This window comes from Pseudomonas sp. ACN8 (assembly GCF_002303925.1).
Lineage (GTDB): Bacteria > Pseudomonadota > Gammaproteobacteria > Pseudomonadales > Pseudomonadaceae > Aquipseudomonas.
Genome location: NZ_MRCS01000019.1, coordinates 1 through 57,159, shown reverse-complemented (window position 1 = coordinate 57,159; position 57,159 = coordinate 1). Strand labels below are relative to the sequence as shown.

Here is a 57,159-nt window from a genome sequence, read left to right as displayed (position 1 = left end):
GCGATCCGGATCGTTCTGGATGTCTTGCAGGGCTACGGCCTTGGGGCAGATGTGCCCACGGCTGAACGTGTCCTGGGAGTCGCCCTTGATCGAAGTGATCTGGACGTTACCGCCTTCGACCTCGGTGGTTTCGATGGTCAGGCCACAGATGGCTTCGCACAAATGGCACGCACGGTGATGGAGAGTCTTGGTCATGGCCAGTCTCTGTCTTGTTTTGGGCGGGCGACGTCGGCCGCGGAAACAAAACTATGGCGCCAGAGCCGCCGCCACGCCAGCGACGTTCGTCTTGTGAATCGAGGGTTATCAGGCCAGCCGATGGCCACCCGAGTTCAGTTCGACCGTCGAGCCCGGCACTGATGAATGACAGGTCGCAAACCGACTGTCAGCGCACCATTGCCGCCCTGCCTGATTGCCAAGCCCCGAGGGGCCGGTGTACAAATGAACCGCTGCTATCAGGAAACAGGCTTCAAAAGCGCTACCTCGGTGAACCCGTAGCACCTCTGAAACTCCCTAAAAACTGTAGCCCTATTGGTAAGACGCGACATTTAATTATAAGATCGCGCCTTCCCCTATTTCGTCGCCCCGTGCGGCTTACGCCGCAGGTCTCGCCCGTTGTTCCGTTAAACAAGGCTTTGAGCATCTGCGGTTTGTAGCAAAAGGTAGTCAATGATGAGCGCAAGGCACTTTCTCTCCCTGATGGATTGCACGCCCGAAGAGCTGGTCAGCGTGATCCGTCGAGGCGTTGAGCTCAAGGACCTGCGTAACCGCGGCGTACTGTTCGAGCCGCTGAAAAACCGCGTCCTGGGGATGATTTTCGAGAAATCCTCGACCCGTACCCGGATCTCCTTCGAGGCCGGCATGATCCAGCTCGGTGGCCAGGCGATCTTCCTGTCGCCCCGTGACACCCAACTGGGCCGTGGCGAGCCGATCGGCGACGCCGCGATTGTCATGTCGAGCATGCTCGATGCGGTAATGATCCGTACGTTTTCCCACAGCACTCTGACCGAGTTCGCCGCCAATTCGCGCGTTCCTCTGATCAATGGCCTGTCCGATGACCTGCACCCGTGCCAGCTGCTGGCCGACATGCAGACCTTCCTCGAACACCGCGGCTCCATCCAGGGCAAGACCGTGGCCTGGATCGGCGACGGCAACAACATGTGCAACAGCTATATAGAAGCGGCGATCCAGTTCGACTTCCAGTTGCGCGTTGCCTGCCCGCAAGGCTACGAGCCCAACCCGGTGTTCCTGGCCAAGGCTGGCGACCGGGTCACCATCGTTCGCGATCCGAAGGAAGCCGTGCGGGGTGCACACCTGGTGAGCACCGACGTCTGGACCTCCATGGGCCAGGAAGAGGAAACCGCCAAGCGTCTGCAATTGTTCGCACCGTACCAGGTCAACCGCGCCCTGCTCGACCTGGCCGCTGACGACGTGCTGTTCATGCACTGCCTGCCGGCGCACCGTGGCGAGGAGATCAGCGTCGACCTGCTCGATGACAAACGCTCGGTGGCCTGGGATCAAGCCGAAAACCGTCTGCACGCGCAAAAAGCCCTGCTCGAGTTCCTCGTCCCACCTTCGTATCACCACGCATGAGCCAGCCATTACTGCTTAACCTGCGCAACCTCGCCTGCGGCTATCAAGACCAGCGCGTGGTGCAGAACCTCAACCTGCACCTGAACGCAGGCGACATTGGTTGCCTGCTGGGCTCGTCGGGCTGCGGCAAGACCACCACCCTGCGGGCGATTGCCGGTTTCGAACCGGTTCACGAAGGTGAAATCCAGCTGGCTGGCGAGATCATCTCCAGCGCCGGCTTCACCCTTGCGCCGGAGAAACGTCGCATCGGCATGGTGTTCCAGGACTACGCGCTGTTTCCGCATTTGAGCGTGGCCGACAACATCGCCTTCGGCATACGCAAGCATCCACAAAAGGATCGCGTGACCGAAGAGCTGCTGGAACTGGTCAACCTGAAGAACCTCGGCAAGCGCTTCCCCCACGAGCTTTCCGGTGGTCAGCAGCAACGTGTCGCCCTGGCCCGCGCCCTGGCGCCGGAACCGCAACTGCTGCTGCTCGACGAACCGTTCTCCAACCTTGATGGCGAATTGCGCCGCAAGCTCAGCCATGAAGTACGCGACATCCTCAAGGCCCGAGGCACCAGTGCAATTCTGGTGACTCACGACCAGGAAGAAGCCTTCGCGGTCAGCGACCACGTTGGCGTGTTCAAGGAAGGTCGCCTGGAACAGTGGGATACGCCCTACAACCTGTACCACGAACCGCTGACACCCTTTGTCGCGAGCTTCATCGGCCAGGGCTATTTCATTCGCGGTCAGTTGAGCAGCCCGGAATCAGTGCAAACCGAGTTGGGTGAATTGCGCGGCAATCGGGCCTACACCTGGCCGGTAGGCGGCGCAGTGGACGTACTGCTGCGCCCGGACGATATCGTCTATGCGCCGGACAGCGCACTGAAGGCGCGAATCGCCGGCAAGACGTTCCTGGGTGCATCGACCCTGTATCGCTTGCAACTGCCGACAGGCGCACAGCTGGAATCGATCTTCCCGAGCCATGTCGACCGTCAGGTTGGAGCGGATGTGGGGATTCGTGTCGCGGCTGAACACCTGGTGTTGTTTCAGGCGTCAGGCAGCACGGCGGCGCAGATTCCGGTGGCTGAATCCGGTGTCCGCCGCTACAGCACGGCCAACTGATACACAAAAAACCCTGTAGGAGCGAGCTTGCTCGCGAAAAAAGTCTGGATAACGCGTTCATTCCGGTTGCACGCGTTATCGTTGACGTCCATCGCGAGCAAGCTCACTCCTACAGTGGGTTTGCGTTAGCCCAGCATCAGCGTTCCGCTTGCCACGAGCGTCGCATTGCCGCCGATTTTCACCCGCTCCCCTTCCAGCCGACAGAACAATTCCCCACCCCGCGTCGAACGCTGGAAAGCCGTCAGGCTCGACTTGCCCAATTGCTTTGACCAGTACGGAATCAGAAGGCAATGGGTCGATCCGGTGACCGGATCTTCGTTGATGCCGATTGCCGGGGCGAAGTAGCGGGAAACGAAATCGTGTTGTTCGCCCCGCGCCGTCACGATCACGCCCAGCCATGGCAGTTTCGCCAGGGCCACCATGTCCGGTTGGCAGTCGAGCACGGCTTGCTCCGACTCCAGCACCACGAACAGCTCATTTGAACCCAGTACCTCGACAACCTTCACACCCAGTGCACGCTCGATGTCCGGGATCAGGTTCACTGGCGACGCATTGATCGACGGGAAATCCAGCCACAGGCGGCCACCTTCACGGGTTACGCTCAACGGGCCGGACTTGCAGGTGAAGTCCAGTCGTTCGACAGGCTCCTTATAGATCTCAAACAGTACATAGGCGCTGGCCAGCGTCGCGTGACCGCACAATGGCACCTCGGTGGTCGGCGTAAACCAGCGGATGTGCCAGCCCTGCCCTTCACGCACGACAAACGCCGTTTCGGCGAGGTTGTGCTCGGCGGCAATCTTTTGCATCAACTCATCGGCGAGCCATGTATCGAGCCGATAGACCATCGCCGGATTGCCGCTGAATGGCTGATTGCTGAACGCGTCGACCTGATGAAACTCAAGCTGCATAACCTTCTCCCTTTGTCAGACCACCGAGCATGCCGCGCTGGCTCAGCCGGCACCAGTGACAGAGCCGACTGATTTTCACCATACAGCGCTGCACCTGCTTCGAAGCTCACGCACGGCCGATATCGGCAAACTTCGCCTGGGTGTGTTCGGCCAGCACCGCCGGTGCCAGTTCGACTTCCAGCCCACGTCGGCCCGCACTGACAAAAATGCTGGCGAAGGGCTGAGCCGAATTATCAATGAAGGTACGCAAACGCTTTTTCTGCCCCAGCGGACTGATCCCACCCAACAGATAGCCAGTAGAGCGCTGCGCTGCAGCCGGGTCGGCCATTTCGACCTTTTTCACGCCCGCGGCGTGGGCCAGCCCTTTCAAGTCCAGGCTGCCGACAACCGGCACCACGGCCACCAGCAACTCGCCCTTCTCGCTGGCCGCCAGCAAGGTCTTGAACACCTGCGCCGGATCGAGCCCGAGTTTTTCCGCCGCTTCCAACCCATAGGAAGCGGCCTTGGGGTCATGTTCGTAACTGTGTACGCGATGTTCGGCCCGAACCTTTTTCAACAAATCCAATGCGGGGGTCATGACAGCTCCAGACTGGGCGGCAGAAGAAAAATACTGCGCCCGATTCTAGGACATTGACCGTTAAAAGGCTCTACGGCGGCGCATCCATAACGCCAATGCCTGACCATCCAATTGCGCAGCAACTAATTCATTCATGCAACGAATAGTTTTTTTGTGACCGACGGTTCACTTTCGACCTTTGACAGCAGCGTTTCTTGTCTATATTTTTTCGTTTCTGAAACTGCACGAAACGTCCTACCGCTGCACCCAGCAGTAAACCGCGATCAGGATGGGGATCCTGCCTCGGCGAAAAACGCGCTCCGACCATGATGGAAAAAAGCGCCAGACAACAAAAAAAATGAGGTTTCAATGACAACTGCTTTACAACAACCGTCGCTCTCGAGCCAATGCATGGCCGAGTTTCTGGGTACGGCGCTGCTGATCTTTTTCGGTACAGGTTGCGTTGCCGCGCTCAAGGTCGCGGGTGCCAGTTTTGGCTTGTGGGAAATCAGCATTATCTGGGGCGTCGGCGTCAGCATGGCGATCTACCTTACCGCCGGGGTTTCCGGGGCTCATCTGAACCCTGCCGTCAGCATTGCCCTGAGCATTTTCGCGGACTTCGAAAAACGTAAATTGCCTTTCTACGTACTCGCCCAAGTGGCGGGTGCCTTCTGTGGAGCGCTGTTGGTTTACACGCTCTACAGCAATCTATTCTTCGAATTCGAACAAACGCACCACATGGTTCGCGGCACTCAAGCCAGCCTTGAGTTGGCCTCCGTGTTCTCCACCTTCCCGAATCCTGTGCTGACCACCGCCCAGGCATTTCTGGTCGAGGTGATCATCACGGCCATCCTGATGGGCGTGATCATGTCCCTGACCGATGACAACAATGGTCTGCCAAAAGGCCCGCTGGCACCGCTGCTGATCGGCCTGCTGATTGCGGTGATCGGCAGTTCGATGGGACCACTGACCGGTTTTGCCATGAACCCTGCGCGAGACTTCGGCCCTAAACTGATGACTTTCTTCGCTGGCTGGGGTGAAATTTCCTTCACCGGCGGACGCGATATTCCGTATTTCCTGATTCCTGTTTTTGCACCGATTGTCGGTGCCTGCCTCGGTGCTGCAGCCTATCGCGGGTTGATTGCCCGCCATCTGCCCAGCGCCGTACCTGCTACAAAGGATGCAACAGCTGCCATTGACGGCAAACCCAGAACTTCTTGATACCGTTGGCGCGTGCCCCTGCCCTTTGATCGCGCGCCAGACCTCACTCCCTTATTTCGTCCAAGGCAATCGACATGACCGACACACAGAATAAGAACTACATCATTGCCCTCGATCAGGGTACGACCAGCTCCCGCGCGATCATTTTCGACCGCGACGCGAACGTGGTCTGCACCGCCCAACGGGAGTTCGCGCAGCATTACCCGCAAGCCGGCTGGGTCGAACACGACCCGATGGAAATCTTCGCTACCCAAAGCGCCGTGATGGTCGAGGCCCTGGCACAAGCCGGCCTGCACCACGACCAGGTGGCGGCCATCGGCATCACCAACCAGCGCGAAACCACCGTGGTCTGGGACAAGAACACCGGCCGCCCGATCTACAACGCCATCGTCTGGCAGTGCCGACGCAGCACCGAGATCTGCCAGCAGCTCAAGCGCGATGGCCACGAGCAATACATCAGCGACACCACCGGCCTGGTCACCGACCCGTATTTCTCCGGCACCAAGCTCAAGTGGATCCTCGACAACGTCGAAGGCAGCCGCGAGCGCGCGCGCAACGGTGAACTGTTGTTCGGCACCGTCGACAGCTGGCTGATCTGGAAATTTACCGGCGGCAAGGTGCATGTCACCGACTACACCAACGCTTCGCGCACCATGCTCTTCAACATCCACACCCTGGAGTGGGACGCGAAGATGCTGGAGGTGCTGGATATTCCGCGCGAAATGCTGCCGGAAGTTAAATCGTCCTCGGAAATTTATGGCCGTACCAAAAGCGGCATCGCCATCGGCGGCATCGCTGGCGACCAGCAAGCCGCCCTGTTCGGCCAGATGTGCGTCGAACCAGGCCAGGCGAAAAACACTTACGGCACTGGCTGCTTCCTGTTGATGAACACCGGCGACAAAGCCGTGAAATCCCAACACGGCATGCTCACCACCATCGCTTGCGGCCCACGTGGCGAAGTGGCCTACGCACTGGAAGGCGCTGTGTTCAACGGCGGTTCTACCGTGCAGTGGCTGCGTGACGAGCTGAAAATCATCAACGACGCCCACGACACCGAATACTTCGCCAACAAGGTCAAGGACAGCAACGGTGTGTACCTGGTGCCGGCCTTTACCGGTCTTGGCGCTCCCTACTGGGACCCGTACGCCCGTGGCGCACTGTTTGGCCTGACCCGCGGCGTACGCGTGGATCACATCATTCGTGCCGCGCTGGAGTCGATTGCCTACCAGACCCGCGACGTACTCGACGCCATGCAGCAGGACTCCGGCGAACGCCTCAAGGCCCTGCGCGTGGATGGCGGCGCGGTGGCCAACAACTTCCTCATGCAGTTCCAGGCCGACATCCTCGGCACACAGGTCGAGCGTCCGCAAATGCGCGAAACCACGGCACTGGGCGCAGCTTACCTGGCAGGCCTGGCCTGTGGCTTCTGGGGCAGCCTGGAAGAGTTGCGCGGCAAGGCCGTGATCGAGCGCCAGTTCGAACCGACGCTCGATGAAACGGCGAAGGAAAAACTCTACGCAGGGTGGAAAAAAGCGGTCAGTCGTACCCGCGATTGGGCGGCTGAAGACGAGGCTGAATAAGCCCGGACGCAAGCTCGTATCTGTATGTAACTGGTCGGGAGCGGATTCCTGCGGCATCATGGGCAAATTTTGCACGGCAGCCCAAAGGACGCCCCATGAATCTGCCTCCCCGTCAGCAGCAAATCCTCGAACTGGTCCGCGAGCGCGGCTATGTCAGCATCGAGGAAATGGCCACTCTGTTCGTAGTAACCCCGCAGACCATTCGCCGCGACATCAATCAGCTCGCGGAAGCCAATTTGTTGCGTCGCTACCATGGCGGCGCGGCTTACGACTCCAGCGTTGAAAACACCGCCTACGCCATGCGCGCCGATCAGATGCGCGATGAGAAACAGCGTATCGGCGAAGCCATTGCCGCGCAGATTCCCGACCATGCCTCGTTGTTCATCAACATCGGCACGACCACCGAATCCATTGCCCGGGCACTGCTCAACCACAGTCACCTGAAAATCATCACCAACAACCTGCACGTCGCCTCCATGCTCAGCGCCAAGGACGATTTCGATGTCCTGCTGACCGGCGGCAACGTGCGGCGCGATGGTGGCGTGGTGGGTCAGGCCAGTGTCGATTTCATCAATCAGTTCAAGGTCGACTTCGCCCTGGTCGGCATCAGCGGCATCGATGAGGACGGCAGCCTGCTGGACTTCGATTATCAGGAAGTGCGGGTATCCCAGGCGATCATCGCCAATGCCCGGCAAGTGATCCTCGCGGCCGACTCCAGCAAGTTCGGGCGCAACGCCATGATTCGCCTGGGGCCGATCAGCCTGGTCGATTGCCTGGTCACCGATCAGCAGCCTTCCCCGGCGCTGGCTCAGTTGTTGAACCAGCACAAGGTTCGGCTGGAAGTCGTTTAAGCCCCCCACTTCTTCGGCGTCTGTATTGGCGCCATCGCGAGCAAGCTCGCTCCCACAGTGATTGATGGCGTGCACAAGATTTGTGACCGACTCCACCCCTTGTGGGAGCGAGCTTGCTTGCGATGGCGGTCATCAATGCACAACAAAATGTTCGTAAATTTTCCTTTAACGGCCCTTCGATGAGTATTTTCAATCGAAGCTGACTGGCTGTGCGTGTCTTTATGGGCTAGTATTTTCGTAAATGAACATTAATGTTCGAATTCAAATACAGAACATCAAAAAATTCCGAGGCCGTGCCGATGCCCACTTCCACCTTGCCTACGCCCCCTCTCGCCGAGGTCTACGATATCGCCGTCATCGGTGGCGGGATCAATGGCGTGGGGATCGCAGCGGATGCCGCCGGCCGTGGCCTGTCGGTGTTCCTTTGCGAAAAGGACGACCTGGCCAGCCATACCTCATCGGCCAGTAGCAAGCTGATCCACGGCGGCCTGCGCTACCTCGAACATTACGAATTCCGCCTGGTGCGTGAAGCCCTGGCCGAACGTGAAGTGCTGTTGGCCAAGGCTCCGCACATCGTCAAGCAAATGCGTTTCGTGTTGCCGCACCGCCCGCACCTGCGCCCGGCATGGATGATCCGCGCCGGTCTGTTCCTCTATGACAACCTGGGCAAGCGCGAGCAACTGCAAGGCTCGAAAAGCCTGAAGTTCGGCCCCGACAGCGCGCTCAAAAGCGAGATCACCAAGGGTTTCGAATACTCCGATTGCTGGGTCGACGACGCACGCCTGGTGGTATTGAACGCCATGACCGCCCGGGAAAAAGGCGCCCACGTTCACACCCAGACCCGCTGCGTCAGCGCGCGCCGCGCCAAGGGTTTGTGGCACCTGCACCTGGAACGCGCCGATGGCAGCCTGTTTTCGATCCGCGCCAAGGCATTGGTCAATGCGGCCGGGCCATGGGTCGCCAGGTTCATTCGCGATGACTTGAAGATGGAATCGCCATACGGCATCCGCCTGATCCAGGGCAGCCACCTGATCGTGCCAAAACTGTACGAAGGCGAACACGCGCACATCCTGCAAAACGAAGATCAGCGCATCGTGTTCACCATTCCGTATCTGAATCACTTCACCCTGATCGGCACCACCGACCGCGAGTACACCGGCGATCCGGCGAAAGTGGCAATTACCGATGGCGAAACCGATTACCTGTTGAACGTGGTCAACGCCCATTTCAAAAAGCAAATCGGCCGCGACGACATCCTGCACAGCTATTCCGGTGTGCGCCCGCTGTGCAACGACGAATCCGACAACCCGTCGGCCGTGACCCGCGACTACACCCTGGCGCTGTCCGGCACCGGCGAAGAAGCTCCGTTGCTGTCGGTATTCGGCGGCAAGCTCACCACCTATCGCAAACTGGCCGAGTCGGCGCTGGCGCAACTGGCACCCTACTTCAAGCACATCCAGCCAAGCTGGACCGCCAGCGCCACGCTACCGGGCGGTGAAGACATGACCACCCCGCAAGCCTTGAGCTCGCGTATCCGCGACAAATTCGACTGGGTGCCGAGCGAGATCGCGCGCCGCTGGGCCACCACCTACGGTAGCCGTACCTGGCGCATGCTCGAAGGCGTACAGAACCTCAGCGATATGGGCGAGCACATCGGCGGCGGTCTCTACACCCGAGAAGTCGATTATCTGTGCAGCGAAGAATGGGCCACCAGCGCCCACGACATCCTCTGGCGTCGCAGCAAGCTCGGTTTGTTCACGACGGTGGCGGAACAGGAAAAGCTCAAGGATTACCTGAACAAGGTCGAACAGAACCGCAGCAAGATCGAAGCCGCCTGATCGATCACCGGCATATACAAAAGCCCCTGAATCTCACGATTCAGGGGCTTTTTCGTATCGAAGGATTTCAGTCGCGCAAATCCGATTCATGAATGGGCTGCTCACGGTGAGTCGCCCGCTGATACTGCGCCGGCCACACGGCCTTGTGCCCGCCCAAGTCGTCATCCGCGTGCAGCGCCCAATACGGGTCGCGCAACAATTCACGAGCGAGGAAAATGATGTCCGCCTGACAGGTGCGCAGGATGTGCTCGGCCTGGGCCGGCTCGGTGATCATGCCGACCGTGCCGGTGGCCATGCCCGACTCCTTGCGCACACGCTCGGCGAAGCGGGTCTGGTAACCCGGCCCTGTGGGAATCTCGGCATTCACCGCCGTCCCGCCCGACGAGACGTCGATCAGGTCGACCCCCAGGGCTTTGAGACGGCGTGCCAGTTCCACTGTTTCATCGGGGTTCCAGCCGTCCTCCACCCAGTCGGTGGCTGAGACCCGGACAAACACCGGCAACTCTTCAGGCCACACCGCACGCACCGCTTCGGTGACCTGCAGCACCAGCCGAATGCGATTTTCAAACGAACCGCCATATTGATCGCGACGCTGATTGCTCAACGGCGACAGAAACTGATGCAGCAGGTAACCATGGGCCGCGTGCACTTCGACCACTTTGAAACCGGCCGTCAGTGAGCGCTTTGCCGCATCGACAAAGGCCTGGATGACCTTGGCGATCTCGCCATCATCGAGTTGCCTGGGCTGGGTGTGCTGTGGATCGAATGCAATCGGTGAAGGGCCGACCGGCACCCAGCCGCCCTCCTCGGGCTTGACGCTGCCATGTTTTCCGAGCCACGGCCGGTAGGTGCTCGCCTTGCGCCCGGCATGGGCCAGCTGGATGCCGGCAACGGCGCCCTGAGCGGTGATGAAGCGGGTGATGCGTTGCAGGGGTTCGATCTGTTCGTCATTCCACAGACCGAGGTCCTCGGCCGTGATACGCCCGTCGGCGGTGACCGCCGTGGCTTCGGTAAACACCAGCCCGGCCCCGCCGACAGCGCGGCTGCCGAGGTGGACCAGATGCCAGTCATTGGCCAGGCCATCGGCGCTGGAGTATTGGCACATCGGCGATACCGCGATGCGGTTGGGCAGGGTCAATTGGCGAAGGGTAAAGGGTTCAAGCAGCAGACTCATGGGGCACCTCTCGAATCAGTGGGCAGGCTCCAGGTTCTGTTTGAATAGTCGACGAGTGACAGGAAAAAGGTACAACACCCGCCCCCGCGGGCAAAAAATTCGACAAAACGTCACAAGGCCAAAATCAAGCAGTGTTTAGAGCCTAGTCGACATCGGGGGATGTCGCCCTCTTGTAGGAGCGAGCTCGCTCGCGATGGACGACAGGACACCGCGGGGTGTCAGGTCCCCAGCGCCATCGTTCACGACCATCGCGAGCGAGCTCGCTCCTACAGGGGGTCAACGCGGTTCGATGTGGGCAATCATCAGCTGGACCGTCTCGTTGCCGCGAAACTCGTTGAGGTCGAGCTTGTAGGCCAGTTCCACCCACTTGATGGTCGGATTCGGCCAGATGTCCCGGTCGATCCCGAAGGCAATGCCGTCGAGCTTTACCGAGCCACATTCACTTTTGAGCACGACTTTAAGGTGTCGCTCGCCAACGACACGCTGCTCGACCAACTGGAATACCCCATGAAACAAGGGTTCCGGGAAGTGTTGCCCCCAAGGGCCGGCATGCCGCAGGGCACGGGCCAGCTCCAGGTGGAACTCCTCCACCGCCAGGGTGCCGTCCGACAACAGCCGGCCAGTCAGGTCTTCTTCGCGCATCTGCCGGCGCACTTCAGCGTCAAAGGCTTCGGCGAACAAGGGGAAATTCGCTTCCGGCAGCGTCAGGCCGGCCGCCATCGCGTGGCCACCGTATTTGGTGATCAGATTCGGGTGCTGCGCCGCCACCACACTCAAGGCATCGCGAATGTGAAAGCCCTGGACCGAACGCCCCGAGCCCTTGAGCAGGCCATCCCCGGCATCGGCAAAGGCGATGGTCGGGCGGAAGTAGCGCTCTTTCATCCGTGACGCGAGGATACCGATGACGCCCTGATGCCACTCGGGATCGAACAGGCACAAGCCGAACGGCATCGACTCCACCGGCAAATCCTTGAGCTGCGCCAGCGCTTCGCGCTGCATGCCTTGCTCGATGGATTTGCGATCCTGGTTCATGCCGTCCAGTTGCGCCGCCATCTCACGGGCCAGACCTGCGTCTTCGGTCAGCAGGCATTCGATGCCCAGGCTCATGTCATCCAGACGCCCCGCCGCGTTCAGGCGCGGGCCGACAATGAAACCCAGATCGGTGGAGGTGATGCGCGCATGGTCACGCTTGGCCACTTCGAGAATCGCCTTGATCCCCGGCCGGGCACGTCCGGCACGAATCCGTTCCAGGCCCTGATGCACCAGAATCCGGTTGTTGGCATCCAGCGGTACCACGTCGGCCACACTGCCCAGAGCCACCAGATCGAGCAGTTCGCCGATATTCGGCTGCGGCTTGCTTGTGTACCAACCCAGCTCGCGCAACCGCGCACGCAGGGCCATCAGCACATAGAAAATTACCCCGACACCGGCCAGTGCCTTGCTCGGAAATTCGCAACCGGGCTGGTTCGGATTGACGATGGCATCGGCCAGCGGCAGCTCGTCGCCGGGCAAGTGGTGGTCGGTGACGAGCACCTTGAGTCCGGCCTTTTTCGCCGCTGCCACGCCTTCGACGCTGGAGATGCCGTTGTCGACGGTGATCAGCAAATGCGGCTGACGCTCAAGCGCCACTGCGACGATTTCCGGTGTCAGGCCATAGCCGTAGTCGAATCGGTTGGGCACCAGGTAATCGACATGTGCCGCACCCAGCAAACGCAGACCCAGCGTGCCCACGGTACTGGCCGTCGCGCCGTCGGCATCGAAGTCGCCGACGATCAGAATGCGCTGGCGCTGTTCGAGCGCAGTCACCAGCAGATCCACGGCGGCATCGATGCCCTTGAGTTGCTGGAACGGAATCAACCGCGCCAGGCTCTTGTCCAGTTCTGCCTCAGACTGCACGCCCCGAGCTGCGTACAGGCGGGTCAACAGCGGTGGAATATCACCGAGGAATGGCAGGGTGTCGGGCAGCTGGCGAGGTTCGATGCGCATGGGGTGAAAGATGCTTCTCTTCAATACGTAGGATAAAACCGGGTGACGCGGGGCAGCGGCGAAAAATCAGCCGCGTTCACCGCTCAGCCATTGCAACTGGACTTCGTGCTGACCACGGTCGTCGGTGACGAAAATCGTGCCTTCGCTGATCATCACGTCCCACTTGATAACGCGGGGCATGTCCTTGGCCAGGGTTTCCAGCACTTCTTGGGGCACGGCGGCGATGTGAACGTTTTTCAGGTTCTTGATCGCCGGAATCACTTTGGTTTCCCAGACTCGCAGGCTGCCGTAAGCCAGCAGGCTGGTGCGCTCGGTGCGGCGCGAGCACCAGGTCAGGCGCTCGGCATCCGGCTGGCCGACTTCGATCCAGTGCAGCACGCGGTCATCCAGGCTTTTTTCCCACAAGGCCGGCTCATCCACTTCCGACAGACCACGGCCAAAAGACAACTGCTCGTTGTACCAGAGGGCATAGGCCAGCAGGCGCACGGTCATGCGCTCTTCGGTTTCCGAAGGGTGACGGGCGATGGTCTGCTTCACGCTCTCATAGACGCTGCGGTCAAGGTCGGTGAGGTTCAGTTCAAACTTGTAGGTCGTGGACGGCTGGGCCATGAACGGGCTTCTTGATACGAGGAAAGGCGGCAAGTCTAACCGATGCGACGGGCAATCCACGAATTGAACACAATCAAGCGGGAGCGTCTGACAGTCGGCTATGTTAAAACGCTCTATCCGCTCAACCCTTGCCCCACAGGATCCAGCATGCCGCTCACCGCCAAACCGCTTTCCGGTCTGAAAGTCATCGAATTGGGCACCTTGATTGCCGGCCCGTTTGCCTCGCGCATTTGCGCGGAATTCGGTGCCGATGTGATCAAGATCGAATCCCCGGACGGCGGTGATCCGTTGCGAAAATGGCGCAAGCTGTATGAAGGCACTTCATTGTGGTGGTTCGTCCAGGCCCGCAATAAAAAGTCCCTGACCCTCAACCTCAAGCATCCCGACGGCCAGGCGATCCTGAAACAGCTGCTGGCTGAAGCCGACATTCTGATCGAGAACTTTCGTCCCGGCGTCCTGGAAAAACTCGGCCTGGGCTGGGACGTCCTGCACGCCCTGAACCCGAAACTGGTCATGGTGCGGCTTTCGGGATTCGGCCAGACCGGCCCGATGAAAGATCAGCCCGGCTTTGGCGCGGTCGGTGAGTCCATGGGGGGCCTGCGCTACATCACCGGTTTCGAAGACCGGCCTCCGGTGCGCACCGGCATTTCCATCGGCGACTCGATTGCCGCGCTCTGGGGCGTGATTGGCGCGTTGATGGCCCTGCGTCATCGCGAAGTCAACGGCGGCCAGGGGCAAGTGGTGGACGTAGCGCTGTACGAAGCCATCTTCGCGATGATGGAAAGCATGGTCCCGGAGTTCGACGTGTTCGGCTTCATCCGCGAACGCACGGGCAATATCATGCCCGGCATCACCCCGTCCTCGATCCACACCAGCGCCGATGGCAAGCACGTGCAGATCGGCGCCAATGGCGACGCGATCTTCAAACGCTTCATGCTGATCATTGGCCGGGAAGACCTGGCCAACGACCTCCAGCTTGCCAGCAACGATGGCCGCGATGCCCGACGCGACGAGATTTATGGCGTCATCGATCGCTGGGTCAATTCGTTGCCGCTGGACAGGGTGCTGGCGCAGCTCAATCAGGCCGAAGTGCCGGCCAGCCGGATCTTCAGCGCCGAAGACATGTTCAATGACCCTCAGTACCTGGCACGGGAAATGTTCCTTCAAGCCAAGCTGCCGGACGGCAAAGACTTCAAGATGCCGGGCATTGTGCCGAAACTCTCAGAGACACCCGGGGAATGTGAATGGGTCGGGCCACAACTGGGTGAGCACAACACACAGGTACTCCAGGAACTTGGCTATGACGCGACGCAGATCGCACAGTTGCGCAAAGACGGAGCCATCTGAACTGAGGCGCCTGCCTGCATGGGCCGTTGGGCACTGCCCGTCACGGGGCGGGTGGTGGCTGTGTGTACTGGCGATTTCGCTCCTGCTCCTTGAACCGGCCCCCTCAGCTCTGGCGCAAACCAGGGAAACCCTGATCTGGCTCAAGCGCGACCTGCCGCCGCTGACAATCTTCGACGGGCCGAAAAAGGGCCAGGGCGTTATCGATCAACTGCTTCCACTGTTGATTGCCGGCATGCCGCAATACCAACACAACGTGATGAGGGTCAATCGCGCACGTGGACTGCAAATGCTCCACGAGCCGTCCCTCGTCTGCGACGCGGCACTGAACTGGAGCAAGGAACGGGAACAGTGGATCGCCTTTTCCATCCCGGTCTTCCGCGCCATGAGCAATGGCCTGGCCGTGCGGCGCGTCGACCAGAAAGTACTGGCGCCCTTTATCAAGGACGGCGAAGTGGACCTCGCAGCGCTGCTCGCCAGCGGCAATGAAAAACTGGGGGTCATTGCCGAGCGCAATTATGGCGAATACCTCGACGCACTGCTCAAGCAAGCGCCAGCCGACGCGCTGACCGCGCATTACGGTAATGATGCCTTGGGCAGCCTGCTGCAGATGCAGCGCCTGGGTCGCTTGCGCCTGCTGTTGGGCTATCGCCCGGAAATTCGCTACCAGGCCTCGCTGCAAGGCATTGCCGAGGATGAATTGCAGTTCTATCCGATCCGTGGCACAGGCAAATACCTGTCCGGTTACATCGGTTGCACCGACACACCAAAGGGCCGGCAGGCCATTGTCGAGATCAACCAGGTGCTGCGCACCCTTCCCCGTGAACGTCTTGACGAGGCCTACGCCGCCTGGCTGGATCCGGAGAGTCGCAGCGATTACCTGAAAGACACCAAGGCGTTTTTCGACAACCTGGCGCAACCCTGACAAATGCCGGGCAAAAGAAACCCCGAGAAGTGGGGAGACGACTCGGGGTTAAACGTGGTCTGTTTGCAGACCAGTAGCAGCAAGCTACAAGCACCGGAGCACAATGCTTGATCCTGCTGTTACAAAGTCTGACTGACCTGGGCGCGGGAAGGTTCCCACAAAAATCCGTTCAATTGCGGCTGGCCAACAGCTTGTCCTGCGCCGCATTACGCAATGCCGCGATGACACAAGGCTCAAGGCGTCCTTCAGCGATCAGCACGTCGCGATGCAAACCGTCGACCACATCCGTCAGCAGGCGTTTGTCGTTCAACTGGGTCTGATTGAACTCGCGCTCGACCACGGTCGCGCCGATAGCATTCTTCAGGGTCACCCGGCATTCGCCACGAATGCCCGACGGGGTCAACGTAACCTGATACGGGCTCAGCGCCTCACCGAGCAACAGACTGATACTTTCCATCCCGATCACCACTCAATAGTCCAAAAACAACGTGCCTGGGGCAGGCCTGCAACAAATGACCGCTGGCCCGAGAAGAAAGTTCTGGATACTGACCGCAGGCGAACCTGCAACCCAGTCAAGTGAGCATGCACGGCGAACATGACAGAGAAAAAACGCCACCATCACGTCTGTCGGGTGCGCCGGGCGATATCGGCCCAGCCTCCCAACAATCCTCGTAGCTGGCCATCGGCCGTATAAAACGGCACTGTCCACTGGTAGATATCCCTGACACCGTCCTTGAACATCAATTGACGCTCGAAAAAGCGCGTCCTGCGTGTACTCAATTGCGCCATGTACTCGGCATGCAGCAGTTCCGCGGTTTGTCTGGGCATGGCGTCGACCTCGATCAACTGCCGCCCCTGCATCTGGTCAAAGCGCATCGACAAGGCGTCCTCATAACTTTTGTTGCACATGATCAAGCGCCCTTGCAGATCACGGACAAACATCGGGTCAGGCATGGCATCCATCAGGGCGTGCTGGAAGGCGAGCTGATCGCGCAGGCTGCTTTGGGCCTCGCCCCGTTGCCTGACCACCACCGCCAACCGCCGATTCCAGAGCAGGGACAACAGCCCGAACAGGCTGACCACCAACACGCCCCAGCAAACCCACTGGTCGATCCGCTGCCAGAGGCCCGGCGCCCGTGGCACGGCAGCGCCGCCGAACCACTTCCGGCGAAGGTCGCGCAACTCCTGTTCAGGAAACGCCTCAAGCGCTTTGTTGAGGATACTCAGCAGCTGCGGCTGGCCTTTGCGCACCGCCAGATAATCCGCATCCCATTTGCCCGGCACCACGGCGCCGATCTGTAGCCGACCCGACGGAATAAGCTGGGCGCCGATTTCGCTTTCGAGGGTGGCGTAGGCTTCGCCGCTTTCCACCCAGGCACGGGCTTCGGCGTAGGTTTTAACCGAACGCAACTCGATGGACGGGTAATTGCGACGCACCATCGCTTCCAGTGCATGCCGGGTCGGCAGCACCAGCACCCGCTTCGCCATATCCTCCAGCGACTGCACCGGCGGTGCCCCGGCCTGCCCGACAAAGACCCATCCTGCACCACCGAACGCATGGCTGAAATCGAGAAACGCCTTTCGCTCGTCATTCATCGCCAGGGTCGTACTCAAATCCGCGGTGCCGCTTTCCAGATGGGCCAGCATCTGATCGGTGGAAAAAGACTCCTGGTAAACGAACCGCAACCCCGTCATGTCACTGATGCGCTTGAGCAGGTCACTGTTCAAGCCCGTCCATTGGCCATGTTCATCCTTGAACAGGTACAACGGGTATTCCAGTGCCGTGACCACGACCCGTGGATGGCTGGCCATCCATTGCAACTCCTGGTCATTCAGCACGACCTTTGTGCGGGGGGTAGACATCCCGCGTTCCGGAATAGATGCAGGGTTCGCCCCTCCCCATTCGGCGATTCCCAGCATGCCGAATAAAAACAGCCAGCGCACAACTGGCTTGAACACACTTGTAAACAGCATTCCCACGTCCTTGGTGATCCACTCGCCAGTCCCTTCGCGGCGATAACACGACAAGTGTGCATGCAGAAATGAAAAAGCCCGTCAGGAGACGGGCTTCAAAATGTTACAGCGCTGAAGGTTACAGCGGCTTGCCGCGGTTGCCATGCTTGCTGACAAAGGCCTGCACGGCCTTCAGGTCATTTGGCAATACGGTGCAACGTTCGTCTCGCTCAAACAAATCAGAAAGATGTACCGGCAGCTCGAGAGCTTTTCCTACACCGGCTTTTTCCACGGCGTCCGGGAATTTGACCGGGTGGGCGGTGCCCAGGATCACCATTGGAATGTCCAGGCTGCGACGGCATTCCCGCGCAGCTTTCACGCCGATGGCCGTGTGCGGATCCAGCACTTCGCCAGTCTGCTCGTAGACTTCGGCGATGGTTTCGCAGGTTTGCGCGTCATCCACGGCCAGCGAGTCGAACAACTTGCGGGCTTCGGTCCAGCGCTCTTGCTCGACGCTGAAGCCGCCGCCCTGCTTGAACGAGTCCATCAGCCCGGCGATTGCCGCGCCGTTGCGACCGTGCAGGTCGAACAGCAGGCGTTCGAAGTTCGACGACACCATGATGTCCATGGACGGCGACAGCGTGGCGTGCAGGGTTTCCTTGACGTACTGGTTGCCGCTCATGAAGCGGTGCAGGATGTCGTTGCGATTGGTGGCGACGATCAACTGGTTGATCGGCAGGCCCATGTTGCGCGCCAGGTAACCGGCGAAGATGTCGCCGAAGTTGCCGGTCGGCACCGAGAACGACACCGAACGCGCCGGGCCGCCCAGTTGCAGGGCCGCGTGGAAGTAGTAAACGATCTGGGCCATGATCCGCGCCCAGTTGATCGAGTTCACGGCGACCAGGCGAGTGCCCTTGAGGAAGCCCTGGTCAGCGAAGCTCGCCTTGACCATTTCCTGGCAGTCATCGAAGTTGCCTTCGATGGCGATGTTGTGGATGTTCTCACCGAAGATGGTGGTCATCTGCCGACGCTGCACTTCGGACACTCGGTTGTGCGGATGCAGGATGAAGATGTCGACGTTTTCGCAGTGCTTGCAGCCTTCGATGGCGGCCGAACCGGTATCACCGGAGGTGGCACCCACGATAACCACGCGCTCGCCGCGCTTTTCCAGCACGTAGTCGAGCAAACGACCGAGCAGTTGCAGGGCGAAGTCCTTGAACGCCAGGGTCGGGCCGTGGAACAGCTCCAGCACCCATTCGTTGCCGTTCAGCTGACGCAGCGGCGCAACGGCGCTGTGGGCGAATACGCCGTAGGTTTCTTCGAGAATCTTCTTGAAATCGGCATCCGGAATGCTGCCGGTGACGAACGGGCGCATGACGCGGAAGGCCAGCTCGTGATACGGCAGGCCGGCCCAGGAAGCGATTTCTTCCTGGGTAAAACGTGGCAGGCTTTCCGGGACGTACAGACCGCCGTCGGTGGCAAGGCCTGCCAGCAGGACGTCTTCGAAATTCAGGGCCGGTGCCTGGCCGCGGGTACTGATGTAACGCATGACTGACTCCAATGGACAGTGTTCGTAGTGCCGGGCCCGCTAGCGAGCCCGGTCAACGATATCGGCTTAGTTCAGGTGCTCGACACGGATCCGTACGACCGGACCGACCACACCCGCCAGGGCTTCCAACGCAGCGATGGCATCGTTGATGTGCTGTTCCAGCACGCGGTGGGTCAGCAGGATCATCGGCACCAGGCCGTCGTGCTCCTCGGCTTCCTTCTGCATGATCGACTCGATGTTGATGCCGCGCTCCGAGAGGATGCTCGCGACCTGAGCCAATACGCCCGGATGGTCCTTGGCCTGGATGCGCAGGTAGTAGGCGCTTTCGCAGGCTTCGATCGGCAGGATCGGGTGAGCCGACAGCGAATCCGGCTGGAACGCCAGGTGTGGCACGCGGTTTTCCGGGTCGGAAGTCATGGCGCGAACCACGTCCACCAAATCGGCGATCACCGACGAAGCGGTCGGCTCCATGCCGGCGCCGGCGCCGTAGAACAGGGTCGAACCGGCAGCATCGCCGTTGACCATCACCGCGTTCATCACGCCGTTGACGTTGGCGATCAGACGATCGGCCGGGATCAGCGTCGGGTGCACGCGCAGTTCGATACCGGCCGCGGTGCTGCGCGCCACGCCCAGGTGCTTGATGCGGTAGCCCAGCGCTTCGGCGTAGTTCACGTCGGCGGTGGTCAGCCTGGTGATGCCTTCGGTGTAGGCCTTGTCGAACTGCAGCGGAATACCGAACGCGATGGACGCCAGGATCGTCAGCTTGTGGGCGGCGTCGATACCCTCGACGTCGAAGGTCGGATCGGCTTCGGCGTAACCCAGTGCCTGGGCTTCGGCCAAAACGTCTTCGAAGGTGCGACCCTTCTCGCGCATTTCCGTCAGGATGAAGTTGCCGGTGCCGTTGATGATGCCGGCCACCCAGTTGATGCGGTTGGCGGACAGGCCTTCGCGGATCGCCTTGATCACCGGGATGCCACCGGCCACCGCCGCTTCGAACGCAACGATCACGCCCTTCTCGCGGGCCTTGGCGAAAATTTCATTACCGTGAACGGCGATAAGCGCCTTGTTCGCGGTGACCACATGCTTGCCATTCTCGATGGCCTTGAGTACCAGCTCGCGGGCAACGGTGTAGCCGCCCATCAGCTCTATAACGATGTCGATCTCAGGGTTCGTGGCCACTTCGAAGACATCGTTGGTAATCGCAATACCGGTCGTTTGGAACTGAGGCTTTGGCGTGCGCATGGCAATTTGTGCCACTTCGATCCCACGCCCGGCACGACGAGCAATTTCCTCGGCGTTACGCTGAAGTACGTTGAAGGTACCGCCACCGACGGTTCCTAACCCACAGATGCCTACTTTGACCGGTTTCACTGTGAACTCCCCATAAAACGGCCGACTCGAGGCCGGCCGTGAAAACAACCGCATGTTCGCGGCTCTCTATTGATGGCCCGGCGAATGTCGCTGCCGGACCATGATCGTCAAGGCTTGCCGTGACGATGCGAATTTACTTCGCGCCCAGCGCCAGTTTGGCGACTTGTGGCGCAGGCTGGTAGCCCGGAATGACCTGACCGTCGGCCAAAACGATGGCCGGTGTGCCGTTCACGCCGATGGACTGACCGAGGGCGAACTGTTTGGAAACCGGGTTATCGCACTTGGCGGCCTTGATTTCCTTGCCGTCGACCATTTTGTCCATGGCCGCTTTCTTGTCTTTCGAGCACCACACCGCTTGCAGCTGCTCGTCACCCGGCGAGCCCAGGCCCTGGCGCGGGAACGCGACGTAGCGCACTTCGATGCCGCGCTTGTTCAGCTCAGGTACTTCGGCGTGCAGCTTGTGGCAATACGGGCAGGTGGTGTCGGTGAATACGGTGATGTGCGACTTGGTTTCGCCAATGGCCGGGTAGACGACGGTTTCGGCAACCGGGATGGCGTTGATCAGCCTGGAGATGCCCAGGCGTTCGGTCTTCTCGGTCAGGTTGACCGGCTTGCCGTCCTTGAGATCGAACAGGTAGCCCTGGACCACGTACTGGCCGTCGGCGCTGGCGTACAGCACACGGCTGCCCTTGAGTTTGACTTCATACAGGCCTGGCAACGGACTGGCGGTGATGGTCTCTACCGGCACTTCGAGCTGGAGGTTTTCCAGGCTTTTACGAATGGCTTTGTCGGCCGCGTCATCGGCGACGGCAAAGGTGCTGACCAACGCAATGGCTGCGGCGGCGAAAATCTGGGTCAGACGCATGAGAACTCCTGAAGGCGAACATATGGGACGATCAGAACGCCCGTGCCGAAACACCGGGTCATAACCGCCCATCGTGCAAACCGGCCCAGCCTATCACATAAGGTCCGCATGGCCGAATGCACCTGATGCAAGACATTTGTGGCTCCCACAGGTTCTGCATCAACCTCTGGGATGGTGTTTGGCATGCAGGTCCTGCAACCGTGCCCTGGCAACATGGGTATAGATCTGCGTCGTCGACAAATCGCTGTGCCCCAGCAGCATCTGCACCACCCGCAGGTCTGCGCCGTGGTTGAGCAGGTGCGTGGCGAAGGCGTGGCGCAAGGTGTGGGGCGACAGCGACTTGCCGATCCCGGCCACCTTGGCCTGGTGCTTGATCCGGTGCCAGAAGGTCTGGCGGGTCATCTGCTCGCCACGCTGGCTCGGGAACAACACATCGCTGGGACGCCCGCCAAGCAGTTCGCCGCGGGCATCACGCATGTAGCGCTCGACCCAGACAATCGCCTCCTCGCCCATCGGCACCAGCCGCTCCTTGCTGCCCTTGCCCATCACTCGCAACACGCCTTGACGCAAATTGACTTGTTCCAGGGTGAGGCTGATCAGCTCGGTCACCCGCAAGCCACAGGCGTACAGCACTTCAAGCATGGCCCGGTCGCGCTGGCCAATGGCCTCGCTCAAATCAGGTGCCTTCAGCAAGGCTTCCACATCGGTCTCGGACAAGGACTTTGGTAGCGGCCTGCCGAGTTGCGGCATATCAATCCGTAGCGTTGGATCGACGGCAATCATCTTTTCCCGCAACAGATAGCGATAGAAGCCACGCACACCCGAGAGAAATCGCGCCGTGGAACGAGGCTTGTAGTTTTGCTCCAGGCGCCAGGCCAGGTGGTCGAGTATCAACTCGCGCCCGGCATTGACCAACTCCAGTCCTTTGTCCTGTAGCCAGCCGTTGAACAGCGCCAGGTCACTGCGATAGGCATCGCGGGTGTTATCGGAAAGGCCTTTCTCCAGCCACAGGGCATCGAGGAATTGGTCTATCAGCGGGTGATCGATGGCAGGCATGGGCACTCGAATCACGCAGCCTGGAGGCCGCGCACAAAATTAAAATTGGACATGGAAACGGCCGCTAGTCTTTCATAGGCCGCCAATTCAAGGAACAGGGAGCAGCAATGAGCGAGCAGCAGATTTTATTGGCATTTGGCGGGATAGGCGCGGCGGCGCTGCTTTGCCAATGGCTGGCCTGGCGCTTGAAACTGCCGGCGATTCTTTTTCTGCTGCTGACCGGTATCCTGGCCGGCCCCGTGCTGCACTTGCTCGACCCGCAGGAGATGTTCGGGCCACTGTTGATGCCCCTGGTGTCCCTGGCGGTGGCGCTGATCCTGTTCGAAGGCAGCCTGACACTGCATCTGTCCGAGTGGCGCGAAATCGGCAGCGTCGTCCATCGCCTGGTCACCATTGGCGCCCTCTCTACCTGGGTGGTCATTGCTGTCGCCACTCACTGGCTGCTGGATTTCGACTGGATGCTGGCCATCCTGTTCGGCAGTCTGACCCTGGTGACCGGGCCGACCGTGATCGTACCGATGCTGCGCGTCGTGCGCCCGAAAGCGTCGATTGCCAACATCCTGCGCTGGGAAGGCATTGCCATCGACCCCATCGGGGCCTTGCTGGCGGTGGTCGTCTATAGCTTCATCATCGCCAGCTCCGAAGGTAACGGCCTCAAGGAAAGCCTGCTGACCTTCGGTGGCGTGATCTTGTGCGGCAGCCTGTTCGGTGTTTTTGGTGGCTGGTTGCTCGGCACCCTGATTCGCCGCCAGTGGCTGCCGGAATACCTGCACAACCTGGCAGCGCTCGCGGCAGTACTGGGTATTTTCATTGGCTCCAACGAAGTCACCAACGAATCCGGATTGCTGGCCGTGACCTTGATGGGCATGTGGCTGGCCAACATGAAAGGCGTGGACGTGCGGCACATCCTGCACTTCAAGGAGAACCTCAGCGTGCTGCTGATCTCCGGCCTGTTCATTCTGCTGGCGGCCCGGCTGGACCTGAACGCCATGATCGGCCTCGGGCCTCTGGTGCTGATTTTGCTGCTGGTCATTCAGTTCATCGCCCGCCCTTTGAATGTGCTGCTGAGCACGGCGGGCTCCAGCCTGGGTTGGCGCGAGCGAGCGCTGCTGGCATGGATTGCCCCAAGGGGCATCGTGGCAGCGGCGGTGTCGGCCATCTTCGCCATTCGCCTGCATGAGGCCGGTCATCAGGGAGCGTTGCTGCTGGTGCCGCTCACCTTTGCGGTGATCATCGGCACGGTGGTATTGCAAAGCGCGACGGCACGACCGCTGGCTCGCCTGTTGAAGGTGGCGGAACCGGCACCGAGCGGTTTCCTGATCATCGGCGCCAACGGGCCTGCGCGCACACTGGGCAAGGCACTGCAACAACTGGGCAGCCGGGTGCTGCTGACGGATTCGAGCTGGGAAAACATTAGTGCAGCGCGGATGGAAGGCTTGTCGACCTATTTTGGCAACCCGGCGTCGCAACATGCCGATGCGCACCTGGACCTGGTCGGCCTCGGGCATTTACTGGCGCTGTCACCCTCCGGCGAGATGAACACCCTGGCGCTGATGCGCTTTCGACATGAACTGGGCCATCAGCGCATGTTCGGCCTGGCCAGTGGCCAGGAAAGCCGCCGCACCGACAAGCACCGTACCAGCCTGGAACATCGCGGCAATCAATTGGGCAGCGAAGCGCTGACCTACGCCAAACTCGCCAGCCAGCTGAGCCAGGGCGCCGAACTGTACAGCACAACGTTGACGGATGGTTTCAGCTGGGACGATTACCGCGCGCTGCATGGCGAGCGTGCGACCTTGTTGTTCGTGCGCGACGACAGCGGTTGGGTGCATGTAGTGACGCCAGAAAGCACGATCAAGCCCGCAGCGGGGTGGACGTTGTTGGCGTTGATTCAGCCAGAGACTCAGCAATCCTGAATCGCTGAAAGATCGCAGCCTCCAGGGCCACGCGTATTTGTGGGAGCGAGCCTGCTCGCGAAAAACGTCTGGATAACGCGGCCATCCAGAAAGGACGCGTTATCGTTGACGTCCATCGCGAGCAGGCTCGCTCCTACAGGGTTTCGCGCAGACCCTGGCCATCATCAAATCGCAGGCAACAAAAAAGCAGCCCGCAGGCTGCTTTTTTTTGCATCGGAAGCTGGACTTAAGCCAGTTTTTCCTTGATGCGAGCTGCTTTACCCGACAGGTCACGCAGGTAGTACAGCTTGGCTTTACGTACGTCACCGCGACGCTTGACAGCCATGCTGTCGATTTGCGGGGAGTAGGTCTGGAAAGTACGCTCTACGCCAACACCGTTGGAGATTTTACGAACGGTGAATGCACTGTTTACGCCGCGGTTACGCTTGGCGATAACAACACCTTCGAACGCTTGCAGACGCGAACGGTCGCCTTCCTTCACTTTCACCTGAACGACAATGGTGTCGCCCGGGGCAAAGGTAGGGATCTCTTTGGTCATCTGCTCTGCTTCGAGTGCAAGGATGATTTTGTTAGTCATGCTGTGCTCCTAAGGTAAATCGTCGGATCTACCATCGATACGTTGTTAACTATCGTCCCGCTCGCGGATGTATTCCTCGAGCAGCTTCTTCTCTTCTCCAGAAAGCGAGCGGCTTTCCAGAAGATCGGCGCGTCGTTCAAAGGTCCGACCAAGGGACTGCTGTAAACGCCAACGCCGGATGTGCGCGTGATTGCCACTTAGCAATACGTCGGGAACACGCTGATCCGCATACACCTCCGGTCGGGTGTAGTGCGGGCAATCCAGCAAACCATCCGTAAAGGAATCTTCCTCGGCGGAGTCCGCATGCCCTAAAGCTCCAGGCAGCAGTCGTGTAACCGCATCGATCAGGACCATCGCCGGCAGCTCGCCGCCAGACAGTACATAGTCGCCAATCGACCACTCTTCATCGACATGAGCATCAATAAAACGCTCGTCAATGCCTTCATAGCGGCCGGCAATCAGGATCAATGCATCCAGATTCGCCAACTCGCGTACCGCCGACTGATTCAGTTGACGGCCTTGGGGGGACAGGTAAATTACCTTCGCCGCCTCCCCGGCTGCTGCCTTGGCCTGAACCAGAGCATCTTCCAGGGGCTTGATCTTCATCACCATGCCCGGACCACCGCCAAACGGGCGATCGTCCACAGTGTGATGTCGATCCGTCGTGTAGTCTCGCGGATTCCAACAGGTGAGCTGCAAGAGCCCCTGTTTCACCGCCCGACTGGTGATGCCGTACTCGCTGATGGCGGAGAACATCTCGGGAAACAGACTGATCACTTCTACGCGCAGGTTAGCCACGTTTAGAAATCCGCATCCCATTCCACCTTCATCTCGCCTGCGGCAAGGTCGACAGCCAACACGCATTGCTCCGTATAGGGCAATAGGCGCTCGCGATCATCCAGGCTGCCAGCGCAAGGCTTGACCACCATTACATCATTGGCGCCGGTTTCCAGAAGATGATCGATTTTCCCGAGCAATTGCCCGAGTTGATCAATAACCTTCAGACCTTCCAGCTGGTACCAGTAGTACTCGCCGTCGGTCAATTCAGGGAACAGGTTGCGCGGCACACAGATCTCATAACCAGCCAGAAGACGAGCTTCTTCACGATCATCAAGACCCTTGAGCTTCGCGACCAGGAACTTGTCGTTCCCACGTCCGCTGACCAGCTCGACCTGTTTCACATTGCCTTCGCGCTTGAGCGTCCAGGTTTTGTACTGCAACAGGTTTTCAGTCGGATCAGTAAAGGAATACACCTTCACCTCGCCGCGAACGCCATGAACAGAATAAATTTTGCCAATAACGATCAAATCATCGGCAACAGCTGGCGTCGCGTTCATATTGCTCAGGCCGCAGCCTTGGCAGATTCCTTCAACAACTGAGCAACGCGCTCAGAAGGTTGTGCACCAACGCTCAGCCAGTAGGCTACGCGCTCTTGGTTCACGGACAGACGAACTTCCTGACCACGGGCAACAGGGTTGAAGTAGCCAACCTGTTCCTTGTGCGAACCGTCGCGCGGGTTGCGGCTGTCGGTTACGGTCAAGTGGTAAAACGGGCGCTTTTTGGAGCCGCCAAGGGCAAGACGGATTGTTAGCATGTGAACATCGTTCCTGTAGTCGGTGCTGCAAATCTAAAGGCACAGCGGGCATGGGTGCCCGAAAGGCCGCATATTCTAAGGAATATCCGGACTTTTGCAAATGACTTTTTCCGGCGGTCTATCGGCCGCCATGCAGATTTGCTATAGAGCCGTCGTTGAAAACGGCCGGTCAGCTCCCGCCAAGTGCGGGTTTGCTGTGTATCCCACGTCCGTGTGGGGCAGCGCCGACCTGATGGCCGGCGCGGATTCGTGTGTCCTTTCTCGCCAAAACTGAACAGTATTGGCGTGAAAGGACACTATATTTTGGGCATGCCGCCACCGGGCAACATTCCGCCCATGCCGCGCATCATCTTGGCCATTCCGCCTTTCGCGGAGAATTTCTTCATCATCTTCTGCATCTGCTTGTGCTGCTTGATCAAGCGGCCGATGTCCTGCACCTGGGTGCCGGAACCCATGGCGATCCGGCGCTTGCGCGAACCGCTGATCATCTCAGGGTCGCGGCGCTCGGCCGGGGTCATGGAGTTGATGATGGCTTCCATCTGCTTGAATTGTTTCTCTGCCGCGCCTTGGGCGTTGCCCATCTGCGCCAGATTCACGCCACCCATGTTTGGCAGCTTGTCCATGAGCCCGCCGAGGCCGCCCATGTTCTTCATCTGTTGCAGCTGGTCGCGGAAGTCTTCGAGGTCGAAGCCCTTGCCCTTCTTTAATTTCTTCGCAAGCTTGTCGGCCTTGTCCTTGTCGAGGGTCGCTTCCGCCTGCTCGATCAGGCTGAGCACGTCGCCCATGCCGAGGATGCGCGAGGCGATACGCTCAGGGTGGAACGGATCGAGTGCTTCGCTCTTCTCGCCCATACCGATGAACTTGATCGGCTTGCCGGTGATGGCGCGCACCGAAAGCGCGGCACCGCCACGGGCGTCGCCGTCGACCTTGGTCAGGATCACACCGGTCAGCGGCAATGCATCACCGAAGGCCTTGGCCGTGTTGGCGGCGTCCTGACCGGTCATGGCGTCGACCACGAACAGGGTTTCGACCGGATTGATCGCGGCATGCAGCGCCTTGATCTCGCCCATCATCTCTTCATCGATGTGCAGGCGACCGGCGGTATCGACGATGACCACGTCGATGAATTTGAGTTTCGCTTCCTTGATAGCCGCTTGCGCGATCTCGACCGGCTTCTGGCTCAGGTCGGACGGGAAGAAGGTAACGCCGACTTCACCGGCAAGCATTTCCAACTGTTTGATCGCCGCTGGACGATAAACGTCGGCGGACACGACCATGACCGTCTTCTTCTTGCGCTCTTTAAGGAAGCGCGCAAGCTTGCCGGCGGTGGTGGTTTTACCCGCGCCCTGCAAACCGGCCATCAGGATGACCGCTGGCGGTACGGCGCTCAGGTTCAAATCTTCGTTGGCCGCGCCCATCAGGCTTTCAAGTTCGGCCTGGACGATCTTCACGAAGGCCTGGCCCGGCGTCAGGCTGCGCGACACCTCGGTGCCTACGGCGCGTTCCTTGACCGAATTGACGAAGTCCTTGACCACCGGCAGGGCGACGTCGGCTTCGAGCAACGCCATGCGCACTTCACGCAGGGTGTCTTTGATGTTGTCTTCAGTCAGCTTGGCCTTGCCGGTGACATGGCGCAGCGTCTGCGAGAGACGGTCGGTTAAGTTTTCAAACATTGCGCGATCCTTTCAGGCCCTGTGTAGACCGGGATAATGGCGGCCCGGACCGGACTAAACGTGTGCTCGGCGAGCCTGCGGCGTGGGCAGGTCGCGGATTATAGCGAAGACTGTGGCCGGCGGACACCTCGCTGTCAGGTTGCGCGGTCTTTCGTGCGGTGGGGGTTCTATGCCAAACTCAGCGACTTTCGGGCTTGCCTAACAGGATTTATGCTCCCCTTGTCACCCAGCTTGCTAACTACCCTCGCCGCCGCCTGCTTGTATGCCGCTGCGACCATTTACCAGGGCACTCGCCTGGCGTCCGGCGCCAAGGTCAACAAACGCCTGCTGGTCATGCTCGGCGTGCTCGCCGTATTGGCCCACAGCGTCAGCCTGCTCACCCACCTGCTGACCCCGACCGGCCTGGCCCTGGACTTCTTCAGTGCCGCCAGCCTGATTGCCGTGGCGGTCATCGCACTGACCCTGCTGGCCTGTTCGCGGATTCCCGTAGAGAACCTGCTGGTCCTGCTGCTCCCCCTTGGAGCCCTGACCGTGATGCTGGCGCATTTCGCCCCCGCCGGTACGGTACAGGTCATCGATGAGGAGCCTGGCATCCTCGCCCACATCCTGCTTTCGATCCTGGCCTATGGCATGTTCACCATCGCGGTGTTCCAGTCCTTGCTGCTGCTGATTCAAGACCACCAGCTCAAGCACAAGCACCCCTCCGGGCTGATCAAGAACTTCCCGCCGCTGCAAACCATGGAAAGCCTGCTGTTCGGTTTCCTCTGGGCCGGCTGGACGCTGTTGTCGCTCTCGCTGATTTCCGGCTGGCTGTTCGTCGAAAACCTGTTCGCCCAGCATCTGGTGCACAAAACCCTGCTGGCCTGCCTGGCCTGGATCGTTTTCAGCGTGCTGCTGTGGGGACGCAATCGCCTTGGCTGGCGCGGGCACAAAGCCATTCGCTGGACCCTGGCCGGTTTTTGCCTGTTGATGCTGGCGTATTTCGGCAGCAAGCTGGTTCGTGAATACATCCTGCATATCTGACGGGCGGCATTAATGGACGACTTGCCCATAGGGCCGATGCTCGCGGTACTGACCCTGCTGGTTTTATGGTCGGGGCTGTTTACCGCCATCGAAGCGGCGCACCAGCATTTGCTGGCCCAGCGCACCGCAACGCGTTCCAGCGACAAACCGGTGGCGAAACTCAGCTTTCCCTTGGCCAGCCTGATCTTTTGCAACACCCTGTGCCGTGCGCTGGTGGTGGTCATCAGTACCTTGCTGGCCATTTTCACCTGGGCCGAGAACGGCCCGTGGGTCGCCTGCCTCGGAGCGGGCGCCATGTTGCTGGTGTTTTCCGACTACTTGCCACGTGCCCTCGCCACTCGCTATCCGGATGCGATCCTGGCCCAGGGCAACAACCTGCTGCGGCTACCGCTGAAAATCATCTATCCCGCGGCATGGCTGCTCAATAGCATCAGCCAGTTGCTGACACGGCCATTCGCCCGCAAGGCCAAAGTGGTGCAACAGAGTGAGGACGAAGCGCTGACGGAGCGGCATGCGCCCTCTGAAACCGCAAGCCGCCCTCACCCGCTGCCAGGCATCCACGCGCTGGACAACATCACCGTCAATGACATCCTGGTACCGCGCAGCGACGTGGACGGCATCAATCTCGATGACTCCATCGAAGAAATCATCGAACAATTGCGCCACAACAGGCGCACGCGTCTGCCGGTGTTCCACAGTGATATCAACCAGGTCGAAGCCGTCCTCAACACCCGACACATCCTTCACCTGCTGCCCGATGCGAGCCTGACCCGGGAAGCGTTGCTGGCGGCCAGCCACGAGCCGTACTTCGTGCCGGAAAGCACCCCGTTGCAGCTGCAACTGCTCAATTTCCACAAGCAGCAGCGGCGCCTGGGCATGGTAGTCGACGAATACGGCGAAGTGCTGGGCATCGTCACCCTGGAAGACATTCTCGAAGAAATCGTCGGCGAGTTCGAAAGCCAGCAGAGCCTGGACAATCCGCACATTCATCCGCAAGCCGACGGGCGCCTGGTGATCGACGGTGCCGCGTCCATTCGCGAGCTGAACAAGAGCCTCGGCTGGCACCTGCCCAGCGATGGCCCGAAAACCCTGAACGGCCTGGTCACCGAGGCGCTGGAAACCATTCCCGAAAGCGCGGTGTGCCTGAAGATCGGCCGGTATCGCCTGGAAATTCTCGAGACCGAGGACAACCGTGTCACGCGGGTGCTGATCTGGCAGACCAGCTCGATGCCTGTGGTTATCTAACTATCGGGCAAATCTTTTGTGGCCACTCAAGCCACTTGTTCGATCGTTAGCCACCTTTCTATAATCGTAGCGCTTACCCAAGCCTCGCCGGCCCCCGTGCTTACCCCGCACTTCGCAGCTTCCGGCCCGTCCACCCGCAAAGTCCGCTACAAACCGACGACTGTTCCTACCTTGAACAGCGACCGTGCCTCCACCCACATCCCTGGGTTCTCGACCATAATAATTCGCTCCACTGGAGCACATGACAGTCAGGGATAACCGCATGACGACCAGCACGACCTACAGCGACTCCACACCTGCGCAACCGACGAACTCCGCCACCCGCGTGGCCACCGCAAGCTTCATCGGCACCGCCATCGAGTTCTACGACTTCTACGTCTACGCCACCGCCGCCGCGCTGGTGATCGGTCCGGTGTTCTTTCCGCAGACATCCGGCACCGCCCAGATGCTTTCTGCGTTTCTCACGTTCGGCATCGCCTTCCTTGCGCGCCCCCTGGGTTCGGCCCTTTTCGGTCACTTCGGCGACCGTATCGGCCGCAAGTCGACCCTGGTCGCCTCGCTGCTGCTGATGGGCGTCTGTACCACGCTGATCGGCGTGCTGCCGGGATACGACAGCATTGGCGCCTGGGCACCGATCCTGCTTTGCGTCCTGCGCTTCGGCCAGGGCCTTGGATTGGGCGGTGAATGGGGTGGCGCGGCATTGCTGGCCACGGAGAACGCGCCCAAAGGCAAGCGTGCGTGGTTCGGCATGTTCCCGCAGCTGGGTCCATCCATCGGTTTTCTGGCGGCCAATGGCCTGTTCCTGACTTTGGCCGTGGCACTGGACGACGAACAGTTCCGCTCATGGGGCTGGCGTATTCCGTTCCTGCTCAGCGCCGCACTGGTGATGGTCGGCCTGTACGTTCGCCTCAAGCTGCATGAGACCCCGGTATTCGCCAACGCCATGGCGCGCCAGGAACGCGTGAAGATCCCGCTGTTCGAGCTGTTCGGCCAATACTGGTTGCCCGTCTTGCTGGGCGCCGGCGCGATGGTCGTGTGCTACGCGCTGTTTTACATCTCCACGGTATTTTCCCTGAGTTACGGCGTGGCAACGCTCGGCTACAGCCGCGAAACCTTCCTCGGCCTGCTGTGCTTCGCGGTGCTGTTCATGGCTGCCGCCACCCCGCTGTCGGCCTGGGCCAGCGACCGTTACGGGCGCAAACCGGTGCTGATCATCGGCGGTGTGCTGGCGATCCTGTCCGGTTTCCTCATGGAGCCACTGCTGACCCAAGGTTCGACCTGGGGTGTGGCGCTGTTCCTGTGCATCGAACTGTTTCTGATGGGCGTGACGTTTGCGCCGATGGGTGCGCTGTTGCCGGAGCTGTTCCCCACCCACGTGCGCTACACCGGCGCCTCGGCGGCCTACAACCTGGGCGGTATCGTCGGTGCTTCGGCGGCACCGTTCTTCGCGCAGAAGCTGGTTGCGATGGGGGGTTTGAGTTATGTCGGCGGGTACGTGTCCGGGGCAGCGGTGTTGAGTTTGATTGCCGTGCTGTGCCTGAAAGAAACTCGACATAACGATTTGAATCGCGTCGCCTGACAGATTGCTATCGCGAGCAGGCTCGCTCCCACAGGGAGATGTATCCCTGTGGGTCGATTTGTCACAACTTTTCCCCCACCCATTGTCACCTCGCTCTACGCGCATCGGCTCATCCCCGCTATACTTCCCGGCTTTTCCTGAATAAATGCCAATAGGGTCCCGCCGCGCATGGATAAGACCTACCAGCCGCACGCCATTGAAACTTCCTGGTACAACACCTGGGAGTCAGAGAATTACTTCGCCCCGCAAGGCGCGGGCGAGTCCTACACCATCATGATCCCGCCGCCGAACGTCACCGGCAGCCTGCACATGGGTCACGGCTTCAATAACGCGATCATGGACGCCCTGATCCGTTTCCGCCGCATGCAGGGTCGCAACACCCTGTGGCAGCCGGGTACCGACCACGCCGGTATCGCCACGCAGATGCTGGTAGAGCGTCAGCTCGAAGCCAAGGGCCAGAGCCGCCATGACCTGGGCCGCGAGAAATTCCTCGAGAAAGTCTGGGAATGGAAAGATGAGTCCGGTGGCAACATCAGCCGCCAGATCCGTCGCCTCGGTTCGTCCGTAGATTGGAGCCGCGAGCGTTTCACCATGGACGACGGCCTCTCGGAAGCCGTTAAAGAAGCTTTCGTACGCCTGCACGAAGACGGCCTGATCTACCGTGGCAAGCGCCTGGTCAACTGGGACACCAAGCTGCACACGGCGATTTCCGACCTCGAAGTGGAGAACCACGACGAGAAAGGTTTCCTGTGGAACCTGAAATACCCGCTGGCCGACGGCGCCAAGACTGCTGAAGGCAACGATTTCCTGATCGTCGCGACCACTCGCCCGGAAACCATGCTCGGCGACTCCGCCGTGGCCGTTAACCCGAACGATGAACGCTACAAAGCCCTGATCGGCCAATTTGTCGAGCTGCCACTGGTTGGCCGCCGCATCCCGATCATCGCCGACGATTACTGCGACCCCGAATTCGGCACCGGCTGCGTGAAAATCACCCCGGCCCACGACTTCAACGACTATGAAGTCGGCAAGCGTCACAACCTGCCGCTGCTGAACATCTTTGACAAGAACGCAGCAGTCCTGCCGGCTTGCCAGGTGTTCAACCTCGACGGCACGCTGAACGAAAGCATCGACGGCAAGATCCCGGCCGAATACGCCGGTCTCGACCGCTTCGAAGCGCGCAAGCAGATCGTGGCCGCGTTCGACGCTATCGGCCTGCTGGTCAGCGTTGACGATCACGCCCTGAAAGTACCGAAAGGCGACCGCTCCGGCACTGTCATCGAGCCTTGGCTGACCGACCAGTGGTACGTGTCCACCAAACCTTTGGCCGAGCCTGCGATCGCCGCCGTTGAAGACGGTCGTATCCAGTTCGTGCCGAAACAGTACGAAAACATGTACTTCTCGTGGATGCGCGACATCCAGGACTGGTGCATCAGCCGTCAGTTGTGGTGGGGCCACCGGATTCCGGCCTGGTACGACGAATCGGGCAAGGTCTATGTCGGTCGCGACGAGGCCGAAGTGCGCGCCAAGCACAACCTCGGCCCGGACGTTGCGCTGCAACAGGACAACGACGTTCTCGACACCTGGTTCAGCTCGGGCCTGTGGACGTTCTCCACTCTCGGCTGGCCGGAAAAAACCGAGTTCCTGAAGAAATTCCACTCCACCGACGTCCTGGTGACCGGCTTCGACATCATTTTCTTCTGGGTTGCCCGGATGATCATGCTCACCATGCATTTGGTGAAAAACGAAGACGGCACGCCGCAGGTTCCGTTCAAGACCGTGTATGTGCACGGCCTGGTGCGTGACGGCCAGGGCCAGAAGATGTCCAAGTCCAAGGGCAACGTCCTGGACCCGCTGGACATCATCGACGGCATCGAACTCGAAGCCCTGGTGCAGAAACGCACCTCCGGCATGATGCAGCCGAAACTGGCGAAGAAGATCGAAAAGCAGACCCGCGACGAGTTCGCCGAAGGCATCGCCAGCTACGGCACCGACGCCCTGCGCTTCACCTTCTGCTCGCTGGCGTCCACCGGCCGCGACATCAAGTTCGACATGGGTCGCGTCGAAGGCTATCGCAACTTCTGCAACAAAATCTGGAACGCGGCGCGCTACGTGCTGGACAAGGGCGAAGACTGCGGCCAGAACGGCGAAGCCTACGAGTTGTCGCTGGCTGACCGCTGGATCATCTCGCAGCTGCAACGCACTGAAGCCGAAGTGACCCGCCAACTCGATCAGTTCCGTTTCGACCTGGCCGCACAGGCCTTGTACGAGTTCATCTGGAACCAGTATTGCGACTGGTACCTGGAACTGTCCAAGCCTGTGCTGTGGGACGAAAACGCACCGGTCGAACGCCAGCGCGGCACCCGTCGCACCCTGGTGCGCGTACTGGAAGTCGCCCTGCGCCTGGCGCACCCGTTCATGCCGTTCATCACCGAAGAAATCTGGCAGCGCATCGCGCCGCTGGCCGGCATCGATGGCAAGACGATCATGCTGCAACCCTGGCCAGTGGCCAACGAAACGCGCATCGATCAGGCGGCCGAAGATGACATCGAATGGCTCAAGGGCCTGATGCTCGGCACTCGCAACATCCGTGGCGAAATGAACATCGGCCCGGGCAAACCCCTGCCGCTGTTCCTGAAGAACGTCAGCGCCGAGGATCAGCGTCGCCTGACCGAGAACGAAGCCCTGCTGAAGAAGCTGGCGCGCCTCGAATCGATCACCGTACTGGCTGCCGGCGAAGAAGCACCGCTGTCCGCCACCGCGCTGGTCGGGGAGATGGAAGTGCTGGTGCCAATGGCCGGCCTGATCGACAAAGGTGCGGAACTGGCGCGTCTGGACAAGGAAATCCAGCGTCTGCAAGGTGAAGTGCAACGAGTCGGCGGCAAGCTGTCCAACGCCGGTTTCGTTGACAAGGCCCCAGCCGAAGTCATCGAGAAAGAACGCGCCAAACTGGCCGAGGCCGAACAGGCCCTGGGCAAGCTGGCCGAGCAGCATGCGCGGATTGCCAGCCTGTAACGGCAGATCGCGATGAAAGAGGGAGGCCAACAATGGTCTCCCTTTTTTATGCCTTTCACTTTCCTGCATCCAATGCAGATCCCCTGTGGGAGCGAGCCTGCTCGCGATGGCGGTGTATCAATCACCGATGATGGCGACTGACCCACCGCATTCGCGAGCAGGCTCGCCCCCACATTTGATCGGTGTTGCCCCACAGATGTGGGACAATGCCCGCCACTTTCAGCCATACCCGAATCGACCACCGCCATGACCGCCCCCCGCTCCCCCAAGCCTGCGCGCAAAAAGCCAGCCCCGAAGACTCCGGCCACGGCCGTCGCCCCGAAGGAAAAGGCCAGCCTGCACCCGCGCAATCGCCATCAGGGTCGCTACGACTTTCCGACGCTGATCAAAAGCGCCCCGGAACTGAAGACGTTCGTGATCATCAATCCGTACGGCAAGGAAAGCATCGACTTCGCCAGCCCGGAAGCCGTGCGGGTGTTCAATCGGGCGCTGCTCAAGTCATTCTATGGCATCGCTCACTGGGACATTCCGGCCGACTACCTGTGCCCACCGGTGCCAGGCCGTGCCGATTACGTGCACTTCCTCGCCGATCTGCTGGCCAGCAGCAATGACGGTGTGATTCCCCGTGGCGCCTGCGTGAAGGTGCTGGACATCGGAATGGGCGCCAACTGCGTGTATCCGCTGATCGGTTACAGCGACTATCGCTGGCAGTTCCTCGGTTCCGATATCGATGCGACCGCCATCGCCGCGGCGAAGGCCATCATTCAGTCCAATGGCCTGAACAAAGCGATCCAGGTACGCCAGCAGAGCAACCCCAAGCAGATCCTCACAGGCTTGCTGGAGAGCACTGAGCGCTTTGACCTGACCATGTGCAACCCGCCATTCCACGCCTCGCTGGACGAGGCTACGCGGGGTAGTACGCGCAAATGGCGCGCCTTGGGCAAAGCCGATCCGAAACGCAAGCTGCCGGTGTTGAACTTTGGCGGGCAAGCGGCGGAATTGTGGTGTGAGGGCGGGGAGGTGCGTTTCGTCACGCAACTGATCAGCGAGAGCGCGCACGTGGCACAACAGGTGCTGTGGTTCAGTACGCTGGTGTCGAAGGCGTCGAACCTGCCAGCGATCCAGACGGCCTTGAGCAAGGCTGGCGCACTGGACATTCAGGTGGTGGAAATGGGCCAGGGCCAAAAGCAGAGCCGCTTCGTCGCCTGGACCTTCCAGACCAAAGCGCAGCAACAGGCCTGGCGTGAGCGTTGGGCGCTCAAAAACTGAGTTAAATCAATTGTGGGAGCGAGCCTGCTCGCGAAAGCGCTGTGTCAGTCGAATTCGATGATACTGACACACCGTATTCGCGAGCAGGCTCGCTCCCACAATGGTTGCAGGTTGTTTACGATAAATCGCAGACACAAAAAAACCGTGCCCGGATCGCTCCGGTGCACGGTTTTTTCTTAACAAGTCTTACTTGTTAACAGCGTCGGTCAGGCCTTTGGCCACAACCAGCTTGATCACTTTCTTGGCAGCGATTTCGATGGCAGCGCCAGTCGAAGGGTTACGGCCAGTACGGGCAGGACGCTCAGTCACTTTCAGTTTGCCGATACCTGGCAGAGTGATTTCGCCGCCGTTTTCCAGCTGATCGGCAACGATTTGGCCCAGTTGGTCCAGAGCGTTACGCGCGGTGGTTTTCGGCGCGTCGATAGCTTCAGCGATGTCGGCGATCAGTTGGTCTTTAGTAAGAGCCATTTAGTGTTCCTTCCCTATCAAATTCATATGGATTGCAGAGTGCAATGTCAGCCATCGAGCCCGATCTTCTGGATCTGGCACCCTCGGCCAAATAACCTCGGGATCGGGGTTATAGATACCGAAATCAGGGTTTGGTTCGACCTGACAAATGCTGACTGCACGCTTAACGCAGTGACTTCGCGCAAGACCGGGCAAAGCTAGCACACAGACGTGGAAATATCCGCCTCTAGCTACCCATTTGGTCAGCTTTATTGCGCTAAAACAGGAAAAAAACGCATAAGCGCCGTCGGTCGCCCGTCAATTGCCCTTCGCACCGCGCCAAAACCAGTGGTTGCGGTACACTGGGCGCTTTTTCGGGGGAGCACGCCCTCCTCTCTTCATTCAGCCGAGAAGCCCATGCCGATCCGTCATTGCATCGTCCACCTGATCGACAAAAAACCCGACGGCACACCCGCAGTTCTCCACGCCCGTGACTCTGAACTGGCGGAGTCCGCGGCCATCGAGAACATGCTCGCCGACCTCAACGAAAGCTATAACGCCAAACAGGGTAAAGCCTGGGGCCTGTTCCATCCGGAATCCGGCGCGTTTCCGTTCAGCGGCTGGCTGAAGGAGTACCTCGAGGGCGGCCAGGATTTCACTGCATTCAGCCGTGTGGCGGTCGAGCATCTGCAAAAGCTGATGGAAGAATCGAACCTGTCGGTCGGCGGCCATGTGCTGTTCGCGCACTATCAACAAGGCATGACCGACTATTTGGCCATCGCCCTGCTGCACCACAGCGAAGGCGTGGCCGTGACCGACGAACTGGACGTAACCCCGTCCCGCCACCTCGACCTTGGTCAGTTGCACCTGGCCGCGCGGATCAACGTTTCCGAGTGGCAGAACAACAAACAATCCAAGCAATACATTTCGTTCATCAAAGGCAAGAACGGCAAAAAGGTTTCGGAGTATTTCCGCGACTTCATTGGTTGCCAGGAAGGCGTCGACGGTCCGGGTGAAACCCGCACGTTGCTCAAGGCCTTCAGTGATTTCGTTGAAAGCGAAGATCTGCCGGAAGACGACGCCCGCGAGAAGACCAAGACCCTGGTGGATTACGCCAGCAGCCAGGCCAAACTCGGTGAGCCAATGGGCCTGGAAGAGTTGTCGGGGCTGATCGACGAAGAGCGCCCGAAGGCCTTCTACGATCACATCCGCAACAAGGATTACGGCCTCTCGCCGGAAATCCCGGCCGATAAACGCACCCTGAACCAGTTCCGCCGATTCACTGGCCGCGCCGAAGGCCTGTCGATCAGTTTCGAAGCCCACTTGCTGGGCTCGAAGATCGAGTACGACGAAGAAGCCGGCACGTTGATCATAAAGGGCCTGCCCACTTCGCTCACCGATCAGCTGAAGCGTCGCAACTGATGCTCGGCGGCGTACTGAAGAAATTCCTGCTGATCCTGCTGGTGGTCGTGGCCTATCAGAACTGGGGCAAGATCGAGCGGGTGTTCAACCCATCGCAAGTGCTGCCGGAGCAGACCCAGGCCAAGGCCAACGTCGTGCTCTACGCCACCGAGTGGTGTGGTTACTGCAAGCTGACCCGGCGCTTCCTCGATCAGAAAGGCATTCCATACAAGGAGTTCGATATCGAGAAGGATGCCGTCGCGCGCGGGGACTATCAGGCGCTGGGCGGTGGCGGCATTCCGATCATCGATGTGAACGGGACGCTGATTCGCGGGTATGACCCGGATGCGATTCTGGCGGCGTTGAAGTAACTCTGTAGGAGCGAGCTCGCGATGAGGCCAACACAGCCAACAATTTTGTTGAATGTCAGTCCGCCATCGCGAGCAAGCTCGCTCCCACAAGGTTTTTGTCAGCTGGCTTCGATCCGGAAACCAAACCGCGGGAAGTGCACATGCACCACCCCGCCACGCTCGTCCTCTCGCCGTACAATCAGCTCCTCGCGGCCGGCAAACAGCAACTCCCCCGCCACCGGATCCACGCCGTAGTCCGTGGCGGCGATCACTACCTGCTGCCCCGCCTTGAATCCATTGGGATCGACAAACTGCTCATCCGGCAAGGCCGCTGGCGTGGACGTACGCGCCACTGCCAGAGCCTCCTCGGAACTCATCTCGCTGGATGCACCATGACCGAAGCCCAATACCCGCGCATGCCATGCATTGACTGCCGGATAAGCTTCGACCAGCGGAGCCGTCACCGGCGTGGCCTTGAGGAACCAGAGGCAATGAGCCAGGGCGAAGTCGGCAATCGACGGCTCACCGAACAGGAAATCCCCCTCTTCGCGCTGCAGTTGCAACTCCAGGCGCGACATGATCGTTGGCCACTGATGCTTCGCCTGTTCGGTAGACAATTTTGTCGCGCTACCACCACTGAACAAACCGGCGCGGTCGGCCAGAAACGCCTTGATCGCTTCCGGCGACAAATTGCCAAAGCGCACCGCGATCGACTCCGGCTGGAACACCAGGCTCACCGCATGCTGGAACACCACCGAATCAGCCCAGGCGGCAAACGATGCGGTGATCATTTCCTGACCTTCCGGGAAGAACGCCGGCAAGGCTTTCTCCTGCTCCAGTCGCCGGGCAATCAATGCCGTGTCGCAATAGATATCGGCACCGACCTGCAACACCGGTGTCTTGCGGTAGCCACCGGTCAACGCCGTGAGATCCGGTTTGGGCATTACTGGCGAAATCTTCACCGAACGCCAGGACAAACCCTTGAAACCCAGCAGCAGGCGGGCCTTCTCGGCAAAAGGGGACGTCGGGTAATGATGCAGAATCAACTCGGACATGCTCGGCTCCGCCGCAAGGATCAGGAGCCAGCAGCTTAGCGCGCAATCACCTGGCAGCCTACAGATCTGCCTGATGGGAACTGATCAGTCAGAGTGATAGGCCAGGGGCTGCGCTCGCTGCGCTCGCCACCAGGCATTCCTTGGCGCTCTTCTTGAGTTTTTTGATCAGCCGCTCCTGACGCAACGCATCGCTTTTGTCGCGACAGCGCTCGGTGTAGACCAGGGCCATGGCAGGACTGGAAAGAAAGAATCGCGCGCCCTTGCCGCTTTGATGCTTGGCGAAGCGACGCACGGGATCATCGCTGATCCCACAATAGAGCGAACCGTTGGCCGCGCGAACGAGGTAGACGAACCAGGTTTTGCTCGTGGGGGTGTCGGCGTCGACAGGGCTTTCGCTTAGGGTGGTCACGTAACGATCAGGGCTTGAAGGGAAACAAGCCGCGATCTTATCAGCGACTGGCCTGGAATGCCTTCAGCCCCTTCAAGGCCTGTGAGCGAACAGCGTTGCGAACAAGTGGCGTCCAGCCCAGCAGCAGGCCTTTGAAACCCAGGGCCTGGCGCGACCATGCCCACAGGTCGAAACTGTCGTGATGCTCGCAGATCTTGCCATCGCGAAAGACAAAGCGTGCCTGGATGTCATTGACCACGGTATTGCCGGTCTGACTGAACAGATAGGTCGCGACCCAATGGGCGCTACCGGTACGATCATCGGCGCGGACGTTGTCGAATGTCAGGGAGAAATCCTTGGCACGGGTGGCGAGCATCCGCCACATGTCGCCGGCATCCCGGCCACGCAGTTCACCGAACGCCGGATCACTGAATACCACGTCATCGGTATAACAGGCGTTCATGGCCTCGGCATCCAGCCGCTGAAACGCTTGATAGAACCGGGTAATCAATGCGCTGTTGGCGTCACTCATGCACAAGCTCCGTAAAATCGAGAATGCCTGCACGATAATCCGTAAATGCGCTGAACACTATTGGCATTCGCCACGCAAATATCGGGACTGCCTATCTACCACAGGCCTAGAGCGACATTCCGTTGTCACGGGCATAGGAGAAAAGATCGACATCCGTAGAGAGGCCCAGCCTGAGCATGGCCATGTTTTTTTGCTTGCTGATCGTTGAGACGCTACGTTTGAAGTGGCTGGCGATTTCGCTGACGGTCATGCCGCTGGCCAGCATCCGGACCACTTCATGCTCTTTGGCCGACAACCGCGACTCGCGCAACGGGTTGCTCGTATTTGCCAACATCGTGCGCAAGCGCTCACTGAGGTAGCGTCGTCCGTTACTCACAGCGCTGATTGCCAGGAGCAGTTCGTTTGCCGAGTCGTCTTTGGTGACGATTCCGGACACCCTTTGAGCCAATGCCGCCCTCGCCGTCGTCGCACTGCTGAACATCGTCACCAAAATGATCGGCAGTTTCGGGTAGCGTCGTTGAATCGTACTCAGCATTTTCAGACCATCGGCATGCTGCCCGCCTGGCATGGCAAAATCGGTAATCAGCAAATCACAGGGCGTTTCTGCGAGCAGGTTCATCAGGCTGTCCGTACCATCAGCCTCTCCCACAATTTCACATTGCCGGCTGGCACTGATGAGCATCCGCAGACCGATGCGAACGACGCAATGGTCATCAGCAATTACGACTCGCACTGTGGGAAACCTCCTATTTGTGGCTGGAAGAGTCGGAAAATAGCGTTGTTCTCCACCCTCCACAACACCCTGAAAAACCCTCGTTTTTACTCTCCTCAATGTATTCAAGGGCCAGGGCTTTTTACCTGTCAAACAACAGAAATAACCTACATCGTTTCGCGCGAAAGGCTACAGAGCTGGACTAACTCCTGAGCGTCTTCCGAAAGAATACTTTTTTCTCGCAACACTCTTTCATACAGACAATTGCCCCTTTTCGTATTTGTTGCATTCCTCCCAAACACCCTTCTCGCTAAGTTGTGCCTATCGAGCAGCCTGTCTGCACCGGCGTTGTGCCGGACCCACCGCCACCTCATACAACCTTTATTCAAGAACGAGTGAATACATGAACAAGACACTGACGACCCTAGGCACTGCATTACTCTTTAGCGTGACTTCGTTCGCTTACGGCAGCTCCAGCACCGACTTGACTGTCACGGGCGTGATTACACCGGCTGCCTGTACACCGAGCCTGTCCGGTGGTGGTGTTGTGGATTATGGAAAAATCTCTTCAAAGGACCTGAATCCGGACACCCACACCCAGTTTCAAGACAGAACCGTCCAACTGACCGTGAGCTGCGACGCACCTGTGAAGTTTGCAATTGTTCCCGTCGACAACAGAGCCGGCACCTCGTCTACTGCCGGTGCCTTCGGGTTAGGCCTGATCAACGGCAACGAAAAGCTCGGACGTTATTTTTTGCACTACGTGAATCCGGTCGCAAATGTTCCTTCGTTGGCGATTCAGTCTCAGGACAACGGCCAAACCTGGTTTGAACCTGATGACTCCGCACTGAAACCTGACAACCTGCTTTCATTCGGCAGCAGTAACGCGGGCGTCACGGCGCCCCACGATGTTCAGGATGTCATTGTGGACATTTTGCTCTTGACCGCCATAGCTCCAACCAGCGGCCTTACGCTGACCGACGAACAGAAAATCGACGGTTCGGCAACCCTGCAAATCACCTACCTGTAATTCGATAGCGTCTTCGGGCAACGGCTGACTCCAGCCGTTGCCCGTGCTCTGAAGGGCTCCCGCCAAAGTCCTCGCTTCTGCCTTTCGCGCTATCGGTGATTCCCGAGTACGGCCCATGTCAGCGATCTTTTTTCGTGACCATCAATAAGGCACGTCATGACGATGTTTTTAAAATTCGCACGCCATTTGATCCCCCTCGGTGTCGGTGCACTTGCATGGTTCCCGCCCCAGCTGGCTCAAGCCGACGGCATGGTTCCCGACACCTCCGTGGTGATCGTCAACGAGGCCAACGGTGAGGCATCCGTATCCGTGACCAATACCGATGACAGCCTGGCGTTGCTGCACGTCACCCTTGAAAACATTCCAGAAGACACCGAGCCCCTGGTGTTCGTGACGCCACCGCTGGCACGGGTTGAACCGTCCAGGACCCAGTTGATCCGCTTCATCCTGCAATCGGAAAAGCCCCTGCTCACTCAGCGGTTGAAACGCGTGATCTTTGAAGGCATCCCCCAAGGCAAGCCCGTTGCCGAGGCCGGGCATGCCCGAGTGGGTGTAACGGTGCGCCAGAACCTGCCCGTCATCCTTCACCCGGCCGGCCTGGCGCCTAACCGCACACCGTGGACCGACCTGCGATGGTCACTGCAAGATGGCCAACTGACCGTGAGCAACCAGACACCTTACGTCGTACGCCTGGCTCAGGAACTACAGATGCTGCCTTCCGGGGACCGCGCAATGCTACCGCGAACCTACCTGTTGCCCGGTGACCGGATCAGCGTGTCCGTGCCAGCAAGAACCGCCACCCAGGTACGCTTTCAACCGGCGACCGTCTACGGCTTTGCAGTGCCGCCCTACGACGCCCCGATCCCCCCTTAGAACCGGAACACCGATAGCCCCAACCGGGAAAAGCGGGCGCTGATGTTCCAACGCGAACCTGATGCCGTAGTGGTTCAGGCCAGCGCACAGGTCAACCCAAATGAACCCCATGAACACTGTATTGAAATACCGTGGTGGCGAAGCCATGCCTGCTTTCAGGCGTGCCGACACTCGTCCTCGACTGCCGCCTCTGCGCACCGGCGTGGTGTTGCTGATGACCAACACGCTGATGGTGCTCGATGCCCGCGCCGAAGATCCCGGCAGTGCTTCGTTGCTGACCTCGTTCGACCAGAAGACGCTGCTCCAGCGCGGTATCGATCCGGCGCTGGCGACCCAGCTGCTGAACGCCCCGCGATTCACCGCCGGCCGCCATCCGATCACACTCACAGTTAATGGTCAGCGCCAGGGACGCGTAGACGTTACGTTCAACAATGAGGGCGACTTGTGCTTTGACCATGCCTTGCTTGATGCGGCAAACCTGAGCGAGCCCACCGCTCCCACCAACGACCCTCGTTGTTTTGACGTTCTCGGCACTTGGCCGCAAACACTGATCGAACAGGACCCCGCCAATCTCGGTCTGTCATTGATCGTGCCCACGGACGCCATGCGTGCGAAGGTTCGGGACTTCTCGGGTTATCAAACCGGTGGCGTCGCCGGGTTGCTCAACTATGACGTCAACAGCCTTTACAGCCAATACGGTGACCAATCGAATCGCTACCTGACGGCCAATACCGAAGTCGGTTTCAATGCCGGCGACTGGATCGTCCGCAGCCGCCAGGTGCAGACCTGGCACAATGATGTGTCCCGCACCAGCCACCTGGCGGCGTACGCCCAACGAACCTTCACCGGTCATCAAGCAGTGCTTCAGGCCGGTCAGATCAACCTCTATAACCCGGTACTGGCCACTGCGCAGATTACCGGCGTGCAGCTGATGACCGAGCAGGCGCTGCAGACCGAAAGCCAAGGCAGGCCCATCGAAGGCATTGCCCAGGACCAGGCCCGGATCGAAATTCGGCAGAACGGGTCGCTGATCCACTCGACCGTGGTGCCCGCCGGCCCCTTCTCCCTGAGCAACGTTCAGCGTCTCGACAGCCGTTCCGATGTCGAAGTCGTGGTCAAGGAAACCACTGGCAGCGAGCAGCGCTTTACCGTCCCGGCGTCTCTGCTCGGGATGGACCTCCCGGCGTCTGGCTTTTCGCTGACTGCCGGCCAGCTACGTCACCTCGGCGATTCACAGACCAACGATCCCTGGCTGATCAGCGGGAGCTGGAGCGGGGCATTGAATCCGCACGTCATGCTCAGCACGGGCGCCACGGGTGCCGCCGATTATCGTGCAATGGCCGCAGGCGTGGGCTTGCTGCCCTGGACCGATACGCAGCTGCAGACAAGTCTGCAAACCTCCGAAGTCAGTTCCGGTCACCCCGAAAAAGGCATTCAGGCCGATTTGAACCTTTCGCATCGCTTGGGTGAGCAATGGTCGATGAATGCCGGGATGTCCCATCGAACCTTCGGTTATCGCGAACTGTCGCAAGCGATGCTCGAAACCGAGTCGCCGCGCAACCGGTCCCGTTATCGCGATCAACAAAACCTGGGGCTGTCGTGGTCGCCTCCCGGGACTGGTGCACTCAGCGCCAGCCTCAGCCGCTCAACGTCCTTCGACGGACAAAGCAGCAGCCGCGCCATGGCATCCTGGGGCACCCTCATCGGCGGGGTATCGGTCTCTGCCACGGTGCAATGGCAAGTCAGCGGCGCCCGGAACATCGATGACAGTGCCTATCTGAACCTCAGCATTCCTTTGGGTGAAAACCGTCGGGGGCGAACCTGGGTTCGCAGCTCTGCCGGCGAACATCGCAGCGGTGTGGGTTTGAACGAACAACTCAACGATCACTTGAGTTACCGGGTCGGCGTTGAGCATGACAGTCGCGACAGACAAGTGCAGTCTTCCGCCGGTGTTTCTATCCTGCCACGCTACAGCCAACTGGACGTAAGCTACACCCGCACTGATGCCGAGCGCCCCAGTTACCAGGTGGGAGCACGCGGTGGGGCGGTGTTGCATGGCGATGGCCTGACGCTGTCGCCTTATCCCGTGCGCGATACCTTCGCGTTGCTGTCGGTAGGCGATGCCGCCGCCATCAAAGTCTCCACCCCCAGCGGCCCGGTGTGGACCGATTGGCAAGGTCGAGCCGTGGTTCCACACGTGACGGCCTATGGCCGCAACCCGGTGGAAGTCGAAACCCGCTCGCTGCCGCGCAATCTCGATATCAACAACGGTCTGGCGGTGATATCCGCCGGGCGCGGCGCCGTCGACAAGGTCGAGTTCGGGGTCATCCAGACTCGCCGCGCCTTGCTCAAAGTCACCCAGGACAACGGCGCATCGCTGCCCCGTGGCGCGACGGTGAACACTGGCGATGGCGAGTTCGTCACGCTTGTACAGGAAGGCGGGCTGGTATTTCTGCCCAATGTCCTGGCGACTCCCACCCTGTGGATAACCGCACCTGGCCTGGGCCGGTGTGAGTTGCACTTCGAGCTGCCGGCCAAGGCCGACTCCCAGGCGTACTTCGAAACCGCCCTCGCCCAATGCCGCACGCCATAAGGATGACTGCATGAAACTGTCCGCACCTTTGATGCTGACCTTCGCCACCCTGACGCTGGGCGGGCTCACGCCCAATGCCCGGGCGTTCGCCGATGAATGCCGGCTGAGCCTGAGCCAGTCGGTACTTGATTACGGTTCGATGCAAAGGGCGATTCGCACTCCCGAACTCCAGGAGCAAACCTTGGGTGAGCGTCGCGTGAGCTTGAACCTGAACTGCCCGCAACCCGCCGACATGAGTGTGTTCTATCGCGCCATCGCTGCGACAGCAGAGCGCTTTCGGCTCGCCGACCACGGCAGCTATACCGTGCACATCAGTGATGCGGTGCTAGATGGACAATCGGTGGACCTGGGTTTGATTTCCACTGCCGGCCAAGCACCGCAGTCCACAGCCTCAGGCCTGCCTTGGCGACCTGGGCAGGCCATCGTTCCAGTGCGCAGTGGCGCCGCCGTGCAAGGGCAAAACCTGTCAGCCCAACTTCAACTGACAGCCTGGACACAGGCGCAGGTGTCGCAGCTGCGTGACGCCGCTGTCTGGGAAACCTCCGGGTTGTTCGAGCCGGTCGCCGCGGGGCGCTCCGCGGAGATAACCCTGCGTGCACGTTTTGCGCCCGCCGCCTGTCACGTGAAACTGTCCAATGGCGGTCGGGTGGATTTCGGTCGGATGTCGAAAAACGATATTGATCGCGACAACAGCACTCGCCTGCCACCCAAGGGCTTGACACTACAGGTTGGCTGCGATGCACCGACCCCCTTTGCCCTGCTCATGCACGACAACCGCGCAGGCTCGGCCACCGTCAACAGCGAGATTTACTACGGCCTCGGTCTGGACAACAGCAGCAATAAAATCGGCCTGTATTCACTGAACGTCGACCCCACCGATGCCAGCGCCGACGATTTCGCCCGCCTGTACCGAACCGATTCCACCACCGACGGCGCGGCCTGGAGCCGCGCCAGTTCGAACCCGATACCGATGGCTCAGAGAAGTATTCTGGGATTTACCCATAATGCTGGCAGCCTCTCAGGCCCGGTGCCGATCCAGAACTTCACCACGAAGGTAACGGTAGAGGCGGTCATTGCCCCCACTTCGACCCTGGATCTCACCGACAAAGTGATCCTTGATGGTTCAGCGACACTGGAAGTCCTGTATTTGTAGCGCTTGACCGCTTTTAAGTTCTCTCGCTGACCACCTGCACATACAGCGCTCGCCCGGCTCCGAGGCCGGCGATGATCGCACCGAGGCCAATGACACCGAAAATCCAGCCCACGGCTGCCCAGCCACCGGTCCAGTCATGCACGATACCGACCGCGAACGGCCCCATGGACGCCAAGGTATAACCGAAGCCCTGGGCCATGCTCGACAGATTTGCCGCAACGTGGGAGTCCCGCGAGCGCAGCACGATCAGGGTCAAGGCCAGGCTGAACGTGGCGCCCTGCCCCAACCCCAGCACAATCGCCCAGCCCCACAAGCCATCGATTGGCGCATACAGGCAGCCGAACAAACCGCCGAGGGTCAAGGCCATCACGATCACAATCGCCAGGCGCTGATCCTTGCCGCGTGTCGCCAGCCATGGCGCGGCGAGGGAGCTGACCAGTTGCACGATCACCGAGCCCGACAGCACCAGCCCGGCCTGGGTCGGGGTCAGACCGCGCCCGATCAGGATCGACGGCAACCAGCCGAATACGATGTAGGCCAGGGACGATTGCAGGCCCATGTACAAGGTCACTTGCCAGGCCAGTGGATCGCGTAGCAATCCCCGAACCCGGTAGGCCACGTTGTGCGCGCCGTGTTTCTGGCCGACTTGCGGCAACCAGAACAGCGCGGCCGCCAATGCCGGAATCACCCAGAAGCCGAGGCCCATCGCCCAATTCTTGTCAAAGTGTTCGCTCAACGGCACGGTCGCACCCGCCGCCATCGCCGCGCCCAGGCACAGGGCCATGGTGTAGACACCGGTCATGGTCCCGGCCTGTTTCGGGAAATCGCGCTTGACGATGCCCGGTAGCAACACGCCGATCACGCCGATGCTGGCACCGGCCAGCACACTGCCGGCAAACAGGCCGATCTCACCGAACGAACTGCGCAGGATGATCCCGCCCGCCAGGGTCAGAAGAATGCCCAGCACCACCCGCTCCGCACCAAATCGCCGCGCCAGCACGGGTGCCAACGGCGCAAACAAGCCCAGGCAAAGCACCGGCAACGTGGTCAGCAATCCCGCCGCGGACGCCGACAAACCAAGGGACTTCGAGACCTCGCTGAGCATCGGCGCCATGCTCGACAACGCCGGGCGCAGGTTCAGCGCCACCAGAATCAGGCCCAGCAGCAACAGCCAGGGCCGGCGCAGAACCGGGTGGGTTTGCTGGACCTGTTCGTCATCGGCCTCGGCATCGATCAGCAGCTCCTCCAGCTCGGCCGAACGTTTGGAGGCTGTGGATAACTCACTGCGGTGTATGGACTTCTCGGTTTCAAGGTTCATTGATCAACTGCCTCGACAGGGCCTTGGCCCGTTCCGGGTCGCGTTGCTCGACGGCATCGAGCAACTCGATGTGCAGGTCGAACACTTCCTGACGGCGCGGGACGATGCTCAGGGTCTGGCGCAATTGCGCGCCGATGATGCTGGAGAAATAGCGATACAGCTCGCTGAGGGCCGGGTTGTGCGCGGCGTCCACCAGACGGCGGTGAAACACCAGGTCGCAGGCGATGTAGGTGTCGAGGTCTCCGTGATAGTGGCTGCCGCTGACGCCCAGGGCCTCGCGCAATGCCACCAGGTCTTCATCGGTACGGCGCATGGCTGCCAGGCCGATGGCCTCGACTTCGAGGATGTGCCGGGTTTCCCGGGCCTGCTCAAGGGAACAACGGGACAGCGCCTTCAAGGTATCGAGCGGATCGACCACCGCCCGCAGGTAACTGCCGTCGCCCTGCCGGATCTCGATCAACCCGGAAAACGCCAACACCCGCATGGCTTCGCGCACGGTGTTGCGGCTGATGCCCAGCTCGGCGGACAACTCAGGCTCGGTGGGCAAACGCTGGCCCACGGTCCAGTTGCCCTGATTGATGCGCAGACGCAACTGATCCAGAGCCTGATCGACCAGGGATCGCTTCACCAATGGAGAAATTTCTGACATGGAATTCGCCCTCTCATCCAATCATAGGATGAATTACCTGACATGTTAGTCAGCTTCACCCGAGAGAGCAAGGCGATCCCTGTAGGAGCGAGCCTGCTCGCGATGGACGTGAACGATAATGCTGGTTTTCAGTTACCCCGCGGCGCTCTCAAGTCCATCGCGAGCAAGCTCGCTCCTACAGGGGCATGATTTCTGCGGGCAAAAATAAACCCGGAACTCAGTCCGGGTTTATTTCAGTGCCTGGGGTCGATCAATGCAGGATCTGGCTCAGGAACAGCTTGGTGCGATCATTCTGCGGGTTGTCGAAGAAGTCGTTCGGCGCAGCCTGTTCGACGATTTCACCCTTGTCCATGAAGATCACGCGGTTGGCCACGGTGCGGGCGAAGCCCATTTCGTGGGTCACGCAGAGCATGGTCATGCCGTCCTCGGCCAGGCCGATCATGGTGTCCAGTACCTCTTTCACCATCTCCGGGTCAAGTGCCGAAGTCGGTTCGTCGAACAGCATGATTTTCGGCTTCATGCACAGCGCACGGGCGATCGCCACACGCTGTTGTTGACCGCCGGACAGTTGCCCCGGGTACTTGTGCGCCTGCTCCGGAATGCGTACGCGCTCCAGATAGTGCATGGCAATTTCCTCGGCCTTGCGCTTGGGCATCTTGCGTACCCACATCGGCGCCAGGGTGCAGTTCTGCAGGATGGTCAGGTGCGGGAACAGGTTGAAGTGCTGAAACACCATGCCGACTTCACGACGGATCGCTTCGATCTGCTTGAGGTCGTTGGTCAGCTCCACGCCATCGACCACGATGCGGCCCTGCTGGTGTTCTTCCAGACGGTTGAGGCAGCGGATGGTGGTGGACTTGCCGGAACCCGACGGCCCGCACAGCACGATACGCTCGCCCTGCTTGACGTTGAGGTTGATGTCCTTGAGTACGTGAAATTGACCGTACCACTTGTTCACGCCCTGCATCTGAATAATGCCTTCAGGGCTCACAGGCTGTTTGATTGCTTCGCTCATCACAAAACTTCCTAAATTAGGTAGCGACTTAGCGCTTGTGGCCAGTGTCGAGCTTGCGTTCCAGATGCATGGAATAGCGCGACATACCAAAACAGAAAATCCAGAACACCAGGGCGGCGAACACGTAGCCTTCGGTGGCCATGCCCAGCCATTTCGGGTCGGCGGCGGCTTGCTTGACGCTGTTGAGCAGGTCGAACAGGCCGATGATGATCACCAGGCTCGTGTCCTTGAACAGCGCGATGAAGGTGTTGACGATGCCGGGAATCACCAGCTTCAGGGCTTGCGGCAGAATCACCAGGCCCATGCTGCGCCAGTAACCCAGGCCCATCGCCGCCGCTGCTTCGTACTGACCTTTTGGAATCGCTTGCAGACCGCCGCGCACCACTTCGGCCACGTAGGCCGACTGGAACAGGATCACGCCGATCAGCGCCCGCAGCAGCTTGTCGAAGTTCATGCCTTCAGGCAGGAACAACGGCAGCATCACCGAGGACATGAACAGCACCGTGATCAACGGCACGCCGCGCCAGAATTCGATGAAGGTCACGCAGACCACGCGAATCGCCGGCATGTTCGAACGACGGCCCAGCGCCAGGACGATGCCCAGTGGCAACGCGCCGGCGATACCGACGGTAGCGATCACCAGGGTCAGCATCAGGCCGCCCCACTGGCTGGTCGCCACGGCGTCCAGCCCCAATACGCCGCCATGCAGCAGGCACCAGGCAATGATCGGGTACAGCACCAGGAAGCTCAGCCCGTACACCGCCTTGTGGTGAAAGCGCGAGATGAACAACGGCGCCACGCCGACAATCGCCAGCCACACCGTCAGGTCCACGCGCCAGCGCAGTACCGGCGGATAATAGCCGTACATGAACTGGCCGAAGCGCTGCTGGATGAACACCCAGCAGGCGCCCTCCTTGGTACAGTCGGCCTGGCTGGTGCCGACCCAGTTGGCGTCAAGGATCGCCCACTGCAGGATCGGCGGTACCACCAGGTAGATGAGGTAGAACGCGAACAGGGTCAGCAGGGTGTTGAGCCAGCTGGAGAACATGTTCGCGCGCATCCACGCCACCGCACCGATGCTGCGGTTCGGTGGCGGCATGTCAGGTTTGAAAGTATGAGTACTCATGCGCTTTTCCTTACCGCTCGATCAGCGCAATGCGCTTGTTGTACCAGTTCATCAGCAGGGAAATGCTGATACTGATCGCCAGGTACACGCTCATGGTGATGGCAATCACCTCGATCGCCTGGCCGGTCTGGTTGAGCACGGTCCCGGCAAACAGCGAGACCATCTCCGGATAACCGATACCGGCCGCCAGCGAGGAGTTCTTCGCCAGGTTCAGGTATTGGCTGGTCAGCGGTGGAATGATCACGCGCAGGGCTTGCGGGATGATCACCTTGCGCAGGGTCGGACCGTTGCGCAGGCCGAGGGAATGCGCCGCCTCGGTCTGGCCATGGCTGACCGACTTGATGCCCGAACGCACGATCTCGGCGATGAACGCCGCGGTGTACACGGTGAGGGCCAGGGTCAGCGCCAGCAGTTCCGGGATCAACACCCAGCCACCGACGAAGTTGAAGCCTTGCAGCTTCGGCATTTCCCAGTGCACCGGTGCGCCGAAAACCAGCGCACACAGCGCAGGGATGACCAGGAACATCGCCAGGCCGACCCAGAACTTGTGGAATGGCACACCGGTGGCTTCAAAGCGCTTGGTCGCCCAGCGGCTCATCAGCACAATGGCGACGATGGCGACTACAACGCTGATCACAAACGGCCAGAAACCATCCGCCATCAACGCCGCCGGCATGTTCAGGCCACGGCTGCTGACAAAGAAGGTGTCGCCGAAGTTATGACTGTTGCGCGGCCCCGGCATGGTCAGGAACACCGCGAAGTACCAGAACAGGATCTGCAGCAGCGGCGGAATGTTGCGGAAGACTTCCACATACACCGTCGCCACTTTGGCGATGATCCAGTTCTTCGACAGCCGCGCCACACCGACGATGAAACCCAGGATCGTCGCCAGGATCACGCCGATGAAGGTCACCAACAGGGTGTTGAGCAGGCCGATGACAAACACCCGGGCGTATGTGTCCGCTTCGGTGTAGTCGATCAGGTGTTGAGCGATGCCGAAACCGGCACTGCGCTCCAGAAAGTCGAAACCGGAAGTAATGCCCCGGTGTTGCAGGTTGGTCTGGGTGTTATCGAACAGATACCAGCCCAGCGAGACCACCGCGATAATCGTGATGATCTGGAATACCCAAGCACGCACGCGTGGATCGCTGAGGCTGAGCCTCTGCTTTGGTGCGCCGATTGAATTTTGCATGAAGTGCCCCGGAAATAATGGAACAGAACATCACCCGGTGGTTGGCCCACCGGGTGATAGAACCATCAGCGCACTGGTGGTGCGTATTGAATGCCGCCAGCGTTCCACAGAGCGTTCAGCCCGCGGTCGATTTCCAGCGGAGTGCTCTTGCCGAGGTTTTTCTCGAACACTTCGCCGTAGTTACCCACTTGCTTGACGATCTGCACGACCCAGTCTTTCTTCACTTTCAGGTCTTTGCCGTATTCACCGTCGGTACCCAGCAGACGGGCAACGTCAGGGTTCTTGGTGCCCTTGGCTTCGGCTTCGACGTTCTTCGAAGTGATGCCGGCTTCTTCAGCGTTGAGCATGGCGTAGCCAGTCCAGCGCACGATGGCCAGCCACTCGTCGTCGCCATTACGCACGACCGGGCCCAGAGGCTCCTTGGAAATGGTTTCCGGCAGAACCACGTAGTCCTTCGGCGAAGCCAGCTTGCTGCGCTGGGCGAACAGCTGGGATTTGTCGGAGGTCAGTACGTCGCAACGACCGGATTCCAGCGACTTGGCGCTTTCGTCGGAGGTGTCGAAGGTGATCGGGGTGTATTTCAGGCCGTTGCCGCGGAAGTAGTCGGAAACGTTCAGTTCGGTGGTGGTACCGGCCTGGATGCAGATGGTTGCACCGTCCAGTTCCTTGGCGCTCTTGACGCCCAGCTTGTTGTTTACCAGGAAGCCGATGCCGTCGTAGTAGGTAATGAAGCCCGGGAATTTCAGGCCCATGCCCGCGTCACGGGAGCTGGTCATGGTGGTGTTGCGCGACAGGATGTCGATTTCGCCGGATTGCAGCGCGGTGAAGCGCTCCTTGGCGTTCAACTGGCTGAACTTGACCTTGGTCGCGTCGCCGAAGACAGCCGCCGCTACTGCACGGCAGTAGTCAGCATCGATACCTACGATCTTGCCGGTGGAATCCGGAACCGAGAAGCCTGGCAAGCCATCGCTGACGCCACACTGCACGAAACCTTTCTTCATCACTGCATCCAGGGTTGCGCCCGCCTGGGCAAACCCGCTGACACCGAGTACCGCGGCTGCAGTCACGATCGCCAGGGTGGATTTCAACATCTTCATTCAAACCTCCAGTTTTGCTCTTGTTGTGTCGGAGCGTGAGTCCTGTCGCACCCTTTTGAGGCGTAGTCGACCCGTGTTGGCTTTTTTTGGGGTCAACCGACGTAAGACATTAGCTATGAGTCTAGTAGGAGAAAATCCACGTCATGGAAAACTCGCTCTCACCAGTCGGCCGAACGGGGCTGTAGCCCTTTCACGTTCGCGAAGCCCCGTAGCGGCCCTTGGCGAACATCCATCACCGGATTCATTGCTATCCCACAGTCGGCAGTACACTGATAGTGTTACCGCCGGGCGCGAGATGTGTTGCACCGTTTCTCCATAGCAAAGCCCGTACCACACCGCTCGCCGAAGCTGTTCGGCTGCAGGTCAATAGCAAAACTTGTACGCTTGCGACACTTTCTTAACGGATCAACCTGACGCGCACTTTGATCACGCACTTATATGTGCGCGCACGCACAACATTGGAGCAGATATGACCGAGCCCTTGATTCTTCAGCCCGTGAAGACCGCAGACGCCTGCGTTATATGGCTGCACGGCCTGGGCGCCGATCGCTACGACTTCCTTCCGGTGGCCGAAGCGCTGCAGGAAACCTTGCTGAGTACCCGCTTCGTTCTCCCCCAGGCACCTCATCGTCCTGTCACTATCAACGGCGGCTACGAGATGCCGAGCTGGTACGACATCCTGGCCATGAGCCCGGCGCGCGCGATCAACCGCGAGCAACTGGAAGAGTCGGCGAATCGCGTCATTGAATTGATCGAAGTGCAGCGAGCCAGCGGAATAGACGCCTCGCGGATTTTCCTGGCAGGTTTTTCCCAGGGCGGCGCCGTGGTTTTCCACACCGCGTTTCTGAAATGGCAGGGCCCGTTGGGTGGCGTCGTTGCCCTTTCTACTTATGCACCGACCTTCAGCGACGAACTGCAACTGTCCGCCAGCCAGCAGCGGATTCCGGTGCTGTCGATGCACGGCCAGTACGACGATGTGGTGCAAAACTCGATGGGGCGCAGCGCCTACGAGCATTTGAAGCTACGTGGTGTCACCGTGACATGGCAGGAGTACCCAATGGGTCACGAAGTGTTACCCGAAGAAATTCGCGACATCGGCGTCTGGCTCGCCGAGCGCTTGCGTTAAGCATTTCTGTTTAAAAGCGCCCTTTGATCCATCCCACTACGCCGCGCCCGATTCTTGCATTACACTGGCCGGCGTACATTCCTTAATCAATTGATGAGATGACCGTGCTCAAAGCACTCAAGAAAATGTTCGGTAAAAGCGAGACTGAGCAACTCGCGCCAGTTCCCAGCCCTGCGTCTCACGCTCCCGGCCACCGCACCGACGGTATTCAGTCTGAACGAGCCACCGCCACGGCGGCACCCAAGCATGAGCCGATGACCGCAATAGCTGACCAGCCGGCGGCGACAACAGCCACGGAGCAGCCGCTCGGCGAAACGCCGAAACCCGCCAGACCGCGCCGCGAACCCAAGCCCAAGGCCCCGGTCATCCCATGGAAACTCGAAGACTTCGTCGTCGAGCCCCAGGAAGGCAAGACCCGCTTCCACGATTTCAAACTCGCCCCGGAACTGATGCACGCCATCCAGGATCTGGGCTTCCCGTATTGCACACCGATCCAGGCCCAGGTGCTGGGCTTCACCCTCGCGGGCAAAGACGCCATCGGCCGCGCCCAGACCGGTACCGGCAAGACCGCCGCGTTCCTGGTCTCGATCATCACCCAGTTGCTGCAAACCCCGCCGCCGAAAGAGCGCTACATGGGTGAGCCACGGGCACTGATCATCGCGCCGACCCGTGAACTGGTGGTGCAGATCGCCAAGGACGCCGCCGACCTGACCAAGTACACCGGCCTCAACGTCATGACGTTCGTCGGTGGCATGGACTTCGACAAGCAGCTCAAGCACCTCGAAGCCCGCCACTGTGACATCCTCGTCGCCACGCCGGGCCGCCTGCTGGACTTCAACCAGCGCGGCGACGTGCATCTGGACATGGTCGAAGTGATGGTGCTGGACGAAGCCGACCGCATGCTCGACATGGGCTTCATCCCGCAAGTGCGCCAGATCATTCGCCAGACGCCGCCGAAGTCCGAGCGTCAGACGCTGCTGTTCTCCGCGACCTTTACCGAAGACGTGATGAACCTGGCCAAGCAATGGACCACCGACCCGTCGATCGTCGAGATCGAGTCACAGAACGTGGCCAACGAAAACGTCGAGCAGCACATCTACGCGGTGGCCGCTGCCGACAAGTACAAACTGCTCTACAACCTGGTCAACGACAATGGTTGGGAGCGGGTCATCGTGTTCGCCAACCGCAAGGATGAAGTGCGGCGCATCGAAGAACGCCTGGTGCGTGACGGTATCAACGCCGCGCAACTGTCCGGCGACGTGCCGCAGCACAAGCGCATCAAGACCCTCGAAGGCTTCCGCGAAGGCAAGATCCGCGTACTGGTCGCCACCGACGTGGCCGGTCGCGGCATCCACATCGACGGCATCAGCCACGTGATCAACTTCACCCTGCCGGAAGTGCCGGACGACTACGTGCACCGCATCGGTCGCACTGGCCGCGCCGGTGCCGACGGTGTGTCCATCAGCTTTGCCGGTGAAGACGACTCCTACCAGCTACCGTCCATCGAGGAAAAGCTGGGGCGCAAGATCAGCTGTGAAACGCCACCGACGCATCTGTTGCGGGCCGTTGAACGCAAGCGTCCTCATTAAGCGACGCTGAAAAGACAAGCGCAGCCGGAAACGGACTGCGCTTTTTTTTGCTTTGGATATTGCTAGCGATAACTAAAAGTCCATAATGGACAAATTAGTTTACTTTCAATTCCGGAGCCGACCATGTCCAGTACGCCCCAAGTGATCAACCAGAATCAGGCTCGCGAGTTGCTGGCGCAGGTCGACGTACCGCAGATCCTGCGCAAAATGTTCCGTGACCTGGCGACCGGGCAAGCAGTGCAACCGGCGCAGCAACTGGTGGAGTTCCCACAGGGTGCCGGCGACTTCATCAACTACTTGGGTGTGCTGGCCGAAGACGGCGTGTACGGAATCAAGACTTCGCCGTACATCGTCCGTGATCAGGGACCATTGGTGACCGCGTGGACTCTGCTGATGTCGACGCAGACCGGTCAGCCGCTGTTGCTGTGCGACGCCGGTGAACTGACCACCGCACGCACCGCCGCGACCACCGCCGTAGCGGTCGACGCCCTCGCGCCGCTCACAGCCAATCGCCTGGCCATCATCGGCAGTGGCAAAGTGGCCCAGGCGCACCTGCACTACGTGAAAGGCCTGCGTGACTGGCAGAGCATCAACCTGTACGCGCCGAACCTGAGCGACGATCCTGACACCGCCGGTCTGCTGAAAAACATCGAGCCACGCCTGAACATCCTCGACAGTCGCGAAGCCGCCGTTGAGGACGCCGACGTGATCATGCTCTGCACCTCGTCCCCCGGCCCGGTGATCGACCCGTCTCACTTACGCAAACCGGCACTGATCACCTCCATCAGCACCAACGCGCCGCGCGCCCACGAAGTGCCGCCGCAGAGCCTCAACGACATGCAGGTGTTCTGCGACTATCGCCTGACCACCCCGGGCTCGGCCGGTGAAATGCTGATCGCCGCCGAACGGCACGGCTGGGACAAGAGCACGATTGTCGGCGACCTGCCCGACCTGATCAGTGAAAAAGTACAGCGTCCGGACTATGACCGACACGTATTCTTCCGCTCGATCGGCCTGGGCCTGGAAGACATTGCGCTGGCCAATGCAATCTATCGCCTGCAGCCCTGACACCGCGATCAACTGTAGGAGCGAGCCTGCTCGCGATGGTGTGTCAGTCGACATCAATGTGTCAGATACACC

The 57,159-nt window shown here is 60.0% G+C and carries 51 protein-coding genes (1 of these 51 only partly in view); 23 read left to right on the top strand and 28 right to left on the bottom strand.

Annotation, left to right across the window (positions count from 1 at the left end; translation table 11 throughout):
- On the bottom strand, nucleotides 1–195 hold the 5' portion of the coding sequence (locus tag BSF44_RS12875) for a molybdopterin oxidoreductase family protein (RefSeq protein WP_095943829.1). The gene continues 1,914 nt to the left of window position 1, outside the view; 195 of the gene's 2,109 nt are visible here — the first part of the coding sequence; its start codon is at nucleotides 193–195; its stop codon lies beyond the left edge, outside the window.
- Nucleotides 196–669: 474 nt separating this feature from the next.
- Between BSF44_RS12875 and argF the strand changes: the two genes are divergently transcribed.
- Both argF and BSF44_RS12865 read left to right on the top strand, forming a co-directional pair.
- Nucleotides 670–1,590, top strand: a complete 921-nt coding sequence (gene argF, locus BSF44_RS12870; protein WP_095943828.1) for an ornithine carbamoyltransferase — start codon at nucleotides 670–672, stop codon at nucleotides 1,588–1,590.
- Nucleotides 1,587–2,696 (top strand): ABC transporter ATP-binding protein, encoded by a 1,110-nt coding sequence (locus BSF44_RS12865; RefSeq protein WP_095943827.1) that lies wholly within the window; start codon nucleotides 1,587–1,589, stop codon nucleotides 2,694–2,696. The genes argF and BSF44_RS12865 overlap by 4 nt, the downstream gene beginning before the upstream one ends.
- Before the next feature lie 125 nt (nucleotides 2,697–2,821).
- Here the strand turns inward: BSF44_RS12865 and BSF44_RS12860 are convergent, their stop codons facing one another.
- Nucleotides 2,822–3,604: a PhzF family phenazine biosynthesis protein gene (locus BSF44_RS12860; protein ID WP_095943826.1), complete on the bottom strand. Its 783-nt coding sequence runs from the start codon at nucleotides 3,602–3,604 to the stop codon at nucleotides 2,822–2,824.
- Nucleotides 3,605–3,710: 106 nt separating this feature from the next.
- On the bottom strand, nucleotides 3,711–4,181 hold the full coding sequence (gene ybaK / locus BSF44_RS12855) for a Cys-tRNA(Pro) deacylase (RefSeq protein WP_007971306.1): 471 nt from the start codon (nucleotides 4,179–4,181) through the stop codon (nucleotides 3,711–3,713).
- A gap of 348 nt (nucleotides 4,182–4,529) precedes the next feature.
- Between ybaK and BSF44_RS12850 the strand changes: the two genes are divergently transcribed.
- The 4 genes from BSF44_RS12850 (at nucleotide 4,530) to glpD (ending at nucleotide 9,650) form a co-directional block, all read left to right on the top strand.
- Entirely contained in the window at nucleotides 4,530–5,381 is an 852-nt protein-coding gene (locus BSF44_RS12850) for an MIP/aquaporin family protein (protein WP_095943825.1), read from the top strand.
- 74 nt (nucleotides 5,382–5,455) lie between these two features.
- Complete coding sequence (gene glpK / locus BSF44_RS12845) at nucleotides 5,456–6,961, top strand: glycerol kinase GlpK (protein WP_095943824.1); 1,506 nt, start codon at nucleotides 5,456–5,458, stop codon at nucleotides 6,959–6,961.
- Nucleotides 6,962–7,056: 95 nt separating this feature from the next.
- Complete coding sequence (locus BSF44_RS12840) at nucleotides 7,057–7,812, top strand: DeoR/GlpR family transcriptional regulator (protein WP_007971301.1); 756 nt, start codon at nucleotides 7,057–7,059, stop codon at nucleotides 7,810–7,812.
- A 299-nt stretch (nucleotides 7,813–8,111) separates the two neighbouring features.
- Nucleotides 8,112–9,650, top strand: a complete 1,539-nt coding sequence (gene glpD, locus BSF44_RS12835; RefSeq protein WP_095943866.1) for a glycerol-3-phosphate dehydrogenase — start codon at nucleotides 8,112–8,114, stop codon at nucleotides 9,648–9,650.
- A gap of 67 nt (nucleotides 9,651–9,717) precedes the next feature.
- Here glpD and BSF44_RS12830 read toward each other — a convergent pair whose 3' ends face one another.
- The 3 genes from BSF44_RS12830 to BSF44_RS12820 form a co-directional block, all read right to left on the bottom strand.
- Nucleotides 9,718–10,824, bottom strand: coding sequence for an NADH:flavin oxidoreductase/NADH oxidase (locus tag BSF44_RS12830; protein ID WP_095943823.1), 1,107 nt, complete (start codon nucleotides 10,822–10,824; stop codon nucleotides 9,718–9,720).
- A 276-nt stretch (nucleotides 10,825–11,100) separates the two neighbouring features.
- On the bottom strand, nucleotides 11,101–12,810 hold the full coding sequence (gene recJ / locus BSF44_RS12825; protein ID WP_095943822.1) for a single-stranded-DNA-specific exonuclease RecJ: 1,710 nt from the start codon (nucleotides 12,808–12,810) through the stop codon (nucleotides 11,101–11,103).
- A 66-nt stretch (nucleotides 12,811–12,876) separates the two neighbouring features.
- A complete protein-coding gene (locus BSF44_RS12820; protein WP_095943821.1) occupies nucleotides 12,877–13,419 on the bottom strand; it encodes a YaeQ family protein in 543 nt (180 codons plus the stop codon).
- Between the two features lie 147 nt (nucleotides 13,420–13,566).
- Here BSF44_RS12820 and BSF44_RS12815 point away from each other — a divergent pair, with 147 nt between their 5' ends.
- Both BSF44_RS12815 and BSF44_RS12810 read left to right on the top strand, forming a co-directional pair.
- On the top strand, nucleotides 13,567–14,766 hold the full coding sequence (locus tag BSF44_RS12815; RefSeq protein ID WP_095943820.1) for a CaiB/BaiF CoA-transferase family protein: 1,200 nt from the start codon (nucleotides 13,567–13,569) through the stop codon (nucleotides 14,764–14,766).
- Nucleotides 14,720–15,688, top strand: a complete 969-nt coding sequence (locus tag BSF44_RS12810; RefSeq protein ID WP_095943819.1) for a TIGR02285 family protein — start codon at nucleotides 14,720–14,722, stop codon at nucleotides 15,686–15,688. The genes BSF44_RS12815 and BSF44_RS12810 overlap by 47 nt, the downstream gene beginning before the upstream one ends.
- 169 nt (nucleotides 15,689–15,857) lie before the next feature.
- Here BSF44_RS12810 and BSF44_RS12805 read toward each other — a convergent pair whose 3' ends face one another.
- From BSF44_RS12805 to xerD, 6 genes are all read right to left on the bottom strand, one after another.
- On the bottom strand, nucleotides 15,858–16,145 hold the full coding sequence (locus tag BSF44_RS12805) for a DUF3509 domain-containing protein (RefSeq protein ID WP_095943818.1): 288 nt from the start codon (nucleotides 16,143–16,145) through the stop codon (nucleotides 15,858–15,860).
- A gap of 161 nt (nucleotides 16,146–16,306) precedes the next feature.
- Nucleotides 16,307–17,662 carry a transporter substrate-binding domain-containing protein gene (locus tag BSF44_RS12800; RefSeq protein WP_095943817.1) on the bottom strand — a complete coding sequence of 452 codons (1,356 nt, stop codon included), beginning with the start codon at nucleotides 17,660–17,662 and terminating at the stop codon, nucleotides 16,307–16,309.
- A gap of 118 nt (nucleotides 17,663–17,780) precedes the next feature.
- Nucleotides 17,781–19,190 (bottom strand): threonine synthase, encoded by a 1,410-nt coding sequence (thrC, locus tag BSF44_RS12795; protein ID WP_095943816.1) that lies wholly within the window; start codon nucleotides 19,188–19,190, stop codon nucleotides 17,781–17,783.
- Between the two features lie 66 nt (nucleotides 19,191–19,256).
- Nucleotides 19,257–20,561 carry a homoserine dehydrogenase gene (locus tag BSF44_RS12790; RefSeq protein ID WP_053155104.1) on the bottom strand — a complete coding sequence of 435 codons (1,305 nt, stop codon included), beginning with the start codon at nucleotides 20,559–20,561 and terminating at the stop codon, nucleotides 19,257–19,259.
- Between the two features lie 133 nt (nucleotides 20,562–20,694).
- A complete protein-coding gene (gene dsbC, locus BSF44_RS12785) occupies nucleotides 20,695–21,426 on the bottom strand; it encodes a bifunctional protein-disulfide isomerase/oxidoreductase DsbC (protein ID WP_095943815.1) in 732 nt (243 codons plus the stop codon).
- 159 nt (nucleotides 21,427–21,585) lie between these two features.
- Complete coding sequence (gene xerD / locus BSF44_RS12780) at nucleotides 21,586–22,482, bottom strand: site-specific tyrosine recombinase XerD (protein ID WP_095943814.1); 897 nt, start codon at nucleotides 22,480–22,482, stop codon at nucleotides 21,586–21,588.
- Nucleotides 22,483–22,589: 107 nt separating this feature from the next.
- Here xerD and BSF44_RS12775 point away from each other — a divergent pair, with 107 nt between their 5' ends.
- Nucleotides 22,590–24,398 carry a sodium:proton antiporter gene (locus tag BSF44_RS12775; protein ID WP_095943813.1) on the top strand — a complete coding sequence of 603 codons (1,809 nt, stop codon included), beginning with the start codon at nucleotides 22,590–22,592 and terminating at the stop codon, nucleotides 24,396–24,398.
- Between the two features lie 226 nt (nucleotides 24,399–24,624).
- Here the strand turns inward: BSF44_RS12775 and rplS are convergent, their stop codons facing one another.
- The 5 genes from rplS to ffh form a co-directional block, all read right to left on the bottom strand.
- The gene (rplS, locus tag BSF44_RS12770; RefSeq protein WP_003175895.1) at nucleotides 24,625–24,975 is read right to left on the bottom strand and encodes a 50S ribosomal protein L19; all 351 of its coding nucleotides are present in this window, start codon (nucleotides 24,973–24,975) and stop codon (nucleotides 24,625–24,627) included.
- Between the two features lie 45 nt (nucleotides 24,976–25,020).
- A complete protein-coding gene (gene trmD, locus BSF44_RS12765) occupies nucleotides 25,021–25,794 on the bottom strand; it encodes a tRNA (guanosine(37)-N1)-methyltransferase TrmD (protein WP_172435344.1) in 774 nt (257 codons plus the stop codon).
- Entirely contained in the window at nucleotides 25,776–26,312 is a 537-nt protein-coding gene (rimM, locus tag BSF44_RS12760; protein WP_008014731.1) for a ribosome maturation factor RimM, read from the bottom strand. The genes trmD and rimM overlap by 19 nt, the downstream gene beginning before the upstream one ends.
- A gap of 5 nt (nucleotides 26,313–26,317) precedes the next feature.
- Nucleotides 26,318–26,569: a 30S ribosomal protein S16 gene (gene rpsP, locus BSF44_RS12755; RefSeq protein WP_007972721.1), complete on the bottom strand. Its 252-nt coding sequence runs from the start codon at nucleotides 26,567–26,569 to the stop codon at nucleotides 26,318–26,320.
- A 296-nt stretch (nucleotides 26,570–26,865) separates the two neighbouring features.
- A complete protein-coding gene (gene ffh, locus BSF44_RS12750; protein ID WP_095943812.1) occupies nucleotides 26,866–28,242 on the bottom strand; it encodes a signal recognition particle protein in 1,377 nt (458 codons plus the stop codon).
- A gap of 210 nt (nucleotides 28,243–28,452) precedes the next feature.
- On the opposite strand from ffh, the gene BSF44_RS12745 reads away from it, so the two are divergent.
- The 5 genes from BSF44_RS12745 (at nucleotide 28,453) to rlmF (ending at nucleotide 36,373) form a co-directional block, all read left to right on the top strand.
- Nucleotides 28,453–29,265: an inner membrane protein YpjD gene (locus BSF44_RS12745; protein WP_056726163.1), complete on the top strand. Its 813-nt coding sequence runs from the start codon at nucleotides 28,453–28,455 to the stop codon at nucleotides 29,263–29,265.
- 12 nt (nucleotides 29,266–29,277) lie between these two features.
- Entirely contained in the window at nucleotides 29,278–30,510 is a 1,233-nt protein-coding gene (locus tag BSF44_RS12740) for a transporter associated domain-containing protein (protein WP_095943811.1), read from the top strand.
- 262 nt (nucleotides 30,511–30,772) lie between these two features.
- On the top strand, nucleotides 30,773–32,089 hold the full coding sequence (locus BSF44_RS12735; RefSeq protein ID WP_095943810.1) for an MFS transporter: 1,317 nt from the start codon (nucleotides 30,773–30,775) through the stop codon (nucleotides 32,087–32,089).
- Nucleotides 32,090–32,257: 168 nt separating this feature from the next.
- On the top strand, nucleotides 32,258–35,104 hold the full coding sequence (locus BSF44_RS12730; RefSeq protein WP_095943809.1) for a valine--tRNA ligase: 2,847 nt from the start codon (nucleotides 32,258–32,260) through the stop codon (nucleotides 35,102–35,104).
- Between the two features lie 246 nt (nucleotides 35,105–35,350).
- A complete protein-coding gene (gene rlmF / locus BSF44_RS12725) occupies nucleotides 35,351–36,373 on the top strand; it encodes a 23S rRNA (adenine(1618)-N(6))-methyltransferase RlmF (protein WP_095943808.1) in 1,023 nt (340 codons plus the stop codon).
- A 186-nt stretch (nucleotides 36,374–36,559) separates the two neighbouring features.
- Here the strand turns inward: rlmF and BSF44_RS12720 are convergent, their stop codons facing one another.
- Complete coding sequence (locus BSF44_RS12720) at nucleotides 36,560–36,841, bottom strand: HU family DNA-binding protein (protein ID WP_007905514.1); 282 nt, start codon at nucleotides 36,839–36,841, stop codon at nucleotides 36,560–36,562.
- Between the two features lie 396 nt (nucleotides 36,842–37,237).
- Between BSF44_RS12720 and yejK the strand changes: the two genes are divergently transcribed.
- Complete coding sequence (yejK, locus tag BSF44_RS12715; RefSeq protein ID WP_008018580.1) at nucleotides 37,238–38,242, top strand: nucleoid-associated protein YejK; 1,005 nt, start codon at nucleotides 37,238–37,240, stop codon at nucleotides 38,240–38,242.
- Complete coding sequence (locus BSF44_RS12710; RefSeq protein ID WP_095943807.1) at nucleotides 38,242–38,592, top strand: glutaredoxin family protein; 351 nt, start codon at nucleotides 38,242–38,244, stop codon at nucleotides 38,590–38,592. Before yejK ends, BSF44_RS12710 begins: the two co-directional genes overlap by 1 nt.
- A 98-nt stretch (nucleotides 38,593–38,690) precedes the next feature.
- Here BSF44_RS12710 and BSF44_RS12705 read toward each other — a convergent pair whose 3' ends face one another.
- From BSF44_RS12705 to BSF44_RS12690, 4 genes are all read right to left on the bottom strand, one after another.
- Nucleotides 38,691–39,626, bottom strand: coding sequence for a glutathione S-transferase family protein (locus tag BSF44_RS12705; protein WP_095943806.1), 936 nt, complete (start codon nucleotides 39,624–39,626; stop codon nucleotides 38,691–38,693).
- A gap of 88 nt (nucleotides 39,627–39,714) precedes the next feature.
- Nucleotides 39,715–40,035 (bottom strand): GIY-YIG nuclease family protein, encoded by a 321-nt coding sequence (locus tag BSF44_RS12700; RefSeq protein ID WP_095943805.1) that lies wholly within the window; start codon nucleotides 40,033–40,035, stop codon nucleotides 39,715–39,717.
- Between the two features lie 40 nt (nucleotides 40,036–40,075).
- Nucleotides 40,076–40,546 carry a nuclear transport factor 2 family protein gene (locus BSF44_RS12695; RefSeq protein WP_095943804.1) on the bottom strand — a complete coding sequence of 157 codons (471 nt, stop codon included), beginning with the start codon at nucleotides 40,544–40,546 and terminating at the stop codon, nucleotides 40,076–40,078.
- Between the two features lie 106 nt (nucleotides 40,547–40,652).
- Nucleotides 40,653–41,279, bottom strand: coding sequence for a response regulator transcription factor (locus BSF44_RS12690; RefSeq protein WP_095943803.1), 627 nt, complete (start codon nucleotides 41,277–41,279; stop codon nucleotides 40,653–40,655).
- A gap of 382 nt (nucleotides 41,280–41,661) precedes the next feature.
- On the opposite strand from BSF44_RS12690, the gene BSF44_RS12685 reads away from it, so the two are divergent.
- From BSF44_RS12685 to BSF44_RS12670, 4 genes are all read left to right on the top strand, one after another.
- A complete protein-coding gene (locus BSF44_RS12685) occupies nucleotides 41,662–42,288 on the top strand; it encodes a DUF1120 domain-containing protein (protein ID WP_095943802.1) in 627 nt (208 codons plus the stop codon).
- A 156-nt stretch (nucleotides 42,289–42,444) separates the two neighbouring features.
- Complete coding sequence (locus tag BSF44_RS12680) at nucleotides 42,445–43,161, top strand: fimbria/pilus chaperone family protein (protein WP_095943801.1); 717 nt, start codon at nucleotides 42,445–42,447, stop codon at nucleotides 43,159–43,161.
- A gap of 109 nt (nucleotides 43,162–43,270) precedes the next feature.
- Nucleotides 43,271–45,754 carry a fimbria/pilus outer membrane usher protein gene (locus tag BSF44_RS12675; RefSeq protein ID WP_095943800.1) on the top strand — a complete coding sequence of 828 codons (2,484 nt, stop codon included), beginning with the start codon at nucleotides 43,271–43,273 and terminating at the stop codon, nucleotides 45,752–45,754.
- Between the two features lie 10 nt (nucleotides 45,755–45,764).
- Nucleotides 45,765–46,907, top strand: coding sequence for a DUF1120 domain-containing protein (locus BSF44_RS12670; RefSeq protein ID WP_095943799.1), 1,143 nt, complete (start codon nucleotides 45,765–45,767; stop codon nucleotides 46,905–46,907).
- 13 nt (nucleotides 46,908–46,920) lie between these two features.
- On the opposite strand, the gene BSF44_RS12665 is transcribed toward BSF44_RS12670, so the two are convergent.
- The 6 genes from BSF44_RS12665 to BSF44_RS12640 form a co-directional block, all read right to left on the bottom strand.
- Entirely contained in the window at nucleotides 46,921–48,225 is a 1,305-nt protein-coding gene (locus BSF44_RS12665) for a CynX/NimT family MFS transporter (RefSeq protein ID WP_095943798.1), read from the bottom strand.
- Entirely contained in the window at nucleotides 48,215–48,874 is a 660-nt protein-coding gene (locus tag BSF44_RS12660; RefSeq protein WP_095943797.1) for a FadR/GntR family transcriptional regulator, read from the bottom strand. Before BSF44_RS12660 ends, BSF44_RS12665 begins: the two co-directional genes overlap by 11 nt.
- Before the next feature lie 250 nt (nucleotides 48,875–49,124).
- Entirely contained in the window at nucleotides 49,125–49,889 is a 765-nt protein-coding gene (locus BSF44_RS12655; protein ID WP_003178331.1) for an amino acid ABC transporter ATP-binding protein, read from the bottom strand.
- Between the two features lie 28 nt (nucleotides 49,890–49,917).
- Nucleotides 49,918–51,015: an amino acid ABC transporter permease gene (locus BSF44_RS12650; RefSeq protein WP_095943796.1), complete on the bottom strand. Its 1,098-nt coding sequence runs from the start codon at nucleotides 51,013–51,015 to the stop codon at nucleotides 49,918–49,920.
- 10 nt (nucleotides 51,016–51,025) lie between these two features.
- Nucleotides 51,026–52,207, bottom strand: coding sequence for an amino acid ABC transporter permease (locus BSF44_RS12645; protein ID WP_095943795.1), 1,182 nt, complete (start codon nucleotides 52,205–52,207; stop codon nucleotides 51,026–51,028).
- Between the two features lie 65 nt (nucleotides 52,208–52,272).
- The gene (locus tag BSF44_RS12640) at nucleotides 52,273–53,304 is read right to left on the bottom strand and encodes an amino acid ABC transporter substrate-binding protein (protein ID WP_007972676.1); all 1,032 of its coding nucleotides are present in this window, start codon (nucleotides 53,302–53,304) and stop codon (nucleotides 52,273–52,275) included.
- Nucleotides 53,305–53,773: 469 nt separating this feature from the next.
- Here BSF44_RS12640 and BSF44_RS12635 point away from each other — a divergent pair, with 469 nt between their 5' ends.
- The 3 genes from BSF44_RS12635 (at nucleotide 53,774) to BSF44_RS12625 (ending at nucleotide 57,087) form a co-directional block, all read left to right on the top strand.
- Entirely contained in the window at nucleotides 53,774–54,430 is a 657-nt protein-coding gene (locus BSF44_RS12635; RefSeq protein ID WP_095943794.1) for an alpha/beta hydrolase, read from the top strand.
- Nucleotides 54,431–54,528: 98 nt separating this feature from the next.
- Nucleotides 54,529–56,019, top strand: coding sequence for an ATP-dependent RNA helicase RhlB (gene rhlB, locus BSF44_RS12630; RefSeq protein ID WP_095943793.1), 1,491 nt, complete (start codon nucleotides 54,529–54,531; stop codon nucleotides 56,017–56,019).
- Between the two features lie 123 nt (nucleotides 56,020–56,142).
- The gene (locus BSF44_RS12625) at nucleotides 56,143–57,087 is read left to right on the top strand and encodes an ornithine cyclodeaminase family protein (RefSeq protein WP_095943792.1); all 945 of its coding nucleotides are present in this window, start codon (nucleotides 56,143–56,145) and stop codon (nucleotides 57,085–57,087) included.
- Nucleotides 57,088–57,159 lie beyond the last annotated feature (72 nt).

Excerpts from the sequence above, each read along its gene's own strand:
- BSF44_RS12740 (WP_095943811.1), top strand. The coding sequence starts at position 29,278 with ATGGACGACTTGCCCATAGGGCCGATGCTCGCGGTACTGACCCTGCTG.
- glpK (WP_095943824.1), top strand. The coding sequence starts at position 5,456 with ATGACCGACACACAGAATAAGAACTACATCATTGCCCTCGATCAGGGT.
- BSF44_RS12675 (WP_095943800.1), top strand. The coding sequence starts at position 43,271 with ATGAACACTGTATTGAAATACCGTGGTGGCGAAGCCATGCCTGCTTTC.
- BSF44_RS12810 (WP_095943819.1), top strand. The coding sequence starts at position 14,720 with ATGACGCGACGCAGATCGCACAGTTGCGCAAAGACGGAGCCATCTGAA.
- BSF44_RS12745 (WP_056726163.1), top strand. The coding sequence starts at position 28,453 with ATGCTCCCCTTGTCACCCAGCTTGCTAACTACCCTCGCCGCCGCCTGC.
- rimM (WP_008014731.1), bottom strand. The coding sequence starts at position 26,312 with ATGAACGCGACGCCAGCTGTTGCCGATGATTTGATCGTTATTGGCAAA.
- BSF44_RS12815 (WP_095943820.1), top strand. The coding sequence starts at position 13,567 with ATGCCGCTCACCGCCAAACCGCTTTCCGGTCTGAAAGTCATCGAATTG.
- BSF44_RS12650 (WP_095943796.1), bottom strand. The coding sequence starts at position 51,015 with ATGAGTACTCATACTTTCAAACCTGACATGCCGCCACCGAACCGCAGC.
- xerD (WP_095943814.1), bottom strand. The coding sequence starts at position 22,482 with ATGCCTGCCATCGATCACCCGCTGATAGACCAATTCCTCGATGCCCTG.
- rlmF (WP_095943808.1), top strand. The coding sequence starts at position 35,351 with ATGACCGCCCCCCGCTCCCCCAAGCCTGCGCGCAAAAAGCCAGCCCCG.
- BSF44_RS12635 (WP_095943794.1), top strand. The coding sequence starts at position 53,774 with ATGACCGAGCCCTTGATTCTTCAGCCCGTGAAGACCGCAGACGCCTGC.
- BSF44_RS12820 (WP_095943821.1), bottom strand. The coding sequence starts at position 13,419 with ATGGCCCAGCCGTCCACGACCTACAAGTTTGAACTGAACCTCACCGAC.
- BSF44_RS12670 (WP_095943799.1), top strand. The coding sequence starts at position 45,765 with ATGAAACTGTCCGCACCTTTGATGCTGACCTTCGCCACCCTGACGCTG.
- BSF44_RS12840 (WP_007971301.1), top strand. The coding sequence starts at position 7,057 with ATGAATCTGCCTCCCCGTCAGCAGCAAATCCTCGAACTGGTCCGCGAG.
- BSF44_RS12830 (WP_095943823.1), bottom strand. The coding sequence starts at position 10,824 with ATGAGTCTGCTGCTTGAACCCTTTACCCTTCGCCAATTGACCCTGCCC.
- glpD (WP_095943866.1), top strand. The coding sequence starts at position 8,112 with ATGCCCACTTCCACCTTGCCTACGCCCCCTCTCGCCGAGGTCTACGAT.
- ffh (WP_095943812.1), bottom strand. The coding sequence starts at position 28,242 with ATGTTTGAAAACTTAACCGACCGTCTCTCGCAGACGCTGCGCCATGTC.
- BSF44_RS12660 (WP_095943797.1), bottom strand. The coding sequence starts at position 48,874 with ATGTCAGAAATTTCTCCATTGGTGAAGCGATCCCTGGTCGATCAGGCT.
- BSF44_RS12685 (WP_095943802.1), top strand. The coding sequence starts at position 41,662 with ATGAACAAGACACTGACGACCCTAGGCACTGCATTACTCTTTAGCGTG.
- BSF44_RS12720 (WP_007905514.1), bottom strand. The coding sequence starts at position 36,841 with ATGGCTCTTACTAAAGACCAACTGATCGCCGACATCGCTGAAGCTATC.
- recJ (WP_095943822.1), bottom strand. The coding sequence starts at position 12,810 with ATGCGCATCGAACCTCGCCAGCTGCCCGACACCCTGCCATTCCTCGGT.
- BSF44_RS12730 (WP_095943809.1), top strand. The coding sequence starts at position 32,258 with ATGGATAAGACCTACCAGCCGCACGCCATTGAAACTTCCTGGTACAAC.
- BSF44_RS12775 (WP_095943813.1), top strand. The coding sequence starts at position 22,590 with ATGAGCGAGCAGCAGATTTTATTGGCATTTGGCGGGATAGGCGCGGCG.
- BSF44_RS12800 (WP_095943817.1), bottom strand. The coding sequence starts at position 17,662 with ATGCTGTTTACAAGTGTGTTCAAGCCAGTTGTGCGCTGGCTGTTTTTA.
- BSF44_RS12680 (WP_095943801.1), top strand. The coding sequence starts at position 42,445 with ATGACGATGTTTTTAAAATTCGCACGCCATTTGATCCCCCTCGGTGTC.
- argF (WP_095943828.1), top strand. The coding sequence starts at position 670 with ATGAGCGCAAGGCACTTTCTCTCCCTGATGGATTGCACGCCCGAAGAG.
- thrC (WP_095943816.1), bottom strand. The coding sequence starts at position 19,190 with ATGCGTTACATCAGTACCCGCGGCCAGGCACCGGCCCTGAATTTCGAA.
- BSF44_RS12735 (WP_095943810.1), top strand. The coding sequence starts at position 30,773 with ATGACGACCAGCACGACCTACAGCGACTCCACACCTGCGCAACCGACG.
- BSF44_RS12645 (WP_095943795.1), bottom strand. The coding sequence starts at position 52,207 with ATGCAAAATTCAATCGGCGCACCAAAGCAGAGGCTCAGCCTCAGCGAT.
- rhlB (WP_095943793.1), top strand. The coding sequence starts at position 54,529 with ATGACCGTGCTCAAAGCACTCAAGAAAATGTTCGGTAAAAGCGAGACT.
- BSF44_RS12655 (WP_003178331.1), bottom strand. The coding sequence starts at position 49,889 with ATGAGCGAAGCAATCAAACAGCCTGTGAGCCCTGAAGGCATTATTCAG.
- trmD (WP_172435344.1), bottom strand. The coding sequence starts at position 25,794 with ATGGGATGCGGATTTCTAAACGTGGCTAACCTGCGCGTAGAAGTGATC.
- rpsP (WP_007972721.1), bottom strand. The coding sequence starts at position 26,569 with ATGCTAACAATCCGTCTTGCCCTTGGCGGCTCCAAAAAGCGCCCGTTT.
- dsbC (WP_095943815.1), bottom strand. The coding sequence starts at position 21,426 with ATGCGTCTGACCCAGATTTTCGCCGCCGCAGCCATTGCGTTGGTCAGC.
- BSF44_RS12850 (WP_095943825.1), top strand. The coding sequence starts at position 4,530 with ATGACAACTGCTTTACAACAACCGTCGCTCTCGAGCCAATGCATGGCC.
- BSF44_RS12860 (WP_095943826.1), bottom strand. The coding sequence starts at position 3,604 with ATGCAGCTTGAGTTTCATCAGGTCGACGCGTTCAGCAATCAGCCATTC.
- BSF44_RS12695 (WP_095943804.1), bottom strand. The coding sequence starts at position 40,546 with ATGAGTGACGCCAACAGCGCATTGATTACCCGGTTCTATCAAGCGTTT.
- BSF44_RS12665 (WP_095943798.1), bottom strand. The coding sequence starts at position 48,225 with ATGAACCTTGAAACCGAGAAGTCCATACACCGCAGTGAGTTATCCACA.
- rplS (WP_003175895.1), bottom strand. The coding sequence starts at position 24,975 with ATGACTAACAAAATCATCCTTGCACTCGAAGCAGAGCAGATGACCAAA.
- yejK (WP_008018580.1), top strand. The coding sequence starts at position 37,238 with ATGCCGATCCGTCATTGCATCGTCCACCTGATCGACAAAAAACCCGAC.
- BSF44_RS12710 (WP_095943807.1), top strand. The coding sequence starts at position 38,242 with ATGCTCGGCGGCGTACTGAAGAAATTCCTGCTGATCCTGCTGGTGGTC.
- BSF44_RS12865 (WP_095943827.1), top strand. The coding sequence starts at position 1,587 with ATGAGCCAGCCATTACTGCTTAACCTGCGCAACCTCGCCTGCGGCTAT.
- BSF44_RS12625 (WP_095943792.1), top strand. The coding sequence starts at position 56,143 with ATGTCCAGTACGCCCCAAGTGATCAACCAGAATCAGGCTCGCGAGTTG.
- ybaK (WP_007971306.1), bottom strand. The coding sequence starts at position 4,181 with ATGACCCCCGCATTGGATTTGTTGAAAAAGGTTCGGGCCGAACATCGC.
- BSF44_RS12805 (WP_095943818.1), bottom strand. The coding sequence starts at position 16,145 with ATGGAAAGTATCAGTCTGTTGCTCGGTGAGGCGCTGAGCCCGTATCAG.
- BSF44_RS12705 (WP_095943806.1), bottom strand. The coding sequence starts at position 39,626 with ATGTCCGAGTTGATTCTGCATCATTACCCGACGTCCCCTTTTGCCGAG.
- BSF44_RS12640 (WP_007972676.1), bottom strand. The coding sequence starts at position 53,304 with ATGAAGATGTTGAAATCCACCCTGGCGATCGTGACTGCAGCCGCGGTA.